The 57671-nt window shown below is 70.7% G+C and carries 44 protein-coding genes and 5 pseudogenes (2 of these 49 cut by a window edge); 18 read left to right on the top strand and 31 right to left on the bottom strand.

Annotated elements, in window-relative coordinates:
• Positions 1-1508, bottom strand: partial view of a beta-galactosidase gene (locus OG607_RS36010; protein ID WP_405732625.1) — the 5' portion only. 502 nt of this gene lie to the left of the window's left edge; the window shows 1508 of its 2010 coding nt (coding positions 1-1508); it begins with the start codon at positions 1506-1508; its stop codon lies off the left edge, out of view.
• 176 nt (positions 1509-1684) lie between these two features.
• Here OG607_RS36010 and OG607_RS36005 point away from each other — a divergent pair, with 176 nt between their 5' ends.
• The 6 genes from OG607_RS36005 (at position 1685) to OG607_RS35980 (ending at position 7876) form a co-directional block, all read left to right on the top strand.
• Complete coding sequence (locus tag OG607_RS36005; protein WP_405732622.1) at positions 1685-2986, top strand: ABC transporter substrate-binding protein; 1302 nt, start codon at positions 1685-1687, stop codon at positions 2984-2986.
• Positions 2987-3197: 211 nt separating this feature from the next.
• A complete protein-coding gene (locus tag OG607_RS36000; protein WP_405732619.1) occupies positions 3198-4136 on the top strand; it encodes a carbohydrate ABC transporter permease in 939 nt (312 codons plus the stop codon).
• A complete protein-coding gene (locus tag OG607_RS35995) occupies positions 4136-5032 on the top strand; it encodes a carbohydrate ABC transporter permease (RefSeq protein WP_405732616.1) in 897 nt (298 codons plus the stop codon). Before OG607_RS36000 ends, OG607_RS35995 begins: the two co-directional genes overlap by 1 nt.
• A 29-nt stretch (positions 5033-5061) precedes the next feature.
• Positions 5062-6084: a LacI family DNA-binding transcriptional regulator gene (locus OG607_RS35990; RefSeq protein WP_405732613.1), complete on the top strand. Its 1023-nt coding sequence runs from the start codon at positions 5062-5064 to the stop codon at positions 6082-6084.
• A 183-nt stretch (positions 6085-6267) separates the two neighbouring features.
• On the top strand, positions 6268-6603 hold the full coding sequence (locus tag OG607_RS35985; protein ID WP_405732610.1) for a helix-turn-helix domain-containing protein: 336 nt from the start codon (positions 6268-6270) through the stop codon (positions 6601-6603).
• Between the two features lie 226 nt (positions 6604-6829).
• Positions 6830-7876: a S66 peptidase family protein gene (locus tag OG607_RS35980; RefSeq protein WP_405732607.1), complete on the top strand. Its 1047-nt coding sequence runs from the start codon at positions 6830-6832 to the stop codon at positions 7874-7876.
• 104 nt (positions 7877-7980) lie between these two features.
• On the opposite strand, the gene OG607_RS35975 is transcribed toward OG607_RS35980, so the two are convergent.
• The 5 genes from OG607_RS35975 to OG607_RS35955 all read right to left on the bottom strand — a co-directional run bounded on the left by OG607_RS35975 (position 7981) and on the right by OG607_RS35955 (position 16981).
• Entirely contained in the window at positions 7981-10908 is a 2928-nt protein-coding gene (locus OG607_RS35975) for a glycoside hydrolase family 2 TIM barrel-domain containing protein (protein ID WP_405732604.1), read from the bottom strand.
• 17 nt (positions 10909-10925) lie between these two features.
• The gene (locus OG607_RS35970) at positions 10926-11651 is read right to left on the bottom strand and encodes an endonuclease/exonuclease/phosphatase family protein (protein ID WP_405732601.1); all 726 of its coding nucleotides are present in this window, start codon (positions 11649-11651) and stop codon (positions 10926-10928) included.
• Entirely contained in the window at positions 11642-14773 is a 3132-nt protein-coding gene (locus OG607_RS35965; RefSeq protein WP_405732598.1) for an alpha-mannosidase, read from the bottom strand. The genes OG607_RS35970 and OG607_RS35965 overlap by 10 nt, the downstream gene beginning before the upstream one ends.
• A gap of 11 nt (positions 14774-14784) precedes the next feature.
• Positions 14785-16128 carry a 6-phospho-beta-glucosidase gene (locus OG607_RS35960; RefSeq protein WP_405732595.1) on the bottom strand — a complete coding sequence of 448 codons (1344 nt, stop codon included), beginning with the start codon at positions 16126-16128 and terminating at the stop codon, positions 14785-14787.
• Between the two features lie 79 nt (positions 16129-16207).
• On the bottom strand, positions 16208-16981 hold the full coding sequence (locus OG607_RS35955) for a DeoR/GlpR family DNA-binding transcription regulator (protein ID WP_405732592.1): 774 nt from the start codon (positions 16979-16981) through the stop codon (positions 16208-16210).
• Between the two features lie 123 nt (positions 16982-17104).
• Between OG607_RS35955 and OG607_RS35950 the strand changes: the two genes are divergently transcribed.
• From OG607_RS35950 to OG607_RS35935, 4 genes are all read left to right on the top strand, one after another.
• Positions 17105-18004 carry a carbohydrate kinase family protein gene (locus tag OG607_RS35950; protein ID WP_405732589.1) on the top strand — a complete coding sequence of 300 codons (900 nt, stop codon included), beginning with the start codon at positions 17105-17107 and terminating at the stop codon, positions 18002-18004.
• 10 nt (positions 18005-18014) lie between these two features.
• Positions 18015-19298 carry an ABC transporter substrate-binding protein gene (locus OG607_RS35945; protein ID WP_405732586.1) on the top strand — a complete coding sequence of 428 codons (1284 nt, stop codon included), beginning with the start codon at positions 18015-18017 and terminating at the stop codon, positions 19296-19298.
• Positions 19299-19408: 110 nt separating this feature from the next.
• Positions 19409-20293, top strand: coding sequence for a carbohydrate ABC transporter permease (locus tag OG607_RS35940; protein WP_405737264.1), 885 nt, complete (start codon positions 19409-19411; stop codon positions 20291-20293).
• Positions 20290-21138, top strand: a complete 849-nt coding sequence (locus OG607_RS35935; RefSeq protein WP_405732584.1) for a carbohydrate ABC transporter permease — start codon at positions 20290-20292, stop codon at positions 21136-21138. The genes OG607_RS35940 and OG607_RS35935 overlap by 4 nt, the downstream gene beginning before the upstream one ends.
• Positions 21139-21216: 78 nt before the next feature.
• On the opposite strand, the gene OG607_RS35930 is transcribed toward OG607_RS35935, so the two are convergent.
• The 19 genes and pseudogenes from OG607_RS35930 to OG607_RS35840 form a co-directional block, all read right to left on the bottom strand.
• Positions 21217-22371: a right-handed parallel beta-helix repeat-containing protein gene (locus OG607_RS35930; RefSeq protein WP_405732581.1), complete on the bottom strand. Its 1155-nt coding sequence runs from the start codon at positions 22369-22371 to the stop codon at positions 21217-21219.
• Positions 22372-22618: 247 nt separating this feature from the next.
• On the bottom strand, positions 22619-23728 hold the full coding sequence (locus tag OG607_RS35925; protein WP_405732578.1) for a right-handed parallel beta-helix repeat-containing protein: 1110 nt from the start codon (positions 23726-23728) through the stop codon (positions 22619-22621).
• Between the two features lie 131 nt (positions 23729-23859).
• Positions 23860-24573, bottom strand: a pseudogene (locus tag OG607_RS35920) (rhamnogalacturonan acetylesterase); the annotation flags it as partial.
• Between the two features lie 63 nt (positions 24574-24636).
• A pseudogene (locus OG607_RS35915) lies at positions 24637-25674 on the bottom strand (pectinesterase family protein); the annotation flags it as partial.
• Positions 25671-26729, bottom strand: coding sequence for a pectinesterase family protein (locus tag OG607_RS35910; protein ID WP_405732575.1), 1059 nt, complete (start codon positions 26727-26729; stop codon positions 25671-25673). The gene OG607_RS35910 and the pseudogene OG607_RS35915, both read right to left, overlap by 4 nt.
• A 3-nt stretch (positions 26730-26732) precedes the next feature.
• The gene (locus OG607_RS35905) at positions 26733-28040 is read right to left on the bottom strand and encodes a polysaccharide lyase family 1 protein (RefSeq protein ID WP_405732572.1); all 1308 of its coding nucleotides are present in this window, start codon (positions 28038-28040) and stop codon (positions 26733-26735) included.
• Between the two features lie 119 nt (positions 28041-28159).
• Positions 28160-29500 (bottom strand): ABC transporter substrate-binding protein, encoded by a 1341-nt coding sequence (locus tag OG607_RS35900; RefSeq protein ID WP_405732569.1) that lies wholly within the window; start codon positions 29498-29500, stop codon positions 28160-28162.
• Positions 29501-29526: 26 nt separating this feature from the next.
• Positions 29527-31503, bottom strand: a complete 1977-nt coding sequence (locus tag OG607_RS35895; RefSeq protein ID WP_405732566.1) for a pectinesterase family protein — start codon at positions 31501-31503, stop codon at positions 29527-29529.
• Positions 31500-33044 (bottom strand): family 43 glycosylhydrolase, encoded by a 1545-nt coding sequence (locus tag OG607_RS35890; protein WP_405737262.1) that lies wholly within the window; start codon positions 33042-33044, stop codon positions 31500-31502. The genes OG607_RS35895 and OG607_RS35890 overlap by 4 nt, the downstream gene beginning before the upstream one ends.
• A gap of 2 nt (positions 33045-33046) precedes the next feature.
• Positions 33047-33940, bottom strand: a complete 894-nt coding sequence (locus OG607_RS35885; protein WP_405732563.1) for a PmoA family protein — start codon at positions 33938-33940, stop codon at positions 33047-33049.
• On the bottom strand, positions 33937-35109 hold the full coding sequence (locus OG607_RS35880) for a Gfo/Idh/MocA family protein (protein WP_405732560.1): 1173 nt from the start codon (positions 35107-35109) through the stop codon (positions 33937-33939). Before OG607_RS35880 ends, OG607_RS35885 begins: the two co-directional genes overlap by 4 nt.
• Positions 35110-35114: 5 nt before the next feature.
• A complete protein-coding gene (locus OG607_RS35875) occupies positions 35115-36362 on the bottom strand; it encodes a polysaccharide lyase family 1 protein (protein WP_405732558.1) in 1248 nt (415 codons plus the stop codon).
• A 263-nt stretch (positions 36363-36625) separates the two neighbouring features.
• A complete protein-coding gene (locus OG607_RS35870; RefSeq protein WP_405732555.1) occupies positions 36626-37534 on the bottom strand; it encodes a carbohydrate ABC transporter permease in 909 nt (302 codons plus the stop codon).
• Entirely contained in the window at positions 37531-38436 is a 906-nt protein-coding gene (locus tag OG607_RS35865; RefSeq protein ID WP_405737259.1) for a carbohydrate ABC transporter permease, read from the bottom strand. The genes OG607_RS35870 and OG607_RS35865 overlap by 4 nt, the downstream gene beginning before the upstream one ends.
• A 78-nt stretch (positions 38437-38514) precedes the next feature.
• Positions 38515-40233: an L-arabinonate dehydratase gene (araD, locus tag OG607_RS35860; protein ID WP_405732553.1), complete on the bottom strand. Its 1719-nt coding sequence runs from the start codon at positions 40231-40233 to the stop codon at positions 38515-38517.
• Positions 40234-40290: 57 nt separating this feature from the next.
• Positions 40291-41208 (bottom strand): dihydrodipicolinate synthase family protein, encoded by a 918-nt coding sequence (locus tag OG607_RS35855; RefSeq protein WP_405732551.1) that lies wholly within the window; start codon positions 41206-41208, stop codon positions 40291-40293.
• A gap of 84 nt (positions 41209-41292) precedes the next feature.
• Positions 41293-41982, bottom strand: a complete 690-nt coding sequence (locus tag OG607_RS35850) for a GntR family transcriptional regulator (RefSeq protein WP_405732548.1) — start codon at positions 41980-41982, stop codon at positions 41293-41295.
• Positions 41983-43028: 1046 nt separating this feature from the next.
• Positions 43029-44186, bottom strand: a complete 1158-nt coding sequence (locus tag OG607_RS35845; RefSeq protein ID WP_405732545.1) for a hypothetical protein — start codon at positions 44184-44186, stop codon at positions 43029-43031.
• Between the two features lie 11 nt (positions 44187-44197).
• Positions 44198-45154, bottom strand: a complete 957-nt coding sequence (locus OG607_RS35840; protein WP_405732543.1) for a 5-dehydro-4-deoxyglucarate dehydratase — start codon at positions 45152-45154, stop codon at positions 44198-44200.
• A 191-nt stretch (positions 45155-45345) separates the two neighbouring features.
• On the opposite strand from OG607_RS35840, the gene OG607_RS35835 reads away from it, so the two are divergent.
• The gene (locus tag OG607_RS35835) at positions 45346-46164 is read left to right on the top strand and encodes an NAD-dependent epimerase/dehydratase family protein (protein ID WP_405732540.1); all 819 of its coding nucleotides are present in this window, start codon (positions 45346-45348) and stop codon (positions 46162-46164) included.
• 21 nt (positions 46165-46185) lie between these two features.
• Entirely contained in the window at positions 46186-49635 is a 3450-nt protein-coding gene (locus OG607_RS35830; RefSeq protein ID WP_405732537.1) for an NACHT and WD repeat domain-containing protein, read from the top strand.
• On the opposite strand, the gene OG607_RS35825 is transcribed toward OG607_RS35830, so the two are convergent.
• Both OG607_RS35825 and OG607_RS35820 read right to left on the bottom strand, forming a co-directional pair.
• Positions 49626-50006 (bottom strand): VOC family protein, encoded by a 381-nt coding sequence (locus OG607_RS35825; RefSeq protein ID WP_405732534.1) that lies wholly within the window; start codon positions 50004-50006, stop codon positions 49626-49628. The genes OG607_RS35830 and OG607_RS35825 overlap by 10 nt on opposite strands.
• The gene (locus tag OG607_RS35820; protein ID WP_405732531.1) at positions 49988-50503 is read right to left on the bottom strand and encodes a DUF6817 domain-containing protein; all 516 of its coding nucleotides are present in this window, start codon (positions 50501-50503) and stop codon (positions 49988-49990) included. The genes OG607_RS35825 and OG607_RS35820 overlap by 19 nt, the downstream gene beginning before the upstream one ends.
• 380 nt (positions 50504-50883) lie before the next feature.
• Here OG607_RS35820 and OG607_RS35815 point away from each other — a divergent pair, with 380 nt between their 5' ends.
• The 4 genes and pseudogenes from OG607_RS35815 to OG607_RS35800 form a co-directional block, all read left to right on the top strand.
• A complete protein-coding gene (locus OG607_RS35815; RefSeq protein ID WP_405732528.1) occupies positions 50884-51423 on the top strand; it encodes an MOSC domain-containing protein in 540 nt (179 codons plus the stop codon).
• A gap of 19 nt (positions 51424-51442) precedes the next feature.
• Positions 51443-51706, top strand: a pseudogene (locus tag OG607_RS35810) (transposase family protein); the annotation flags it as partial.
• Between the two features lie 158 nt (positions 51707-51864).
• Positions 51865-52236 (top strand): annotated as a pseudogene (locus tag OG607_RS35805) (transposase family protein); the annotation flags it as partial.
• 93 nt (positions 52237-52329) lie between these two features.
• A pseudogene (locus tag OG607_RS35800) lies at positions 52330-52549 on the top strand (hypothetical protein); the annotation flags it as partial.
• 50 nt (positions 52550-52599) lie between these two features.
• Here OG607_RS35800 and OG607_RS35795 read toward each other — a convergent pair.
• The 3 genes from OG607_RS35795 to OG607_RS35785 form a co-directional block, all read right to left on the bottom strand.
• Positions 52600-54750, bottom strand: coding sequence for a protein kinase domain-containing protein (locus OG607_RS35795; protein WP_405732525.1), 2151 nt, complete (start codon positions 54748-54750; stop codon positions 52600-52602).
• 370 nt (positions 54751-55120) lie between these two features.
• Entirely contained in the window at positions 55121-55396 is a 276-nt protein-coding gene (locus OG607_RS35790) for a hypothetical protein (RefSeq protein ID WP_405732522.1), read from the bottom strand.
• Positions 55397-55426: 30 nt separating this feature from the next.
• Positions 55427-56884 carry an FAD-dependent monooxygenase gene (locus OG607_RS35785; protein ID WP_405732519.1) on the bottom strand — a complete coding sequence of 486 codons (1458 nt, stop codon included), beginning with the start codon at positions 56882-56884 and terminating at the stop codon, positions 55427-55429.
• A 52-nt stretch (positions 56885-56936) separates the two neighbouring features.
• Between OG607_RS35785 and OG607_RS35780 the strand changes: the two genes are divergently transcribed.
• A complete protein-coding gene (locus tag OG607_RS35780; protein WP_405732517.1) occupies positions 56937-57149 on the top strand; it encodes a hypothetical protein in 213 nt (70 codons plus the stop codon).
• A 7-nt stretch (positions 57150-57156) separates the two neighbouring features.
• Positions 57157-57636 (top strand): Clp protease N-terminal domain-containing protein, encoded by a 480-nt coding sequence (locus OG607_RS35775; protein WP_405732515.1) that lies wholly within the window; start codon positions 57157-57159, stop codon positions 57634-57636.
• Here the strand turns inward: OG607_RS35775 and OG607_RS35770 are convergent.
• Positions 57608-57671 carry the end of an SDR family NAD(P)-dependent oxidoreductase gene (locus OG607_RS35770; RefSeq protein WP_405732512.1) on the bottom strand. The gene runs 671 nt beyond the window's last position, so the window shows 64 of its 735 coding nt (coding positions 672-735); the start codon falls outside the window, past its right edge — the gene reads right to left on this strand; it ends in the stop codon at positions 57608-57610. The two genes, OG607_RS35775 and OG607_RS35770, sit on opposite strands and share 29 nt — an antisense overlap.

The following is a 57671-nucleotide window of genomic DNA, read 5'->3' as shown; positions in this document are numbered from 1 at the left end:
CCCGGGACGGGGCCCGGGTGGACGGTGTCGTGCTCGTCGACGATGCCGGAGAAGTACGAGACGACCAGCGTGCCGCCGCCTTCGACGTACGAGCGCAGGTTGCGGCCCGCCGCCTCGGTGGCCAGGTACAGCGCCGGGACGACGACCAGCGGATAGGCCGACAGGTCGGCTTCCGGGTGGGCGAAGTCGACGGTCAGGTGCCGGTCGTACAGGGTCTCGTAGAAGCTGTCGGCGCGCTCGCGGGCGTCGTTGTCCTGGCTGGGCCGCCATTCGAGCTTCTGGGCCCACCAGGACTGCCAGTCCCACAGGACGGCGGCGTCGGCGACGGTCCGGCTGCCGGCGATCTCGGTGAGGGCGCCGATGTCGGCGCCGAGCCGGACGACCTCACGCCAGACGCGGCTGTCGGTGCCGGCGTGCGGGAGCATCGCGGAGTGGAACTTCTCGGCGCCGTAGCGGGACTGCCGCCACTGGAAGAACATCGCGCCGTCGCTGCCCCGGGCGACGTGGCCGAGGCTGTTGCGGGCCATCTCGCCGGGGCGCTTGACGGGGTTGCGGCGCTGCCAGTTGATGCCGCTGGGTGAGTGTTCGAGGAGGAGCCAGGGGTCGCCGCCGGCGACGGAGCGGGTGAGGTCGGCGGCCATGGCGAGGTTGACGTGGGTGCGGCGGCCGTCGGTGATCAGGTAGTGGTCGTTGGTGACCACGTCGACCGCCTTGCCCCAGGCCCAGTAGTCCATGGAGTCGCACTGGCTGAGCGCGGTCATGAAGTTGGTGGTGACCGGGATGCCGGGGGCGAGCCTGTGAAGTATGTCACGTTCTGCTATGAAATTTCCCCGGATCGTCTCGTCCGTGAAGCGTGTGAAGTCCAGCTGCTGCGCCGGGTTGGCGACGGTCGGGGTGATCCGGGGGGCGTCGATGTGCGCCCAGTCGGTGTAGCGCTGGCCCCAGAAGGCGGTGCCCCAGGCTTCGTTGAGGGCGCCCAGGGTCCCATAACGAATCTGCAACCACTGGCGGAATTCAGCCACCGACGCATCGCAGTAACAGGCCGAGACAGGGACGCCGTACTCGTTGTGCACGTGCCACAGCGCGACCGCCGGGTGGCTCCCGTAGCGCCGCGCGAGCTGCTCGGTGATACCGGCCGCGGCCCGCCGGTACGCGGCCGAGCTGTGGCAGATCGCACCGCGCGACCCGAACCCGTAGCGGACCCCCTCACGGGAGACCGGCAGGGCCTCGGGGTGGGCCGCGTAGAACCAGGCGGGCGGCACGACGGTGGGGGTGCCGAGGTCGACGCGGATGCCGTTGACGTGCAGCAATTCGATGACGCGGTCGAGCCAGCCGAAGTCGTACACACCCGGCTCGGGCTCCAGCAGGGCCCAGGAGAAGATCCCGACGCTGACCACCGTGACGCCGGCCTCACGCATGAGCCGCACGTCCTCCTGCCAGACCTCCTCGGGCCACTGCTCGGGGTTGTAGTCGCCGCCGTAGGCGAGGCGACCGACGCGAGACAGCATGGGAACTCCTGGATGATGTTGGGAACGTGCACAGTCGCGTGATCGGCGACTCGGCCTAGATAACCGCATGGCAACAAGCATTGACAAGTGTCCGGAAAGTTTCTCTACTGTGAACGCTCACAGTGCATGGATGGCAGCCGCACCGACGCGGCCGCCCTTGTCAGGGAAGCGAGCCCATGCGTAACTCACTCATCGCCAAGGCCACGGTCGCCGTTCTCGGCGCGGCCCTCCTCGCGGGTTGCAGCAGCAGCTCGGACAGCACCCCGAAGGCCGAGGACACCGGTCCGGTCAGCCTTACGTACTGGGCCTGGGCGCCCGGCCTCGACAAGGTCGTCGACATCTGGAACAAGAAGAACCCGAACATCAAGGTCACGGTGAAGAAGCAGGCGTCCGGCGACGACCTGGTCACCAAGATCATCACCGCGTCCAAGGCCCACAAGGCCCCCGACCTGGTGCAGGCCGAGTTCCAGGTGCTGCCCACCCTGGTCAGCAATGACGTCCTCGCCGACATAAGCTCCGAGGCCGGCAGCGCGAAGTCCGAGTTCGCGGCCGGCGTGTGGCAGCAGGTCACCCTCGGCTCCGACGCGCTCTACGCGATCCCGCAGGACACCGGCCCGCTGATGTTCTACTACCGCCAGGACCTGTTCAAGAAGTACGGCCTGAGCGTCCCCAAGACGTGGGACGACTTCGCCGCCACCGCCCGCGCCCTGAAGAAGAAGGACAGCAAGAAGTCCCTCACCACCTTCTCCAGCGGCGACCCCGGCCTCTTCGCGGGCCTGGCCCAGCAGGCCGGCGCCAAGTGGTGGACCACCAGCGGCGACAAGTGGAACGTCGGCATCGACGACGCCGCCTCCAAGAAGGTCGCCGACTTCTGGGGCGGCCTGGTCAAGGAGGGCGCCATCGACAACCAGCCGATGTACACCCCCGCCTGGAACAAGGCCCTCAACACCGGCACCCAGATCGCCTGGGTCAGCGCCGTCTGGGCCCCCGGTGTCCTGACCACCGCCGCCCCCGACACCAAGGGCAAGTGGGCCATGGCCCCGCTCCCCCAGTGGTCGGCCGGCGAGAACAAGACCGGCAGTTGGGGTGGCTCCACGACGGGCATCACCACCGACTCCAAGCACAAGGCCGCGGCCGCGAAGTTCGCCACCTGGCTGAACACCGACCCGGAGGCCGTCGCCGCCCTGGTGAAGAACGGCGGCATCTACCCGGCCGCCACCACCGCCCAGACGGGCAGCGCGCTGTCCACGGCGCCGGAGTTCTTCTCCAACCAGCCGACCTTCTACACGGACGCCGCCGCCATCGCCAAGACCACGGCGGCCGGTGCGTGGGGCCCGAACGTGAATGTCGCGTACAGCGCCTTCAAGGACGCCTTCGGCAAGGCCGCGCAGAACAAGACCGACTTCACGTCGGCCCTGGACTCGATGGACTCGACCACCGTCGCAGACCTGAAGAAGCAGGGCTTCACCGTCGGCTAGGGTCTCTCCCCCACCCCGCCCCTTCCCGAAACCGGGCTCCGCCCGGACCCGCTGGGGCTCTCCCCCAGAGCTTCGCCTGGGAGGTACCCCCACCCCAGACCCCGGTCCTCAATCGCCGGACGGGCTGATAATCAGCCCGTCCGGCGATTGAGGACACGCCCGCAGGGCGTTCAGGACCCGCACCCGACAACGAAACCGAAACGAGTCACCCATGGCAACGGCGACCGTCCGCCCCCGTAAGCGTGGCCGCCCCTCCGGGCCGCGCGTAGCGCCATACGGCTTCCTCGCCCCCGCCGGCATCCTCTTCGCGCTGATCTTCGCCCTCCCGATCGGCTACGCGGTCTATCTCAGCCTGCGCAAGGTGGAGATCAAGGGCCTGGGCCTGGGCAAGAACGCTCGGCACGAGGTCTGGGCCGGGCTGTCCAACTACACGGGCGTCCTCAGCGACCACGAGCTGTTCGCAGGAGCGCTCCGCATCCTCGGCTACGGCGCCATCGTCGTACCGACCATGCTGGGCCTCGCTCTGCTCTTCGCCCTCATGCTGGACAGCAAGAACACCCGGGCCGGCGGCTTCTCCCGCCTCGCGATCTTCCTGCCGTACGCCGTGCCGGGCGTCGTGGCGGCGCTGCTCTGGGGCTTCCTCTACCTCCCGACCGTCAGCCCGTTCACGTACCTGCTCGACAAGATGGGCCTGCCGGAGCCGGACCTGTTCTCCAGCGGGCTGCTGTTCGGCTCGCTCGCGAACATCGCGGTGTGGGGCGGCACCGGCTTCAACATGATCGTGATCTACACCTCGCTGCGGGCGATCTCCCCCGACATCTACGAGGCGGCCCGCATCGACGGTGCCTCAGAGCTCCAGATCGCGCTCCGCATCAAGATCCCGACCGTGGCCCCCGCCCTCGTCCTGACCTTCTTCTTCTCCGTCATCGCGACCTTCCAGGTCTTCAGCGAGCCGACCACTCTCAAGCCGCTGACCAACGCCATCTCCACGACCTGGAGCCCGCTGATGAAGGTCTACCAGGACGCCTTCGTCCGGGGTGACATCTACTCGGCCGCCGCGACCTCGGTCGTCATAGCCGTCGTCACCCTCGTCCTGTCCTTCGGCTTCCTCAAGGCCGCCAACTCCCGCACCGACCAGGGAGCCTCCTGATGAGCGCCACCGCAGTCGCCCGCCCCGAGGTGCGTACGGCCTCCGACACCGCCCCCCGCCGGGGCCTGCGCCGCCTCGGGCTGATACCGACCGTCGTGCTGCTGCTCGGCGCGGCGTACTGCCTGCTGCCGGTGGCGTGGGTGCTGGTGGCGTCGACCAAGAGCAGCAGCGAGCTGTTCTCGACGTTCACCTTCCTCCCCGGCAGCGGGCTCGCGGACAACGTCAAGGAGCTGTCGGCGTACCGGGACGGCGTCTACTGGCAGTGGATGCTGAACTCCCTCTTCTACGCGGGCCTGGGCGCCCTGCTCTCCACCGCGGTCTCCGCGCTGAGCGGCTACGCGCTCGCCAAGTACCGCTTCCGGGGCCGCGAGACGATCTTCAACGTGCTGCTCACCGGCGTGCTGATGCCCCCGGTCATCCTGGCCATCCCGCAGTACCTGCTGATGGCCAAGGCCGACCTGGCCGACAGCTACCTGTCCGTGCTGCTGCCGAGCATCCTGTCCCCGTACGGGATCTATCTGGCCCGGATCTACGCGGCCGCCGCCATCCCCGACGACGTCGTGGAGGCCGCCCGGATGGACGGGGCCCGGGAGTGGGGGATCTTCTCGCGGATCGGGCTGCCGATGATGATCCCGGGGCTGGTGACGGTCTTCCTGTTCCAGTTCGTGGCCATCTGGAACAACTTCCTTCTGCCCTTCATCATGCTGGGCGACGACGAGAAGTTCCCGGTCACGCTGGGCCTGTACACGCTGCTCCAGCAGGGTGCGTCCGCCCCCGCCCTCTACACACTGGTCATCACAGGGGCGATGCTGGCGATCGTGCCGTTGATCGCGCTGTTCCTGGTCATTCAGCGGTTCTGGAGCCTGGATCTGCTCTCCGGAGCCGTAAAGTCCTGAAGCAAGACAGCCCTGAGAGAAAGCGCCGTATGCCTCGCACAGAACGACGTCGCCCGCCCACGATCCACGACGTGGCACGCGAGGCGGGTGTATCCCGCGGCACCGTCTCCCGCGTGCTCAACGGCGGGCACAACGTCAGCCCGGCGGCGCTCGACGCGGTCAACGCCGCGATCCGCAAGACCGGGTACGTCGTCAACCGGCATGCCCGCAGCCTGATCACCGGCCGCTCCGACTCGGTGGGTTTCCTGCTCACCGAGCCGCAGGAGCGCTTCTTCGAGGACCCGAACTTCAACGTCCTGCTGCGCGGCTGCACCCAGGCCCTGGCCGCCCACGACATCCCCCTCCTGCTGATGATCGCCGGCAACGAGGCCGAGCGGCGGCGGATAAGCCGCTACATCACCGGCGGCCACGTCGACGGCGTCCTCCTGGTCTCCAGCCACTCCGGCAACCCGATGGCCGAGCGGCTGGAGAAGGCCGGTGTGCCGGTCGTGGCCTGCGGCGAGCCGCTCGGGCAGAGCCGCGCCATCGCCTACGTGGCCGTCGACGAGCGCGGCGGCGCCCACCAGATGGTCCGCCACCTCACCGCCGCCGGCCGCCGCCGCATCGCCATGATCACCGGCCCCCTCGACACCCCCGGCGGCGTCCAGCGCCTCGCCGGCTACCGCGAGGAGCTGACCGCCGCCGGCCTCGAAGCCGACGACCGCCTCATCGCCGAGGGCGACTACAGCCGCGCCAGCGGCGAGGCCTCGATGGCCGCGCTCCTCGCCCGTGCCCCCGACCTGGACGCGGTCTTCGTCGCCTCCGACCTCATGGCCCAGGGCGCCCTCGCGGCACTTGAGGTCGCGGGCCGCCGCGTCCCGGAGGACGTCGCGGTCGGCGGCTTCGACGACTCGCCCGCGGCTCTGGGCACCCGGCCGCCGCTCACGACGATCCGTCAGCCCTTTGACCGCATCAGCAGCGAGATGGTGCGGGTGCTGCTGGCCCGCATCGCCGGTGAGGAGGCGTCTGCGGTCATCCTGCCGACGGAGCTGGTGCGGCGCGCGTCCGCGTAGCGGAGCAGCACGCGTCCCCACCCCCAACCGCACCGCCATCCTGCTGACCGTCTTCCGGAAGACGAGGATGCGGGAGGAGGCCGAGGTCAGGCGCGCCAAGCTGGCCCAGAAGATCTGCGAAGCCGAACACGGCCCGGCACACGTGGAGTTCGTCCGCATCATCGAGGAAAGCGAGGCCGAGCGATGAGCCACAGCCGCTGGAAGACCCTGCGCGAGCGGAAGCTGACCGAGGGCTTCACCGAGCCCGAAGACGTCGCGGAGGCCCGTCACGAGATCCGACTGTCCATGGCCCTCGCGAAAGCCGTGTACGAGCGCCGTACCGAGCTCGCGCTGACCCAGAGCGAGCTGGCTGCCCGTGCCGGGCTGACCCAGGCGAAGATCTCGCGCATCGAAGGCTCCGGCACCGTCCCCACCCTGCCTCTCCTCGCCAAACTGGCCAAGGCGTTGGACGCCTCGCTCAACATCGCCCTCGACGATGACGACACACGCGTGACCTTCACCCCGCACCGGACTGACTAGGCCGTTTCTGATGGGTCTCCGTGGGTGAAGGAGCGGGGTCTGGTGCCTGTGATCGCAAGGCGCCGGAGCGCCCACAGGGTGGTTTCCTGTGGGCGCTCCGGCAACGCCGCGAGCGCTGGTGCCAGGGCACGCGACGCCACGGAGATCCATCAGAAGCGGCCTAGGCCTGAGTTCCTGGCAGAAACCCGGTGGTCGGGCCGGTGACCGGGTCCGTAGCATCCGGCGCATGACAAAGCCCGAGTATCCCGCCAAGCCCCGTCCCGGTGACCGCGTCGCGGTCCTGTCGCCGGGGGCCGGGCTGCCCGCCTTGTTCCCGCAGCCGTTCGAGACCGGGCTGCGGCGTCTGACGGAGGATTTCGGGCTCGTGCCGGTGGAGTACGCGACGACCCGGCGGATGGGTGCGAGCCCGCAGGAGCGGGCGGCCGACATTAACGCGGCGTTCGCGGATCCGGCGATCAGGGCGGTGTTCACGAGTATCGGCGGGGATGACCAGATCACCGTGCTGCGGCATCTGGACCGGGAGCTGATCCGGGCGAACCCGAAGCCGTTCTTCGGGTGGAGCGACAACACCAACGTCCTTGCGCACCTGTGGAATTCGGGGATCGTGGGTTACTACGGCGGCGCGGTGATGGCGGAGTTCGGGCGGCCCGGCGCGATGCACCCGCTGACCCGGAGTTCGCTGCGCGCGGCGGTGTTCGGTTCGGGCGAGGAGTACGAGCTGACCTCGCCCGGCGAGACCCGGTACGTCTCCGGGCGGTGGGAGGACCCCGCCACGTTCGAGTCGGAACCCGCGATGGAGCAGGCCGGGGGCTGGATCTGGCACAACGCCGACCGGGTGGTGGAGGGCGTGAGCTGGGGCGGCTGTCTGGAGATCGTCGGCTGGCTGATGATGGCCGACCGCGAGATCCTTCCGGCGCGGGAGTACGAGGGCTGCGTGCTCTTCCTGGAGACCTCCGAGGAGATGCCCAGCGGCGAGGAGGTCTACCGCACCCTGCGCAACATGGGCGAGCGCGGGCTGCTCGCCCGGTTCCCGGCGCTCCTGATGGGCCGGCCCCAGACCTGGTCCTTCGAGGCCCCGCTGGCCGCCGCCGAGCGGGAGCGCTACGCCGCCGGGCAGCACCAGGCGGTCCTGCGCGCGCTCGCCGAGTACGCGCCCGACACGCTCGCCGTCCTCGACGTGGACCTCGGCCACACCGACCCCCGCGTCGTCATGCCGTACGGCGGCCGGGTCCGGATCGACGGTCCGGAACAGCGGATCTTCGTGACGTACTGACGACGGACGGAGTCCGGCGACAGCCGCCCCGAAGTGGGGGTACCCCCTGCACGAAGTGCTTGGGGGAGAAGCGCCCGCGAGGGCGGCGTGGAGGATTGGACCGGTCAGCGCAGGGTCCACGACCAGCGGTAGGTACCCGGCCCGACCAGATACGCGGGCAGGGTGTCGGGGCCGCAGGAGGCGGTGCCGAGGCCTCGGTGGGCGGCGTCGAGGTGGAGGACGCAGCCGGGGCGGGGGGTGAGGGCGTCGTGGTGGGTGGCGGCGGCGAGGTCGGTGGCGCGGTGGCGGGTGACGCTGACCTGGCGGGGGGCGTCGAGGTGGACGGCGAGGGAGCCGGCCGGGCCGGTGAGGGTGAGGTGGTGGACGCCGTGGCGGCCGCCGCTCTCCTGGGGGCGCAGGTAGGGGGTGAACAGGTCGTCCACCGGCGCGCGGTGGTGGCCCACGGGGTCGGAGGCGCGGCGGTCGGGGTAGGTCTCGCCGGGGCCCTGGCCGTACCAGTCGAGGGTGTCGAGGCCGGGGACGGTCTCCAGGACGGTGCCGACGCGGGGAAGGTCGCCGAGGGTGTCGGGGATCACCGCCGTCTCCTCGATGAGCAGGCCGTCCCGCAGCGGGGTGATGACCTGTTCGTGGCGGATGACGGCGCCCGCGCCGGTGACGTACACGGATCGGACGACCATGCCGGCGCCCTCCCGCTCGGCCGCGACCGGCTTGCGCTCCAGCACGTCCAGGCCCTGTTCCTGCCAGCGGGCCGCGATACCGCCCCAGCGGTCGTTGTCGGTGGGGGCACGCCAGAGGCTGAGGGTGGGCGGGGCGGCGAGGAGCGGGTGGACGAGGAGGCCGTCGGCATCCAGGGCCACCGGGCCTTCGCCCAGGCTCGCGCCGGAGCGGGTGAGCAGGTCGCGGCGGTCCTCGCGGAGCACGATCTGCGGGCTGCAGACGAGGGTGCCGGCCGGGGCCCAGGGCAGGTCGGTGGCGGTGGTGACGCGCAGGGTGAGGCGGAGTTCGCCGTGCGGGAGCAGGTTGCTGGGCAGGGCGATCGGCGCACCGGCGCCGGGGGCGAGCTGCGGGAGGCGGGCGGGGGCGGTCCAGACGCCGCCGTGGCATTCGACGGCGTGCCACTCGGCGGCGAGCCAGGACAGGTCGCGGAAGTGCTGACGGTTGTGGACCAGGACCTGGCCGTCGCCGGTGAGCTCCAGCCGTAGCGGGGCGGCGAGTTCGCGGTGCTCGGCCATGGCGGGCTTGGGGGTGCGGTCGGGGAAGACCAGGCCGTCGGCGCAGAAGTTGCCGTCGTTGGGGGTGTCGCCGAAGTCGCCGCCGTAGGCCCAGCGGTAGCCGGGGGCGGTGACGCCGTCGGCGTACGCGCCGTCGGGGGCGGCCGGTCCGGCGGGGCGGCCGTCGCCGGTCCGCTGCAGGATGCCGTGGTCCCAGAACTCCCAGATGAAGCCGCCCTGCAGACCCGGCGTCGACTCGATGGCCTGCCAGTACTCGGCCAGGGTGCCGTTGCTGTTGCCCATGGCGTGCGAGTACTCGCACAGGATCAGCGGCTTGGTGTGCCGGTGGGCCGTGATCTGCTCGATGGAGGCGTACATGGGGCAGACGATGTCGCTCGCGGTCTGCGGCGAGTCCCAGCGGCCGTCCTTGATGGCGCCCTCGTACTGGACGGGGCGGGTGGGGTCGTAGCGGCGCAGCCAGCCCGCGGCCGCGTCGTGGTTGGCGCCGTAGTCGCTCTCGTTGCCCAGCGACCAGATGATGACGCTGGGGTGGTTCTTGTCGCGCAGCGCCATGCGCGAGACCCGGTCGGTGAACGCGGCGAGATAGCGGGGGTCGTCGGCGATCTCGTGGGCGTGGTCATGGGTCTCGATGTCGGCCTCGTCGACCACGTAGAAGCCGAGTTCGTCGGCGAGGTCGAGGAGGGCGGGGTCGGGCGGGTAGTGCGAGGTGCGGATGGCGTTGAAGTTGTGCGCCTTGAGCAGGTGCAGGTCGGCGCGCATGTCGTCGGGGGTGACGACACGGCCGGTGAGGGGGTGGAAGTCGTGCCGGTTTACGCCCCGGATGTAGACGCGTACGCCGTTGAGGAGGAGGTCGGCCCCGGCGATCTCGACCGTACGGAAGCCGATGCGCTGCCGCGACTCGTCGGCGATCGTCCCGTCGGGGTGGTGCAGCCGGACGGTGAGGTCGTGGAGGTGCGGGGTCTCGGCCGTCCAGGGGCGTATGCCGGGTATGCAGGCGGTCAGGCGGGCCTCGCCGAGGAAGTCCGAGATCCGGTCCGGGTCGGCCGGGTCGCCGAGGGCGGCGGCCAGTTCGGCGAAGCCGTCGGCGGTGTGCAGCATGCCGGAGACGGTCCAGCCGTCCGGGAGTACGCGCTCGGTGGTGCGGATCTGGAGAAACACCTCGAGGCTGCCCTCGGCGGTCGCCGTGACCTTCACATCGGCCAGGTGCAGCGGGTCGGTCGCGTAGAGGAAGACCGGGCGGGTGATGCCGCCGTGCCACCACTGGTCCTGGTCCTCCAGGTAGGTGGCGTCGGACCATTTGACGACGGTGAGGCGTACGGTGTTGCGCTCGCCGGGGCGGGAGGCGGCCGTGATGTCGAACTCGCCCGCCAGGTGGGAGTCCTTGCCGTGGCCGACGGGGGTGCCGTTGACCTCGGCGATGACGACGCTCTCGGCGGCGCCGATGTGCAGCACGATGCGGCGGCCCGCCCACTCCCCCGGGATGTCGAAGTCCCGCTCGTGCACGCCGGTGGGATTGGCGGCGGGTACGTGCGGCGGAAGCTCGGGCCAGGGCATCTGGACGTTGGTGTACTGAGGGAGGTCGCCGACACCGTGGAGGTCGTCGAAGTCCTGCATGGTCCAGCAGCCGGGGACGTCGAGGTGCGTCCAGCGGTCGGCGAGCGGGGCCTGCGGCGTGGGGAGCAGCTGGAAGCGCCAACGGCCGTCGAGCGGGAGGCGGTCGGCGGACGGACGGACCACGGCGTGCATCGGCAGAGCACGCCAGCGGGTGGTTTCCGGGGAGTCCCAGGGGAGCGGCGACATGGGGTGGGGGTGTCCCTTCAGCGAAGGTCGGTCATGACACCGAAGTGGTCCGACGGCCAGACGCCGTCGTGGGGGTCGGCGAAGGCAAGCCTCGTGGAGCGCGGTGTGAGGCTTCCCTCGCGGACGAACAGGTAGTCGAGGCGCTGATCGGGTTCGTCCCATTCTCGGGCGTAGTCGTTGGCGCGGTCGAAGGTGTGGCCGTCGGTGCCGTCGCCCGCGTGGGCCCACGCATCGGTCCACCCGGTGGTGGTGAGCTGGGTGATCTCGGGGGCGCCGGGGCAGGCGTTGAAGTCCCCGGCGAGGACGGCGGTTCCCTCGGGTGCTTCCTTCTCGACGTGTTCCGTGATGAAACGCACCTGCTCCTGGCGGAGCTCGCTCTCGTTCGCCTTCCAGGCCAAGTGGGTTACGTAGACCGGTAGTTCGCCGCCCGGGGTGGCCAGGCGAGCGCAGAGCAGGGAGCGCGGTTCGGCGCGGTCGGCGCCGGGGAGCGGGAGGGTGTACTGGGCCACGACGGGGTGCCGGCTGAGCAGCGCGTTGCCCTGCCGGCCGGCCGCCGGGGCGTAGGCCACGTGGTAGCCGAGCCCGGCGGCCAGTTCGTGGGCCTGGCAGCCGTCCCGGTCCCGGATGACCTCCTGGAGAGCGAGGACATCCGGGGCCAGGTACCGGATACCGGCGCGGATCAGCTGGAGCCGGTCGGCCCAGGGGCCGCGCCGGCACCAGATGTTGAGCGTGGCTACGCGCACGGCGTGCCCGGCGTGAGCCGCAGGGTGAGGACCTGGAACGGCCGCAGGTTCACCGCGATGCCGCCGTCCGCGTCCGGCTCGATCGGCTGCTCGTCGGCCATCGGCCGCTCCAGCAGGTCGGTGACCTGGGCGTGCGCCACGGGGAAGCCGGGGCGCAGGGTCGTCGCGGCCCGGCCGCCCAGGGATTCGTAGAGCCGGACGATCACGTCGCCGGAGCGGTCGTCGGCCAGCTTGACCGCCTCGATGGCGGCGGCCTGGCCGTCGAGCGTCGCCAGCGGGGCGGTGGGCTCGGCGGCCGTGCCGTCCACGACCCGCAGCGGCAGGTTGAGCGCGTAGCCGCCCTCGACGGCGTCCGCGACGGACGCGCCCGGCAGCAGCGAGTACGTCATCCTGTGCTTGCCCTGGTCCGCGGCCGGGTCGGGGCAGCGGGGGGCCCGCACGAGGCTGAGGCGCAGGGTCGTCGTGGTGCCGCCGTCCTCCGGGCGGGCGGTGCGGCTCACGTCATGGCCGTACGTCGAGTCGTTGAGGACCGCCACCCCGTAGCCGGCCTCCGCCACGTGCACCCAGCGGTGGCAGAAGACCTCGAAGCGGGCCGCCTCCCAGCTGGTGTTGGTGTGCGTCGGGCGGAACACGTGGCCGAACTGGATCTCGGCGGCCGAGCGGTCGGCGTGCACGTCGAGCGGGAAGGCCGCTTTGAGGATCTTCTCCGTCTCGTGCCAGTCGATCTCGGTCTCGATGTCGATCCGGGGGCTTCCGGCTCGCAGCCTGATGATCTGCGTGATCGTGGACTCCCCGAAGGACCGCGTCACCCGGATCGCACCGAGCAGCGGGCCGCTCTCCGCGACGGTGATCGAGTCCACGGCGGTCAGGTCGGTGTACTGCCGCTTGTAGTGCCGGTCGATGTCCCAGGCGTCCCACTCGTTCGGCAGGTCCGTGTGCAGGCGCAGCAGGTTGCCGCGTTCGCCGGGGGCGAGGACCTCGCGGTCGGCCTCCAGGTCCCTTACGGAGGCGAAGAGGCCGTCGTCGTCCAGGGTGACGCGGACCAGGCCGTTGTCGAGGACGCGGTCGGTGACGGTGACTGGAAGCAGCGGCTGTGCGGTGATCAGGGGTGCGGCCCCTGACGCCGGGACGGTCGCGTAGACGGCGACGGAGCCGTTTGCCAGGGGCTGGCCCACGCCTCCGGGGCTCGCCAGCTCGGCCGGTACGGCGACGACCTCCGTGCGCGCACGGGGCCCCGCGTTGAGCACCCACGCCGTGGGCTGCGCCTCGGCCGTCCCGGACAGGACGCGTGCCGCGTCCCCGATGATGCCCTCCAGCTCTTCCTTCACCCGGGCGTACGTGGCCTCGGCCTCGCGGTGCACCCAGGCGATGGAACTGCCCGGCAGGATGTCGTGGAACTGGTGCAGCAGCACCGTCTTCCAGAGCCGGTCCAGGTCCTCGTACGGGTACGGGTGGCCCGCGCGGAGGGCGGCCGTGGCGGCCCAGAGCTCGGCCTCGCGCAGGAGGTGTTCGCTGCGGCGGTTGCCGGACTTGGTGCGGGCCTGGCTGGTGTAGGTGGCGCGGTGGAGCTCGAGGTAGAGCTCGCCCGTCCAGACGGGGGCGTCGGGGTATTCGGCCTGGGCGTCGCGGAAGAACAGGTTGGGGTCCTGGATGACGACCTTGGGCGAGCCCTCCAGGTCCCGCAGGCGGCGGGCCTTCTCCATCATCTCGCGGGTGGGGCCGCCGCCGCCGTCTCCGTGGCCGAACGGGACGAGAGAGCGCTGCCCGCCCCCCTTGTCCGCGTAGTTGCGGGCGGCGTGGGCCATCTCCTCACCGGAGAAGACCGCGTTGTAGGTGTCGACGGGCGGGAAGTGGGTGAAGACCCGGCTGCCGTCGATGCCCTCCCACCAGAAGGTGTGGTGGGGCATCTTGTTGGTCTGGTTCCAGGAGATCTTCTGGGTCAGGAACCAGTGCATGCCGGCGAGCTTGGCCAGCTGCGGGTACGCGCCGGTGTAACCGAAGGAGTCGGGCAGCCAGACGCCCTCGCATTCGACGCCGAACTCGTCGGCGAAGAAGCGCTTGCCGTGGACGAGCTGACGGGCCAGGGCCTCGCCGCCGGGCAGGTTGCCGTCGGCCTCGACCCACATGCCGCCGACGGGGACCCAGTTGCCGGCCTTGGCGGCCTCGCGCATCCGGGCGTAGACCTCGGGGTAGTGCTCCTTGGCCCAAGCGTACTGCTGGGCCTGGGAGCAGGCGAAGACGAAGTCGGGGTAGTCGGCGGCCAGGGCCGTGACGTTGGAGAAGGTGCGGGAGGTCTTGCGTACGGTCTCGCGCAGGGGCCAGAGCCAGGCGCTGTCGATGTGGGCGTGGCCCACGGAGGACAGGGTGTGGGCGCTGGCGTGGGCGGGCCGGGACAGGACGTCGGCCAGTTCGGCCCGCGCGGCCGCGGCGGTTCCCGCGACATCGGTGATGTCGAGGACGTCGAGCATCCGCTCCAGTGCGCGGAGCAGTTCGTGGCGGCGGGCGTCGGTCATGGCCAGCTCGCGCATCAGCTCGCCGGCGACCTCGATGTCCAGGACGAGGTGCCAGACGTTCTCGTCGAGGATCGCGAGGTCGGCGCGGCCGAAGGTGTAGATCGGCTCGGGCGGGGCGGTGAGCTTGTCGCCGAAGGGGGTGGGGAGGAAGCCCTTGGCGAGGATGTCGGGGTTGGCGGCTGCTTCGAGCAGGAACTCCACCCGCTCGCCGCCGTCCGCCGCCTTGGCGACCGGCACGTACTGGTTCTGCGGCTCGATGCCCTTCACCGGGTGCCCGGCGGCGTCGTAGACCAGGGCCTCGGCCTGGTTGCCCGGCCAGTCGCCGACGAAGCCGAGGTCGAAGACCGCCTCGACGCGCTTGCCGGCCCAGTCGGCGGGGACCTCGCCGACGGCGCGGAACCAGGTGGTGGACCAGGGCCGTCCCCAGCGCTCGCCGACGGAGAAGTCGCCGTAGTCGGCGGCCAGCGCCTCGGCCACCGGGACCGGCTCGTCGGGGACGTGCCAGGCGGTGAGGGTCAGCGGCACCGACGCGGCGTACACCGCGGGGCGGATCCGCTGCTCCAGTGCTCGTTCGAGGCGGGCTTCCACCTGCTTGCGGTCGTCATGCATGGCTAGTCCACTCAGTCCCGGAGATAGGCAAGGGCGGGTACGTGCTTGCGGTAACCGTCGAGCAGCCGCTGTGCGACGGCGACGGAGTCGATCAGCGGGTGCAGGGCGAAGGCTCTCAGCGCGGCCGCCCGTTCCCCGGTGGTCGCGGCGTGGATGACGGCCCGCTCGACGGCCTTGACCGAGGTGACCAGGCCGATGGCGTGGTCGGGCAGCGGTTCGCCGGTGATGGGGCGGGCGCCGTTGGCGTCCACGTGGCAGGGCACCTCGACCACGGCGTCGGCGTCCAGGGGCGGCAGGGCGCCCCGGCTGCGTACGTTGAGGATCAGGGTGGTGCGCTCGTCGAGGGCGATGGCCCGCATCAGGGCGAGGGCGACCAGCTCGTAGCCGCCGGACTCCAGGTCGCAGGAGTCGCGCTCGCCGACGCCGGAGGCCTCGCGGACATCGGCTCCGTAGGTGGCCTCGCGCTCCAGGCGGGTGGCGTCCCACAGGGCGAAAGGCGGGGTGCCGGGGGTCTGCATGCGCTCGTAGAAGCGCTGCTGCTGGTCGAGGAGGAAGGCGCCGCGGGTGTGCTCGGCCGCCTGGGCGGCGGCGACGGACTCGCGGTTGAAGTAGTAGTGGTGCAGGTATTCGTTGGGCACCGCGCCCAGGGTGCGCAGCCAGTCCGCGCCGAACAGCTTGCCCTCCTCGAAGGAGGTCAGCGCGTCCTCGTCGGCGAGCAGCCGGGGCAGGTGGTCGACGCCGTCGACCCAGATTCCGCGGAGCCACCCGAGGTGGTTCAGGCCCGCGTAGTCCAGCCAGGCGCGCTCGGGGTCGATGCCGAGCGCGCGGGCGACCCGCTTGCCCAGGCCCACCGGGGAGTCGCAGATGCCGATGACCCGGTCGCCGAGGTGCCGGGACATGGCCTCGGTGACCATGCCGGCGGGGTTGGTGAAGTTGATGACCCAGGCGTCGGGGGCGAGCCGGGCGATGCGCTGGGCGATGTCGATGGCAACGGGGATCGTGCGGAGCGCGTACGAGATGCCGCCCGCGCCGACGGTCTCCTGGCCGAGCACGCCCTGGTCCAGGGCGACGCGCTCGTCGATCACGCGACCGGCGAGGCCGCCGACGCGGATGGCGGAGAAGACGAAGTCCGCGCCGGTCACGGCCTCGTCGAGATCGGTGGTGACGGTGACCACAGGCGCGTCGGACTGTCCGTCGGCCTGCTGCCGGAGCACTTTGACGATGGCGTCCAGGCGTGCCGGGTCCAGGTCGTGCAGGGTCACATGGGTGACGCGGCCCTCGGCACGGTCAGCGAGGAGGGCACGGTAGACGAGCGGGACGCGGAAGCCGCCGCCGCCGAGAATCGTGAGTTTCATGGGGATACACCTCGCGATGCCGAGCTGTGGGGGTGGTGGGGTAACGGAGTGGGGTGCTGGGTCACCCAGGGGCGCCGGGTTATCCAGGGGGGAGGTCGGCCGGCACCTCGATCACCTCGACCCCCGCCTCGTTCAGCGAGGCACGGGTCTTGGCGTCCGCCGGCGCGTTGGTCACGACGACGTCCAGATCCTCGGGTCCGCAGACCCGGGCCATGCCGGTGCCGGGGAACTTCGCGGCGTCGGCGACCAGCACCACCTTGTCGCTGGCGGCGATCATGGCCCGCTTGACCGGTACCTCCACGGCCGTGGTGTCCAGCACCTGGCCGTCGGGCCGCACGCCGCTCGTGCCGAGGAAGAGCACGTCGGCGCGGACCTGGCGGAGGTTGTCCTCGGTGAGAAAGCCCACAAGGGAGCGGTAGTCACGCCTGACGACGCCGCCGAGCAGTATGAGCTGGATCTCCTTGTCGTCCTGGAGCTCCTCGTACACGGCAAGATTGCTGGTGATGACCGTGAGGGCGCGGCCATGAAGCTGCCGGGCCACCCGGTGAGCGGTGGTGCCGATGTCGAGCAGCACGGTCTCGCCGTCGCGGACGAACTGTGCGCACCAGGCGGCGAGCTCGTCCTTGGCCTCGACCCGTACCCCGGCGACGTCGGTGAAGGGGTCGTCCTCGCCGATGACCGGAACCGCTCCACCGTAGACGCGCTTGAGCAGGCCCTCCTCCTCCAGCTGCAGGAGGTCGCGCCGGATCGTCGCCTGGCTGGCACCGAGGAGCTCGGCGAGCACGGTGACGGTGGTGGGACCGTCCGAGCGCAGGGCCCGGAGGATCAGCTCATGGCGTCGGTCGGGAAGCATGCGCTGACCATACCCTTCAAAGTCGAGCAGAGTCACGCATTTTTCTGAGCGACTATTGTCAAAACTCTGCTCGGGGTGCAAACTCCTGCGTAATTCCCGCCTCTCCTTGAGAGGAAAGGTCGCATGGACGTCTTTCTGTCCGGTTTGCTCTTCTACGACATCGGCTTCACCGGCCTGGAGCATGCTCCGACGCCGGGCACCGAGGTCTGGACGAAGGACATCGGCTACAGCCCCGGCGGCATCGCGAACTTCGCGGTGGCGCTGAGCCGGCTCGGCCTGCGCGTATCCCTCGCGGCAGCCTTCGGCGACGATGTCGCCGGCGAGTACTGCCGGGAGCAGCTCACGCATGCCGAGGACATCGATCTGTCCCGCTCACGGACCTACCCCGACTGGCCGACCCCCGTTACCGTCTCCCTCGCCTACGACGGCGACCGCGCCCTGGTCACCCACGGCCGGCCCCCGCCGCAGACGCCCGACGAGCTGATCGGCACCCCGCCACCGGCCCGCGCGGCCGTGGTCCACCTCGGACCCGAGCCGCAGGACTGGATACGCAAGGCTGCCGACGCGGGCACCATGGTCTTCGCCGACGCCGGCTGGGAACAGGCCGAGCGTCACGGCGAGGCGATTCTCGCCCAGCTCTCCGACTGCCATGCCTTCCTCCCCAACGATGTCGAAGCCATGGCCTACACCGGCAAGGACTCCCCGTACGCCGCTCTGGAGGTGCTCAGCGCGCTCGTACCGCTCGCCGTGGTCACCCTCGGCGGCGACGGGGCGATCGCTGTGGACCGTACGACCGGCGAGCGCGCCGAAGTCGGCGGACTCGACGTACCGGCCCTGGACAGCACCGGCGCCGGGGATGTCTTCGGCGCCGCGCTGGTCGCGGCCACCCTTTCCGGCCGGCCGCTCGCCGAGCGGCTGCGCTTCGCCAACCTCGCCGCCTCGCTGTCAGTACAGCGGATCGGCGGAGCGGCCGCCGCGCCGTTCCTGGATGACCTCGAACCGCTCGTACAGCACGAAAAGTAGGAGAGCTACTGTGGATGTTTCACGCAGACGATTTCTGCAGGCGGCCGCGCTGACCGCTGCCGCCGCCGGCATGACCGCCGCGTGCGGTACCTCCGGCTCGAGCAGCGGCGGCACCAAGAACGGCAAGAACCTCAACCTGTGGTACTGGGGCGGCGGCCTGAGCGACAAGGTCGTCGCGGACGCCAAGACGCACTTCACCGACGTGACGCTGAAGTCCGCGCAGATCGGCGGCGAGTTCAAGACCAAGCTGCTGACGACGATCGCCGGCGGCGTGGGCATCCCCGACATCACCGGCATCAAGGGCGAGGACATGGCGTCCTTCCTGCCCAACGCGAGCCGCTTCCTGGACCTCAACGACCTGGGCTTCAAGAAGATCTCCTCGCAGTACCTGGAGTGGAAGACCAAGCTCGCCCAGACCAAGGACGGCAAGCAGATCGGCTTCCCGATCGACATCGGCCCGACCGCGATGTACTACCGCGAGGACCTGTTCGCCAAGGCCGGGCTGCCCACCGACCCCGACAAGGTCGCGGCGGAGGTCAAGACCTGGGAGGACTGGTTCGCGCTGGGCACCGAGCTGCACAAGGCGCTGCCGAAGACCTTCCTGGTCAACAACATCAGCGCGGTCTTCAGCAACGCCGTCGGCCAGGGCACCAAGCGCATGATCGACGAGAACAACAAGTTCATCGGGGACCAGGACCACATCCGGACCGCCTGGAACATCGCGGTGCGCCCCTACACACTGGGCATCGACGCCAAGGTCAACGACTCCAGCTGGAACCAGGCCATCAGCGGCGGCATCCTGGGCACCGAGATAGGCGCGGCCTGGCACGCCCTGGACATCGAGCAGGCGGCTCCGGCCACCAAGGGCAAGTGGCGGGTGGCCCCGATGCCCGGCGGGCCGGCCAACAACGGCGGTTCGTTCCTGGCGCTGCCCAAGCAGTGCCGTAACCCCGAGGAAGCCTTCAAGATCATCTCCTGGCTGCTCGACGCGGACAACCAGGCCCGTGGCTTCACCGACGCCGCGCTCTTCCCGTCCGCCCCGGCCGCGTACAAGCTGCCGGCGCTGACCGGCGGCGACGCCTTCTTCGGCGGCCAGAAGATCATCGATGTCTTCGGTCCGGCGGCCAGCAACATCCCGGTCGCGTACGAGGCCCCGGCGGACGCCGCCGTCTACGCCCCGTACGCCACCGAGCTGACCAAGATCGAGTCCTCGGGCAAGAAGCCCGACGACGCCTGGAAGGACGCGGTCAGCCAGGCCAAGCAGATCGCCCAGCGCCAGGGTGTGAGCGTGTGACATCATCCGCCGCCCCCACCGCTCCCCCGGCCGCTCCGGCTCCGAGGCCTGCCGCCCGGTTCCGGCCACGGCGCCCCGCTCCGGCGGGGCCGAAGGGCCGGGGGCGGCGGGTGCTCTCCTTCTGGCCGCAGTACCTGGCGATCTCGCCCTTCTACATCGTGTTCACGGTGTTCATGCTGTGGCCGGTGATCTACTCGCTCTACCTGGCCTTCCACCGCTGGGACGGCCTCGGGGACATCACCTTCGTCGGCTTCCAGCAGTTCCGGTTCCTGTTCAAGGACCCGGTGTTCTGGCTGTCGGTGCGCAACACCCTGGTCATCTGGGTGCTGTCCACCGTGCCCATGCTCTTCGGGGCGCTGGTGCTGGCCACCCTGCTGAACTCCGTACGCCGCTTCAAGGGCTTCTACCGGATCGCACTGTTCCTGCCGAACGTCACCTCCATCGTGGCGGTCGCGATCTTCTTCAGCGCGGTCTTCAGCAACAACTTCGGCCTGGTCAACGCGATCCTGCACATGGTGGGACTGCCCGAGGTCCCATGGCTGAGCAACCCGTGGACCATCAAGGTCGTCATCGCGATGCTGATGACCTGGCAGTGGACCGGCTACAACATGATCATCTATCTGGCCGGTCTCCAGGCGATCCCCGGTGAGGTCTACGAGGCCGCCAAGATCGACGGCGCAGGCCCGATCCGCACCTTCTTCCGGATCACCGTCCCGATCCTGAAGCCGATCATCCTGTTCACGATCATCATCTCGACCATCAACGGCCTGCAGAGCTTCAGCGAACCCCAGGTCCTGTTCGGCAGCAACGCCGCCAACGCCAACCTCGGCGGACCCGGCCAGGCCGGCCTGACCACGCTGCTGTACTTCTACCAGTCGGCGTTCGCCAACAACGACTACGGCTACGGCGCGGCAATCGTCTGGACGTTCTTCCTGTTCATCCTGGTGCTCGTCATCATCAACTGGCGCCTCGTCCAGAGGGGGAAGAAGTCATGAGCACCGTGCAACGCACCCAGCGGCGCCGACGGCCCCGTGGGCTCGGCACCCACCTTCTGCTGGCCGGCGCGGTCCTCCTGTCGATCTTCCCGTTCTACTGGACGATCGTCATGGCGACCAACACCACCAAGGACATCTACAAGAGCCCGCCGAAGATGACATTCGGCTCCCACCTGCTGGAGAACATCCGGCATGTGCTGGACACCGTCGACTTCTTCGGGTCGATGCTCAACACCGTCATCGTCGCCGTCGCCACCACCGTGCTGGTGCTGCTCGTCGACTCGATCGCGGCCTTCACCTTCGCCAAGTTCGACTTCCCCGGCCGCAAGTGGCTCTTCGGCCTGCTGATCGGCTTCTTCATGCTGCCGCTGCAGCTGGCGATCATCCCGCAGTACCTGATCATGGTCGACCTCGGCTGGGTCGGCTCCCTCCAGGCGCTCGTCCCGCCCGCCCTCGCCAACGCCTTCGGCATCTTCTGGCTGCGGCAGTACATCACCACGGGCGTGCCCGACGAACTGCTCGACGCCGCCCGCATGGACGGCTGCGGCTTCCTGCGGCAGTACTGGCACGTGTGCGTCCCGACGATCCGGCCCGCCCTGTCCTTCCTGGGCATCTTCGCCTTCGTCGGCGCCTGGAACGACTACATCTGGCCGCTGATCGTGCTCAACAATCCCGACAAGCTCACCCTGCAGGTGTCCCTCGCCCAGCTCAACATCGGTCACGGCACCGACTACAGCATGGTGATGGCCGCCGTACTGATGGCCTCCGCCCCGCTGGTCCTCGTCTTCGCCCTGTTCGCACGCGGCTTCATCGCGGGCGCGACGGAGGGGGCCGTGCGCGGCTGAGCTTGCGAGATACGGCCCGTACCGGGTGCCTCCCCTTCCCCCCGGTACGGGCTGCTTGCGGCCGCGTTGCGGCCGCCGTCAGTTCATGGTCGAACCGATGGTCGTGCTGGCGGTCGTCAGGAAGGTGGTCGCGGGCAGCGAGCCGTCGGACTTGCGGGAGCCGTACGCCGTCGTGGCGTCCGTCGAGACGAAGGACGGGGTCGAGATCCCGGAGTCCCAGTTGTTGCCGGCCGAGACGGTGGAGCCGCTGAGCTTGTCCTTGCCGGCGGTGTTGGAGACGGCGAGGTTCTTGCCGAGACGAGCGGTGCCGGTGGCGAAGTAGTAGCCGGTTCCGGCATTGGCGTAGGCGGTGTTGCGGTTGAGGTTGATCGCGCCGGTGTTGCTGTTCTCGGTGAAGCCGTTGGACGCGTTGTTCCAGGCGGCGTTGTTGTTCACCACGTGCGCCGTGGCGGTGCCCCCGCCGCCGAGCTTGAAGCCGTTGCCGTTGCCCTCGAAGGCGGTGTCGGACCAGCGGTTCTTGCCGTTGCCGTAGGACCAGCTGTGCTCGATGGTGACGGGGGTGGCCCACTTCCACAGGTCCATGCCGTCGTCCGAGTTGTTGTACAGGCGGGCCCCGGTGACCTTGTTCCCGCTGCCGGAGCCGAACTTGATGGCCAGGCCGTCCGCGTTCTGACCGTGGTTGGCGGCGTCGTAGTTGTTGTACGAGTCCAGGTTCTGGATGAGGTTGTTGACGGTGTTGTCACCCCGCAGGGTGAAGCCGCTGTCCCCGTTGCCGTTCGTGGTCAGGTTCTTGAAGATCCCGCCGGTGCTCGAGGTCACCACGAAGCCCTGCGCCGGGGAGTTCTGGAACTGGATGTTGGATACGGTCCAGTAACTGCCGTAGATCCCCGCCAGCCACGACCCCGACGGCAGCTTCGAGCCGTCGATCCTGACCTTCTCCGAGCCGTAAGCGGTGAGGGTGATCCGGGCGCCCGACGTGCCGCTCGCCGTGCTCTTCAGCGTCGCGGTCGGGTAGTACGTCCCCGCGCGCACCTGGATGATCGTGCCCGCCGAGGCGTTGGCCACGGCGGACTGGAGGGCGGCGGTCGTGGACACCGTGACGGTGGTCGCGGCCTGGGCGCCGTCCTGCGAGGCGGTGAGATAGACACCCGCCCCGCAGCCGGCGGCCACCAGTGCGGCGGCTATCGAGAGCGTGCGGTTCTTGCGGTGTCGTCCGGCGACGGAACGAGTCACGGTGGGCGGTTCCTTTCGAGGGCGTCCTTAGAGGTCGCGCCGATAGGGCGCGCGGCGTCGCGGGGCGATGGGCGGCGCCTGGCGGCGTTGTCGTCGGTCAACGACGCTCCGCGTCGCCTCCCTCCTCCGCCTTGCCATGCTTGCCCCTCCCCCCGCTCCTTCTCCCGCGCTCCCTATCGGCGCGACCTCTTACGCACCCCTTGTTGCCGCCACGCTCCCAAAGGTTGCCGCTGGTCAGTTCATCCGGTCAGTTCATCGTCGCGCCGATGGTGCTGCTGCCGGTGGTCAGGAACGTCGTCGCGGGCAGCGTGCCGCTGGAACTGCGGGCGTTGTAGCAGGTGGTGGCGTCCGTGGAGATGAAGGACGGGGTCGAGATCCCGGAGTCCCAGTTGTTGCCGGCCGAGGTGACGGAACTTCCCTTGGAGACGGCCGCGGAGCCGTTGCTCACGGCGAGGTTCTTGCCGAGCTTGGCGGAGCTGGTGGCGAAGTAGTACCCGTACTTGCTGTTGGCGTAGGCGGTGGTGCGGTTGATGACGATCGCGCCGGTGTTGGAGTTCTCGGTGAAGCCGTTGCCCGCGTTGCCCCAGGCGGCGGAGTTGTTGACGACGTGCGCGACGACCTCGCCGTCGCCGCCCAGCTTGTAGCCGTTGCCGTCGCCCGCGAAGGCGCTGTCGCTCCAGCGGTTGACGCCGTTGCCGAAGGACCAGGTGTGCTCGACGGTGACGGGCGAGGAGAAGGACCAGAAGTCGATGCCGTCATCCGAGTTGTTGTACAGGCGGGCCCCGGTGACGAGATTGCCGGTGCCGGAACCGAACTTGATGGCGACGCCGTCGGCGTTCTCGCCGTGGTTGGCGGAGTCGTAGTTGCCGTAACTGTCGAGGTTCTGGACGGTGTTGTTGGTGGTCGAGTCACCGGTGAGGGTGAAGCCGGAGTCGCCGTTGTTGATGGTCTTGTCGTTGCTCCAGAGGGTCGACGCGCAGGACTGGCAGACCACCGCGCTGTCGGAGGAGTTCTGGAACGTGATGTTCGAGACCGTCCAGTAGTCGGCGGTGAGCTTGAAGATCCAGTCGCCGGAGGGAAGGCTCGACCCGTCGATCTTGACGGTCTCCGAGCCGTACGCCTGGAGGTAAATCCGGCTGGAGGACGTGCCGTTGGCGGTGGACTGCAGGGTCGCCGTCGGGTAGTACGTGCCCCCGCGCACCTGGATCACGGTACCGGCGGTGGCGGACGAGATGGCGCTGGTCAGCTGGGCGGTCGTCGAGACCGTGACCGTGGCGGCGTGTGCCTGGGGGGCGGCGACTACGGCTGCGCCGGCCACCGCGAGGGCGGTGAGGGCGGAACGGATGGTGCGGCTCATGACGTGGTTCCTTTCGTGGGTGGGGGTTGGCGTCGTGGAGGGTGGTGGGTTGCTCGCGCAGTTCCCCGCGCCCCTACCGGCCCCGTAGGGGCGCGGGGAACTGCGCGACCAGCCGTCCACGGGCCCGCGGGTCAGAGCTCCGGGAGTTCTTCGGGCCAGACGATCGCGGTGTCCGGTACCGCGGCGTCCAGCCCCGTGAGGGATCCCGGCGGGAGTACGCACTGGTCGTGCAGGTCGCGGGCGACAAGGCGGGCGACCTCGATCGCGCCGTGGGCCTGGAAGTGGGTGTTGTCCGAGACCCCGGTGGGGTAGTTGGGGCTCTCCCCCGCGTCGAGCCAGAGGAAGCAGTCCTTGGTGGCGTCCGCGCCGAGCGCGTCCCAGAGCGCGAGGCTCAGGGCCTGAAGATCGACCAGCGGTACGCCTTCCTCCTTGGCCAGCGCGGCCATCGCGGCCGGGTATTCGCCGTGGGAGGCGTAGGCGTGACCCTCGGCGTCGAAGCGGCGGCGCTCGACAGGGGTGACCAGGACAGGATGGGCGCCGCGCTGGCGGGCGCCGTCCAGGTAGGTGCGGAGATAGGACTGGAAGGTGGTGTACGGATCGGTGCCGCGCGTCGGGTCGGTGGTCTTCTCGTCGTTGTGGCCGAAGGAGACGAGCAGCCAGTCGCCCGGGGCGATGTCGCGCAGGATGTGGTCCAGCAGCCCTGCGTCCTCGTAGCTCTTTGAACTGGCCCCGGACAGCGCCCGGTCGTCCACGACGACGTCCTTGCGGGTGAACACCGGGAGTGCCTGGGCCCAGCCGGTGCGGGGCGCGGTGTCGGTCGCGTAGACCGAGGCGGTGGAGTCCCCGGCCGCGTAGACCGTGAAGCCGCCGCGCCTGCGGACGGGCCCGCTGTGGCGCGGGGTGAGCTGCGGGGTCCAGTCGCCGAGGTGGGTTTCCAGGGTCTGGGCGGCGGCCTCCTCGGTGGTGAGCTGGGGGCGGTTGTCGGCGACCGTGATGGCCGCGCCGGGGCCGAAGTCGGCGTACTCACGGAAGCGCATGGTCTGCCAGGGATAGGCCTCGCGCATGTTGACGTACGGGGTCACGGCGTCGATGCCGGGGCCGATCCAGGTGTCGCGGAGGGTGAGCATCGGCCAGGCGGTGGTCTCGTACGAGGGCACCCAGGGGCGGGCGATCTTGTAGGCGGCGTCGGGCGCGCCGCTGGTGATACGGGAGCGCAGCGCGAGGAAGCCGTGCGGATTGGCGCGGGCGGTGGAGGGGGCGAAGACCATGCCGTAGGGCGTGAAGGTGACGGCCCGGTCCAGGGTGTGGAATTCGCAGCGGTCGAAGCAGGCGGTGGCGCGGCCGAAGACGAAGTCCACGTCGCCCTCGATGTAGCAGTCGCGGTAGTAGTGCCGGTCGAAGGTGTCGAGGGCGGTGGTGTCCGCGAAGAGGGTGTCCTGGTGGGCCAGCAGGCGGACGTGATCGAAGAAGGTCCGGTCGCCCGTGGCGTACACGGCCACCGCCTGGGTGCCGGTGATCTCCGGGTGGTCGGCGCGCAGCCAGTCATTGGCGATGGTCAGGTCCCGTACGGTCAGCCCGGGCGCGGCGGAGGTGAAGGTGGCGGAGCCGGCCGTGCCGTAGGTGCCGGAACCGTCGGGCTTTGCGGTGCCGTTGGCGTTGTCGTAGACGATCACGACATCGCGGGGGTCGCCGGTCGACCCGGTGAGGGTCAGGCCGGTCTTGGCGGCCGGGATGCTGACGGTCTCCCGGTAGGTGCCCGGGGCCAGGACCAGGGTCCAGGGGTGGAGCGGGTTGTCGGGCGTGGCGTCGATCGCGGCCTGGAGGGACTGGCCGGGGCGGACGAGGATCGTGGTCCTCGTCGTACGGGCGTGGGCCGGGCCGGCAATGCCGAGGCCGACGGCGGCGGCGACGCCGGCCGTCAGGAACGTGCGGCGGGTCGTGCTCATCGGCAGTCACCCCACGGGGTCCAGTCGCCCAGCCAGCTCTCGCGGGTCTGCGCGGCGGCCTCCTCGTCCGTGAGCTGCGGCCTGTTCTCGGCCACCGTGACGGCTGCGCCGGGGCCGGAGTTGCGGTACTCGCGGAAGCGCTGGCTCTGCCAGGGGTAGGCGGGCGACATGTTGGCGTACGGCGTCACCGCGTCGATGCCGGGGCCCAGCCATGTGTCGCGCACCGTCAGCATCGGCACGGCGGTCGGGTCCGAGCCGGGGACCCACGGGCGGGCCAGCTTGTAGTACGCGTCCGGGGCCTCGCTGGTGATCCGGGACCGGCTCACCAGATAACCCCGGGGGTTGGCGGCGGCGGTGCTCGGGGCGAGGACGAAGCCGTACGGGGCGGCTGCGAGGTCGGTCCGGGTGAGGGTGTGGAAGTGGCAGCGCTCATAGACGGCGGTGGCCCGGCCGAAGACGAAGTCCACGTCGCCCTCGATGTAGCACTGGTCGTAGTACTGCCGGGCCGTCGTCGCCAGGGCCATCGAGTCGGCGTACAGCGTGTCCTGATGACCCACGAAACGGCAGTGGTGGAAGGCGGATCTGTCGCCCTGCACCTTGATGGCGACCGCCTGGGTCCCGGTGATCTCCGGGTGGTCGGCGCGCAGCCAGTCATTGGCGAAGGTGACGGCCTGTGCGGTGAATCCGCCGGCCTGGACGGTGGTGGTCGCGCTGCCGGTGGTTCCGTACGTGCCGGAACCGTCGGGCTTCGGAGTGCCGTTGGCATGGTCGTAGACGATGACGACGTCGCGCGGGTCCCCGGTCGCCCCGCGCAGGGTGAGGCCGGTCTTGGTGGCCGGTATGACGACCACCTCGCGGTATGTGCCGGGGGCGAGGATGATCGTCCACGGCTCGTCGGGACTGTCGGGCGTCGCGCTGACGGCGGCCTGTACGGAGTCGCCGGGGCGCACGTACAGCGCGTTGCGCGTACCGGTGGCGGCGGCGCGGGCGGGCTGGGCCAGCGCGAGGGCCGCGGCCGTGCCGCCCAGGAGGACGGCTCTGCGGGTGAGGGACATGGGCTACAGCCGCCCCGCGCCCGCGTGGCAGGCGACGATGCCGGGGACGTCAGCCGGGGCGTCGACCGCCGTCCGCAGCGTCGGCGTCCACCCGGCGTCGGCGCCGAGGAGTTCGCTCGGCACATTCGCGTTGTGGACGGCCAGAAGATCCGTCTCGACGCCGTTGACGTAGTTGCCGTCGGCGGTGAGTGCCGTGCCGCCCTTCCACTTCTTGATGACGGTGCCGACGTCGACGCTCCCCGGCAGGGAGAACGCGTTGGCCTCCGCCACGAGCTGCGACAGGTTGCCGACGCCGAGGCTGTAGCCGAACTCGTAGTCGGAGTCCTCGGTGGTGACGTAGCTGTTGTTGTAGACGTCGACCTGGCCGAACCGCACGCGCGGGCCGCGCTCGGTGACGTTGCGGTACAGGTTGTGATGCAGCGTCACCCGCAGCTTGCCGGCGTCGGTCGCGGACGCGCTGTCGCTGTTGCCGATGAGCGAGGTCTTGTCGTGCTCCTTGAAGACGTTCCAGGAGCCGGTGACGAGGTCGGAGCCCTTGATGATGTCGAAGAGGCCGTCGTGCTTCTGGTAGATGCGGCCGTAGTAGGAGGGGAGCGTGGAGTCGGGCTCGTCGCCGTCGCTGAAGGTGTTGTGGTCCACCCAGACATGGGTGGAGGTGACGAGGGTGAGGTTGTCGTACTCGGAGTTCCAGTTGCCGGTGGCGCCGTCGGTCGGGTCCCAGGCCGGGAAGCAGTCGGAGGCGTTGTCGAAGTTGAGGTTGCGGATGATGACGTTGTCCGCGCCCTTGACCATGAGGTTGCCGCCGAGGATGGTGGCGCCCTTGCCGAGGCCGACGATGGTGGTGTTGGAGCCGACCAGTACCTGGAGGCGCTCGGCCTGGACCTTCTGCGAGGCGGCGCGGGCGTCCTCCTGGGGGCCGGAGGGCTCGGCGGTGCGGCCCCAGGTGGCGGGGTCGTAGGCGGTGAGGTAGGCGTCGAGGCTGTAGCCGTCGGTGGCGTAGTCGTCGCAGGTCAGGGCGGTGCCGTCGGCGGCGGTGTTGAAGTCGATGGTGCCCTTGACCTGGATGATCTTCGGGGTGGCGTCACCGCCGTTCAGGGCGGCGACGAGCTGGGCCCGGTTGCGTACGGTGAAGACATGGGCGGCGTCGGCGGCCGCGCCGCCGGTGGTGCCGGTGCCGGAGGAGGCCCAGCCGTCGTTCGCGGGGAGTACGGCGCGGCCGGGGGACGCGGCTTGGGCGGGGGCGGCCAGGGCCAGAGAGGCGCAGGTGGCCAGGGATGCGGCGATGAGGGCATGACAGAATGAACTGCGCATTGCGGCTCCTTGGTTGGGAGAGGGCGGTGCGAGTGTGAAAGCGGGAGGGGCGGGGGCAGACCGCCCCTCCCGTGCTCTTGAACTACTCAGGACTTGCTCTTGAACTGCTCAGGGATTTGTCAGGAGTTGTGCTTCTTCCAGTCCGCCTGGGCGGCGTTGAGCTTCCCCGCGAACATGTCGAGGAACGCCTTCGCCGTCTCCTTGCCGAGGACGACCTTCTGGAAGTCCGGTTCCACCTCGGACTTGCTCAGCGTGCCCCAGTCCGGCAGGTAGTACGGCAGCTGCACGATCTTGGTGTTGCTGTCGGTGAGCGCGTCCAGCCCGGTCTTGGTCGCACCGGCGCTGGCTATCCACGCGTCGTCCTGCGCCTCGGTGTTGGACGGGATCGCGCCCGCCGACTCGTTCCAGGCGCTGTTCTGCGCGGCCGAGACGGCGAACTCGATGAACTTCCAGGCCGCTTCCTTGTTCGTGCTGTTCTTGAACAGGCCCAGCCCGTCCACCGGGTTGGAGACGGTCGTGCGCACTCCGCTCGCGTCGGTCGGCATGGCCACACCCGCGAACTTGTCCTTGCCCAGCGCGTCCAGGTGGTTCTGGTACGAGCCCAGGTTGTGCTGGACCATGCCGATCTTGCCGTTGTCGAACTCGGCGACCATCTTGACGAAGTCGTTGTTCAGGTCCGCCTCGGGCGTGACCTTGTTGTACAGCGCGACGTACTTCTCCAGGGCGGCCACGTTCTTCGGGTCGTTGACCGTCGTCGTGTCGCCGTTCCAGAAGCTGTCGATGCCCGACTGGCCGTACATCATGTCCAGCGCCTGGGCGATCGAGCCGGCCCCGCCGCGGAAGGTGAAGCCGAACTCGTTCTTCTTCTTGTCCGTCAGCTTCGTGGCCGCCGCGTAGAACTTGTCGTACGTGGTCGGGGCCTCCAGGCCCGCCGCCTTGAACAGGTCCGTGCGGTACCAGAGGATGCCCATGTTGGCCGAGGTCGGGACGGAGTAGAGCTCGTCCGCGCTGCCGCCCGCCGACTCGACGTTCTTGACCATGCTGGCGTCGAGCTTGCCCTTGAGGCTGCTGCTGTCGATGCGGTCCGTGACGGGGGCGAGCGCGTTCTGCGCCACCAGGCTCGCCAGCATCGCCGCGCCGACCCCGCCGACGTCCGGCAGTCCCTTGCCGCCCGCGATCGCGGTGTCGTACTTCGACTGCACGTCCGCGGCCGCCACACCGACGTACTTCACCTTGATGTCGGGGTACTTCTTCTCGAACTTGGCGATGATCTGCTTCCAGATGTCGGTGCGCACACCGCCGTTGTTGTCCCAGAAGGTGATGGTGCCCTTGCCGCTGCCCTCGCTCCCCTTGCTGCTCGTGCCGTCCGTTCCGCAGGCGGTGGCGGTCAGGGCAAGCGCGGACACGGCCGCGATGGCGGTGACGCCGGTGCGGAGTCTGCGGCCCATTGGTGCGGTCATCGTTGGATCTCCTGTTCGGTGAGTGTTCAGGTCTGCTGGGGTGCCCAGCCGTCGGAGCCCGAGAGGTAGTCGGCCACCTCGTGCGTCGCGGCGTCGGCGTCGGACATCTGGGGACGGTCGTCCGTGACCGCCGCACCAGGGCCGTGATTGCGGTACTCGGTGAATCGCGCGTCCTTCCACGAGAAACCGCTCATGTCGGTCCAGGGCGAAGGCTTGATCGCGGCCGGTAGTTCCGTTTCGCGGATCAGCACCTGGGCGACGGCGTCGGGGTTGCCGCCCGGGTGCCATGGCCGGCCCAGGTGGAAGGAGGCATCGGGGGCGTCGCTGACGATCCTGCTGCGGGTGATCAGGAAGCCGTACGGGGTGTCCTTCCAGGTGCTGGCGGCGGTGACATAGCCGTTGTTGGTGTCGCTGCCACGGCTGAGCGCCCTGATCGTGGACTGCTCGATGACAGTGGTCGCGCGGCCGTAGACGAAGTCCACATCGCCCTCGATACAGGAGCGGTGGATGTAGACGCGGGCTGTCTGCGTGAGGACCGGGGTGTCGGTCATCAGCGTGTCCTGGTTGCCCAGGAAGACCGTGTTCTCGAAGACCAGGCGGTCGCCCGTGGTCTTCACCGCGAGCGCCTGCTCACCGTTGATCTCGACCGCTGCCTCGTCGAAGTCATTGGCGAAGGTCAGATCACGGGCGGTGAAATCCGACGCCCGGATCAGCACGGTGGCGCTTCCGGTCGAGCCCTGCGTCGTCCCGTCCGGTTTGAGCTCGCCGGCCGGGGTGTCGTACACGATCACCGTGTCGGCGCGGCTGCGGCCGGTGCCGGCGAAGGTGACGTACGGCTTGTCGGCCGGGACCGTCACATGTTCCCGGTAGGTGCCGGGCGCGATACGGAGAACGATCCGCCCGTCGTTGCCGGACGGTATCGCGTCCACGGCCGCCTGCACGGTGCTGAAGTCGCCGGTTCCGTCGGCCTTAACCTCGACGGTCGTGGTGGTGCCCAGCTTGCGCTGCGGGCCCGAGAAAGCGCGGAGCAGGGCCGGCACCGCTGCCGCCGGATCGAGCCGGTAGGCGTAGAAGTCGTGCGGATCGAAGGCCGTGCCCCACGCGTCCTGACGGCCGGTGGTGTTCCGCAGGATGCTGCCGCGCTGGACGAGTTCGGCGGTGGCGTCGGCCTGGTAGGGGTGCTGTACGCCGTCGTAGTAGCTGTTCTCGATCACCATCCTGGTGTGGCCGCGCGACCAGTTGCCGTAGGTCCAGACCGGGTCGCCGTCCTCGACCTGGGCGGAGAGGTAGTTGTTGTAGAGGTGGGCGTAGGCGGCGTTGTCGATGCAGGGGTTGCGTTGCTTGGTGCCCTGGAACCAGTTGTGGTCGACGGTGATCTGGGTGATGACGTTCTGGGTCCAGCCGAGGCCGAAGGCCTTGTTGTGATTGGTGAAGCGGTTCCAGGAGACGGTGATGTACTGGCTGTCCTTGCGGATGTCGAGCAGGCCGTCGCCCATGTGGGTGAGCGTGTTGTGGTCGATCCAGACGTGGTGGACGGTGTCCATCTGGATCGCGTCGAAGTCCTGGGTCTTGCCGTCCCAGTCGCCCTCGACGTAGGAGTCCCTGATGGTCAGATTGCGGATGATGACGTTGTGCGTGCCGGGGTTGAGGTGCAGCTCGCCGTGGACGATCTCGCCGGTGTCGCCCACACCGATGATCGTCTTGTCGGACGCCACGACGATGTCCGAGCCGAAGGGCTCGACGGTGACGGCGGCCGCGACCCGGATGATGTACGGCTCGGCCGCACCGGCGTACGCGGTGAGCTCTTCCTGGGTCCGGACCGTCACGATACGGCCGCCGGCCCCACCGGTCGTCCCACGGTCGCCGAGGGCGTCGACGGACGCGAAGCCGTGGGGGCTGTCGCCCCCGGCGCCGGCCGTGCCGCCGGCCACTGCGGTGCCTGGTACGCCCAACAGGGCGGCGCACAGGGCTAACAGGACGGTGAAGTGTCTCCCCCACCTCATACGGCGCCTCCTTCGGTCGTGACGCGGAAGTCGGTGAACGCGGCTGTCCCGGCCGGGCCCTGTCCGGTGGGTGCCGTGGCGAAGAGGGCGAGCTGGGCGCCGACCCAGCGCCAGGGCGTGGCGGCGAAGACGGGACCGGACGGCCGCGAACCGTCCTCACCGGTGAAGGCCGAGAAGCGGCAGCGGGCGCCCGGGGTGACGTCGATGCGAAGCCGTGCCCGGCCGCCCGGCACGGGGCGGGCGTGGGCGGCGTCGCGCTCGGCCTCCGCGACGGACTCGGCGTAGCGGTGCACCAGGCTGACGCCGTCGGGGCCCTGCTCCAGGCCGATCCAGGAGAACGCGTCGCCGAGCACGGCGAGTCCGGCCTTTGCGCCCGGCACCGTGGAGTCCAGGGCGAGTTCGACGGTCACCGTGAAGGTCTCGGCCGGAAGCCGCTGCACCAGCGCGTTGGGGAGCCTGCGCAGGTCGTGCGCCTCCTCGGTGCGCACGCAGGTCAGCCGGAGCCCGTCACCGGCATGAGCCGTGGTCCATCCCGGCAAGGGGTTGGCGGTCCAGGACCACTGGAGGCCGAAGCGGCCGCCGGGGAAGTCGTCATCGGTGGCGGGGGCCTCCACGCGCTGCGGTTCGCCCTTCGGCTTGGTGTGCACCAGGACGGGCTCGCCGCCCTCACCTGCGACCGGCAGGCCGTCCCCGTCCCAGCGCAGGGGCTGGAGGTGCACGACCCGGCCGTAGGCGCCCCGGTGCTGGAAGTGCAGGAACCAGTCCTCGCCCTGCGCCGTGCGCACCCAGGCGCCCTGGTGCGGCCCGTTGACCTGTGTGCGCCCCTGCTCCAGGACGACGGACTCCTGGTACGGCCCGAAGAAGTCACGCGAGCGGAACGCCCCCTGCCAGCCCGTCTCGACACCGCCTGCCGGGGCGAGGATCCAGAACCAGCCGTCGTGGCGGTGGAGCTTGGGCCCTTCCAGGGTGAACCACCCGGGGATCCGGTCCGCGTCGACGATGATCCGGCCCTCGTCGAGCAGTTCGAGCCCGTCCGCGCTCATCCGGTGCCCGGTGAGCCGGTTCTTCACCCCGGACCGGGACTTGGCCCAGGCATGGACCAGGTAGGCGCTGCCGTCCTCCTCGTCCCACAGCGGACACGGGTCGATCAGTCCCTTGCCTGCCTTGAGCAGGTGCGGCCGGGTCCATGGCCCGCGTGGGTCGGGGGCGTTGACCTGGAAGACACCGGTGTCCGGGTCCCCCCAGAAGATCCAGAAGCGGTCGTCGTGGTGCCGGATGGCGGGCGCCCAGACGCCGCAGTCGTGCCGGGGCACGGCGAAGGCCTCGGCCGGCTCCAGCCGGTCCAGGGCATGGCCGATGATGCGCCAGTTGACCAGGTCCCGGGAGTGCAGCACCGGCAGACCGGGGACCCGGCCGAAGCTGGAAGCCGTCAGGTAGTAGTCGTCGCCGACCCGGATGACGTCCGGGTCGGACCAGTCGGCGTTCAGCACCGGGTTGCGGTAGGTGCCGTCGCCGAGGTCCGCGGTCCAGGGCCGGGGCATCGTCACACGCCCCCTTCGGTGAGCCGGTGGACCAGGCTCGCGGCCTCGTCCCGGCCGAGCCGGCCGTCGGCGACGGCCGTGGCGATCCGGCGGGTCACCGTCTCCCCCTGGCCGATCGGCAGCCGGTGCGCCCAGGCGAGCGAGGAGCCCACCCCCGCGTACTCGGCGGTGCGTACGAACCAGGGGTCGGCCCGCGTGTCGCCCGTCGCCCCCGCGAAGACCAGCGTCCATCCGGCACCGCTCAGCGCCAGCCAGTCGGCCGTCCTTCCGTGCACGCCGTCCTCGCCATCCGCGTCGGCCGTGAAGACCCGGGCCTGCCCGGCCGCGGCGGGCGTCCGCCAGAAGAAGCCCCCGTAACCGGCGCCCGGCCGCCCGTTGGTGGCGGGGCTGCCGATGGACAGCTCGCGTCCCGAGGCGTTGGTGATCGCGGAGGTGAAGTCCAGTGCCCAGCAGTCGTCGGCGAACAGCCGGACGGCGACCGTGCGGCGCTCGCGCAGCAGTTCCCGGCCGTCCGCGCGCCAGGACAGCTCCTCCACGAAACCGTCCGGGTCGCGCAGCAGCCAGCCCCGGTGGGTCTGTACGCCGTGGTTGTCCAGCTCGGTGGGGCCCTGGCCGGGTACGTAGGTGCGCCCGCCCCAGAAGTTGCGGCCGTCGACGTCCGGCACGGCCATGCTCACCCCGAGGTGGTGACCGTGGTCGTCCGGCATGAACGCGGTGACGGGTGTGCCGCCGAGGGTGGTGAGCGGGTGCAGATACGGCCGCGGGGACAGCCGGTCGGGCAGCTCGGGCCGGTAGGTGTAGCGGCCCACGGTGCGGCCGGCGCAGCGCAGGGAGACGGTGGTGTCGCGTTCCGCGGGGAAGGTGCGAGCGGTATGGGCCGTGCCGGGGGACGTCATCGGGCCCTCACCCCCGCCGGGGTGGCGGCCCACGGGGCGCCGAGCTCCGAGAAGAGGCTGAGCGTCTCGGCGCTGGCCGCGACCATACCGTCGATCCCCCGGACCACCCGCCGCCCGGACCTCTCACCGGCGACGGTGTGCCAGGCGGAGCCCTCCGGCAACGGCACCGGATCCGGTGCGGTCCGTACTGCCTCCACGACCTTCATGAACGCACCGGTCGTGTCCGGCGGGACCAGCAGCCGGTCGCCGTCCCGCACATGTGCGACGAGGTTCTCCAGCAGGTCGGTGCGCCGGTACGTCCTCTCCTCCGGGCCGTGTTCGGCGCGCTGCAGCAGCACCAGGTCCTGCTTGTACCAGAAGGTGACGCGTCCCTTGTCGCCGTGCACGATGACGTATGGCTCCGCGGACTGCTCGGCGCAGAGCGTCGCCGCCACGGTGATCGTGGTGCCGCGCGCGGTGCGCAGCCGTACGGCGGAGGTGTCGTCGGACTCGATGGCGTTCGCCCGGAACAGCTCCAGTTCGATGCTGTCGATGTCGTCGGCGCGGTCGCTGCCGTCGAGGTGCAGTGCGGTGGCGACGGCGTGGGCGAGCGGGTTGGTCAGCACCCCGTCGACCACGTCGGTGCCGTTCAGCGTCCGGTGCCCGGACCAGGCGGCACGGGTGAAGTAGTGCTCCTCGCGTACCCAGTTGCCGGCGGCGCTGATGCCGCGTACGGCGCCCACGGCACCGTCGGCGATCAGCTCGCGGATGCCGGCGACGGCGTGCGATCCGAGCGACTGGAAGCCGATCTGGCAGGCTCGCCCACTGGCCGCGATGCCGGTGACGAGGCGTTCGTACTCGGCGTAGGAAGGCGCGGGCGGCTTCTCCAGCAGGACGTGGGCGCCGTGTGCGGCGGCGGTCAGCGCGAGGTCGGTGTGGGTGTGGATGGGGGTGCAGACGATCGCGATCGCGGCACCCGTGCGGGCGGTCAGCTCACCGAGGTCGGTGCTTTGTTCGGGCCTGCCGAGGCCGGCCAGCTCCCGCCCGGTGAGGGGAGCGGTGTCGCAGACTCCCACCAGCCGGACGAGCCCGGCCCCGGTGAGCCTGCGCAGATTCTCCAGGTGCCACCGGCCGTGGCCGTGGGCCCCGGCGAGGACGACCGGGGTGGGCAGGGGACGTATGGGGGTCATGTGCATCACGCCTTCCCCGCGCCCGCGTGGGCGGCGATGTCGGCGGCGGCCTGTCGGGCACCGGTCACCGTGGTGTGCAGGGTGGGAGTCCAGCCGACGTCGCCGGTCAGATCGGTCTCGCTGCCGGAGTTGTAGGAGTTGTTGATCGCCAGCAGGTCGACCGGGTAGCCGTTGAATTCGGTGCCGGTCTGGTGGAGCGCGGTGCCGTTCCAGCTCTTGACGAGGTCGGCTGCCTCGACGTCACCGGGGGTGGTGAAGGAGTTGTTCTCGGCGTATACCGCCGACTCGGTGCCGATGCCCCACGAGTAGCGGTACTCGGTTCCGGCCGGGACGGTGTACGCGTTGTTGTAGAGGTGCACCTGTCCGAAGCGGACGCGCGGGGCGCGCTGCACGGTGCCGGTGAAGGCGTTGTGGTGCAGGGTGACGCGCAGCCTGCCGCGGTCGCCGGTCGCGCTGTCGCTGTTGCCGATCAGGATCGCCTTGTCGTGGTCGGCGAAGCGGCTCCAGGAGACGGTGACCAGGTCCGAGCCGGTGGTGATGTCGAGCAGCCCGTCGTGGCGCAGGTAGTTGCGGCCGAACCAGGTGGGCTCGGCGGCGTCCGGGTGGCCCTTGTCGCTCGCGGTGATGTGGTCGATCCAGACGTGGGTGGCGCCGGTGAGCCAGATGTTGTCGTAGGAGGTCTTCCAGTCGCCCAGGCCGCCGGTGTTGGGCTGCCAGTACGGGAAGCAGTCGTAGGCGTCGCGCAGTTCGAGGTTGCGGATGATGACGTTGTCCGCGTTCTTCACCTGGAGGCTGCCGCCCTTCAGGACGGCCCGGCCGGTGCCGACGATCGTGGTGTTGGACCCGACCTTGAGCTCGACCCGTTCGGCCTGTTTCGCCGCCGAGGCCAGCCGCGCCTCCTCCTGTGCGCCGCTGGGCTTCCCGGCCCAGGTGAGGGGGTCGTACGCGGCCAGGTAGGCGTCGGTGGCGTAGCCGTCGGTGGCGTAGTCCGCGCAGCTCAGCGGCTTGCCGGCGGGATCGCTGTTGGCGTCGATCGTCCCGTGTACGTAGATGATCTTCGGCGTCGCGCTGCCTCCGTCCAGCGCGGCGGCCAGCTGGGATCTGGTACGTACGGTGAAGACATGGGCCGCGTCGGCCGCCGCCCCGCCGGTGGTCCCGGCGTCCGCTGCGGCCCAGCCGTCGTTCGGGCCCAGCGTCTCGCGCCCGAGGTCGCGGCCGGCATCGGCGGACTGCGCGAGTGCCTGTGCGGGCATTAGGGCCTGTCCGGCCGATCTTGGTCGGACAGGCCGCGGCGTCTGGTGTGGTGCATCGCAAGGCGCCGGAGCGCCCTCAGGGTGGTTTCCTGTGGGCGTTTCGGCAACGCAGCGAGGCACCGCGCCAGGCGTCGCGGACCCGGCCAAGATCGGCCGGACAGGCCCTAACGCCGCCAGCAGTGCGGCAGCCGCCAGAACGGTTCTGCCACAACGCTGTGGAAGAACATCGCGGATCATGCGGACCTCCTTGTCCGACAAGGGCGTCAGCCCTTCACCGCACCAGCGCTGAAGCCGGTGACCAGCCATTTCTGGATGAACGCGAAGACGATGACGACCGGCACGGCGGCGACGACGCCGCCCGCCGCCAGGGTGCCCAGGTCGACGCTCTCGCCGGAGCCGATGGTGTAGCTGAGGCCGACGGGGATCGTGTACTTCTCCTGGGTGCTCAGGAACATCAGGGAGAAGAGGAAGTGGTTCCAGCTGTGCACGAAGGCGAAGGAGCCGACCGCGATCAGCCCGGGACGCAGCAACGGCAGCACCACCGCGCAGAAGGCGCGGAAGCGGCCGCAGCCGTCGACCCAGGCGGCCTCCTCCAGCGAGACGGGGACGTTCTTGATGAAGCCGCTGATCAGGATGATGGACAGCGGGAGCTGGAACACGGTCTCGGCGATGATCACGCTCCAGAGGGAGTCGATCAGCCGCAGGTTGGCGAAGATCTGGAAGAGCGGGACGAGCATCAGCGCACCCGGGATGAACTGCGAGCACAGCAGGGCGAGCATGAAGAGCTGCTTGGCGCGGAAGTTGAAGCGCGCGAGCGCGTAGCCGCCGAGCAGCGCGATGACGGTCGTCATGAACAGCGTCGCCACGCCTATGAGCAGGCTGTTCTTGAAGAAGATCGCGAAGCCGAGGTCGTTCCAGACCTTGGAGAAGTGCTTGGTGGTGGCCGGCCAGGGCACGAGCGAGGTCGAGCCGGACGGGCGCAGGGCGAAGAGCAGCATCCAGTAGAAGGGGATGAGCGTGAAGAGCAGATACAGGCCGAGCGGGACGTAGATCTGCCAGCGCGGGTTGCCCGCGTCCAGGGCGCGGCGGCGCTTGCGGCCGCCGGGCGGGACGGCGTCCTCCAGGCGGTGCCGGCTGGGTCGTTCGATCGCCGTGGCGGTCGTGGCGGTCATGTGCGGTCGCCCCCGAACTTGCTGAGACGCAGATAGATGATCGAGCAGAACAGGAGGATCACGAAGGCGACGGTGGTCAGCGCGGAGGCGTAGCCGAAGTCATGGCCCTTGATGCCGGTGTCGGCGACATACAGCGGCAGCGTGGTGGTCTGCCCGGCCGGTCCGCCGCCGGTGAGGGTGTAGAGGAGGTCGACGTTGTTGAACTCCCAGACGGCGCGCAGCAGCGTGGACAGCACGATGGCGTCCTTCAGGTGCGGCAGCGTGATGTGGAAGAACCGGCGCCAGCGGTTCGCGCCGTCCACCGAGGCCGCTTCGTACAGCTCGCCGGGGATGGACTGCAGGTCGGCGAGGATGAGGATCGCGAAGAAGGGGACTCCGCGCCACAGTTCGGCCAGGACCGCCGCCGGGAAGACGGTGTCGGGGCTGGAGAGCACGGAGGTGCCGTACTCCCCGATGCCGGCGTCCGCGAGGTAGCGGCTGAAGCCGGTGGCCGGGTTGTAGAGCAGCATCCAGATGGTGGTGGTCAGCACGCCCGAGACGGCCCAGGGCGAGAAGACCATGGCGCGGGCGAGGCCGCGGCCGACGAAGGTCTGGTTGACCAGCAGGGCCAGCACCAGGCCGAGGGCGAACTGCAGGCTGACCTCGGCGACGACCCATTTGAGGCTGAAGAGCAGGCTGGACCAGAAGAGCGAGTCGTCGGTGAAGATGGTGGTGAAGTTGTCGAGGCCGGCGAAGCCGTTCCGCCAGGGCTTGGTGACGTTGTAGTTCTGCAGGCTGTAGTAGAGGACGCTGAGCATCGGGTAGGCGATGAAGCCCAGCATCAGCAGTGCGGCGGGGGCGATCAGGAGGTACGGAATGCGCCGGGCCGCCGCCTTGCGTCGTTTTGCCACGGCTATGGCCATGACCATGACCAGTACTCCTTTGTACGGGTGCCAGTGGTACCAAGCGAGAAAGCGCTTGCTCAGTGATCAGGAAGAAACTCAGCCCGCGTAGGGCTCGGGCACTTCGCCCTGCCTGGCCAGGAAACGGAAGTCGCAGCCGGTGTCGGCCTGCGTGATCTGCTCCTGGTACAGCGCGCCGTATCCGCGCCCGTAACGGGGCGGCGGGGCCTGCCAGTCGGCCCGGCGGCGCTCGATCTCGGCGTCGTCGACCTCCAGGCGCAGGGTGCGCGCCTCGACGTCGAGGGTGATCAGGTCCCCGTCGCGCACGAGGGCGAGCGGGCCGCCCACGTACGACTCGGGGGCGATGTGCAGCACGCAGGCGCCGTAACTCGTGCCGCTCATCCGAGCGTCGGAGATCCGCACCATGTCCCGCACACCCCGCTTGAGCAGGTGGTCCGGGATCGGCAGCATCCCGTACTCCGGCATGCCGGGGCCGCCGAGCGGCCCGGCGTTGCGCAGCACCAGCACGCTGTCCTCGGTGATGCCGAGCTCCGGGTCGTTGATGGTGCGCTGCATCGTGCGGTAGTCGTCGAAGACGACCGCTGGGCCGGTGTGCTTGAGCAGATGCCGCTCGGCCGCGATGTGCTTGATGACGGCCCCGTCCGGGCACAGGTTGCCGCGCAGGACGGCCACGCCGCCCTCCTCCGCGAGCGGGTTGCCAGGGGTGCGGATCACGTCGTCGTTGTGCACGAGCGCGCCCGCGATCTGCTCGCGCAGGGTGTCGTGGGCGACGGTGGGCCGGTCCAGGTGCAGCCGGTCCTTCAGACGCGAGAGGAATCCGGGGAGTCCGCCCGCGAAGTGGAAGTCCTCCATCAGGTACCGGCCGCCGGGCCGGAGGTTGGCCAGCACCGGCACCGTACGCGCGATGCGGTCGAAGTCGTCCAGGGTGAGCTTCACCCCGGAGCGCCCGGCCATCGCGATCAGGTGGATCACGGCATTCGTCGAACCGCCCAGAGCGAGGACGGTCGCCACCGCGTCCTCGTACGCCTCATGGGTCAGGATCCGCGACAACTTCAGGTCCTGCCACACGAGTTCGACGATCCGCAGCCCGGACGCCGCCGCCATCCGGTCATGTCCCGAGTCCACGGCCGGGATGGACGAGGCCCCGGGCACGGTGACGCCCAGCACCTCGGCGGCGGCGGTCAGGGTCGACGCCGTACCCATGGTCATGCAGTGCCCGGGGGATCTGGCCAGCCCGCTCTCCAGCTCGCCCATCTCGCAGTCCCCGATGAGCCCGGCGCGCTTGTCGTCCCAGTACTTCCACATGTCGGTGCCCGAGCCGAGGGTCACGTTGCGCCAGTGCCCCGGCAGCATCGGCCCGGCCGGCACGAAGACCGTGGGCAGGTCGACGCTGGCGGCGCCCATGAGCAGCGCGGGCGTCGACTTGTCGCAGCCGCCCATGAGCACGGCGCCGTCCACGGGGTAGGAGCGCAGCAGTTCCTCGGTCTCCATGGCCAGGAGGTTGCGGTAGAGCATGGGCGTCGGCTTCTGGTAAGTCTCCGACAGCGTCGACACCGGGAATTCCAGCGGGAATCCGCCCGCCTGCCACACCCCGCGCTTCACCGCCTGCGCACGCTCTCTGAGGTGCACATGACATGGATTGATGTCGCTCCACGTGTTCAGGATCGCGATAACCGGCTTGCCGAGGTGCTCCTCGGGCAGATACCCCAGCTGCCGGGTCCGGGCCCGGTGACTGAACGACCGCAGGCCGTCGGTCCCGTACCACTGGTGGCTGCGGAGCTCTTGCGGTTGCTTCATGGCGTTTGACAGGCCTTCCGTATCGTCCCGTGATCGGCGGCTTGCGTCTTGTCGGTCCTATGACAGATCCCACCCGGTGAGCAGGGCGGCCACCCGCTCACGCTGGGCCTCGTCCAGCAGCCGGCTGGGCGGCCGTACGTCGCGGCGGCACAGCCCCTGCACCGCCAGCGCCTCCTTCACCACCGACACGTTGTTCGCCGACTGCCGCTCAGCCCGCAGATCCTCGAACTCCCGGATCTGCTCCCACACCTTCATCGCGGCCGCGTAGTCCCCGTCCCGCAGCGCCCGCAGCATCTCCAGGGACACCCTCGGCGCCACATTCACCAGCCCCGACGTGAACCCCGTGGCCCCCATCGCCCAGTACGACGGCGCGTACAGCTCCGCCAGCCCCGCCACCCACGTGAACCGGTCCAGCCCGGCATCCCGCGCCACCGCCGCGAAACGGGCCGCGTCCGGCACCGCGTACTTCACTCCGATGACGTTCGGGCACAGCTCCCCCAGCCGCCCGATCACCTCCCCGCCGAGCAGCGCGTTGCGGATGTACGGCACCACCCCCAGCTCCGGCACCGCCTCCGCGATCGCCCGGTGGTAGTCCACCCACCCGTCCGGCGACACGTAGGGGTGGATGGGCTGATGCACCATCACCATCTGCGCCCCCGCCTCCCCCGCATGCCGCGCCGCCGCGATCGCCGTCGGCACGTCATGCCCGACGCCGACGATCACCTGCGTGTCCGCCTCCGGCGTCCGCGCGGTCTCCGCCATCGTCAGCTCGACGACCAGTCGCCGCTCGGCCGGGTCCAGCGCGTAGAACTCCCCCGTGTTCCCGTTCGGCGTGACCGTCCGCACCCCACTGTCGAGCAGCCTGCGCAGCAGCGCGCGATAGGCGGTCCGCTCCACGGCGCCCCCGGCGTCAAACGGAGTCACCGGGATCGCCACGACATCGGCGAGCGCCGACGACTGCTCTGCGAATGACATGCGGTCTGCCTTCCTGTGGTTGGTACAACAGAGGTGGGGTGCGGGCGCGCGCAGGACCGTCCCCTCACTGCACGCGCCCGCAGCTCATGGGGTGTGATCGCCCTCTTGGGGCTCCTCGGGCTCTCCGGGCTCTTCGGGGAACGCCCGGGCCACGAAGCTCGCGATGTGGTCGTGCAGCAACCCCGCCGCCCCCTCCGCGTCCCCGTCCAGCGCTCGCGCCAGGATCTCCCGGTGCTCGCGCGCCTCCTGCTCCCAGGACGGCGTCGCCTGCCACACCACCGCCGACACCAGCGCCGCCTGGTCCCGTACGTCATCGAGCATCCGCGCCAGCAACGGATTCCCGCACGGGACATACAGCGCCCGGTGGAAGTCCCTGTTCGCCAGCGACCTGTCCGCCCGGTCCGCGGCCGCGTCCGCCCTCGTCAGCGCCTCCCGCGCCGCCACGAGCGAGGCCCGCTGGCTCACCGTCCGCCGCAGCGCCTCCGGCTCCAGCAGCAGCCTCACGTCGTACACCTGCCGCGCCATCTCCGCGTCCACAGTGCGCACCGTCACGCCCTTGTACTGGCTCATCACCACCAGCCCGGTCCCGGCCAGCGTCTTCAAAGCCTCCCGCACCGGCGTCTTCGACACCCCGAACTGCGCCGCCAGTTCCGTCTCCACGAGGGCTTGGCCGGGCTTCAACTGGCCGGTGAGTATGCCGTGCTTGATCGTCTCCAGCACGTACTGGGTGCGGGAGGGAATCGGCGTCGGCACGGTGCCGGCCAGGAGGTCCATGGCAGCTGCTCTCAGATCTCGCGTATCTCGCGTATGGCGTCTCATATATGACGTACGAAGTACGACGGGACGAAGTTAGGACCCTGGGCGGGGTTCGTCAATGGCCCCAACAAACTTTGTTCGGCCCGCCGTTGTGGTGCGGGCTGCCATGGCTGGCGGTTCCGTCCTCAAGCACCGCGCGGCTGCGCCGGTGCGGTTTGGGTGCCGCCTGTTGGGGTTGCTGGTTCCGTCCTCAAGCGCCGCGCGGCTGCGCCGGTGCGGTTTGGGTGCCGCCCGCCATGGTTGCTGGTTCCGTCCTCAAGCGCCGCGCGGCTGCGCCGGTGCGGTTTGGGTGCCGCCCGCCATGGTTGCTGGTTCCGTCCTCAAGCGCCGCGCGGCTGCGCGGGCGGTGCCGCCTGCGCCGGTGTGGTTGCGGTGCCGCCCGCCATGGTTGCTGGTTCCGTCCTCAAGCGCCGGACGGGCCGCGCGGGCGGTGCCGCCTGCGCCGGTGTGGTTGCGGTGCCGCCCGCCATGGTTGCTGGTTCCGTCCTCAAGCGCCGGACGGGCTGGGTTGGCCGGTGTGCGCCTGCTGTTGTCGTGGGGTCGGGGCCGCCTGCCGGGACTGCGTCCTCAGCGCTCGCGACTCGGGTCGGCCTTGTTCGTGCCCGGGATCCTCGCTCGTCGCTTCCGGGCGCATCCCTCCACCGTCCCCTTCGGCCGGTTGGCGGCCACCGGCCGGTGGGGGTACGGGTCCTCAAGCCCGGACGGGCTGAAGCAAACGTCTCCGGCCGGGCGGGGGCGGTGGAGGGGTTCTCCCGCAGGCGACGAGCGAGGATCCCGGGCAAGGATTTGAAGGTGCCAGAGTCGCGAGCGCCGAGGAGAGAAGCCCCGGCAGGCGCCCCCGACCCCACGGCCACCCCAGCCCGTCCGGCGTTTGAGGACGGAACCAGCAACCCCGACCGGGGGCACCGAAACCGCACCGGCGCAGGCGGCACCGCCCGCGCGGCCCGTCCGGCGATTGAGGACGGAACCGTCGGCCATGGCAAGCGGCACCGAATCAGCCGGGCCTACGCGATAGCGCCCCGTACCGCCGAAAGGTCCGCGTCCGACGCGAGCCCCGCGTGGTAGAGCCGCAGCTCCGTCGCCCCGAGCTCGGCGGCCCGCAGGGCATCCGCGGCGAGCGTACGGGGGCTGCCGCCCATGCCGGCGACGACGGGGAAGTTGGCGGCGAGGACGGTGCCAGGGCGGGTGTGCGGGGCGAAGGCGTCCAAGCCGAGGCCACCCGGGAGGACGACGCCGTCGGCGTGAGCGAGGACGTGGCGGGGGTCGACGCCGGGGTTGGCACCGGCGCGGTGGGGGGCGGGGTCGGCGTGGAGGAGGACCTGGAAGCCGGGCGGAGCCTCGTCGCGGACGGCGCGGATGACGTCGCGCTGGAACGTACGGGCGACCTCGGTGCGCCAGGCGAGGGTGCGGGCGGCGAGCTCGGCGCCGAGCAGTTTCTCGATGTCCGCCCACTCGTCGTCGCCGTCCAGCCACTGCCCAGCCCAGACCGGGGCCAGGGCGGCCCGGACGGCGTCGCGTAACTCATGGGCGCCGAGGCCGAGTCCGGCGTAGCCGCCGGCGCAGGCCGGGCAGAAGCAGAGCGACATCAGGTACTGGGCGGCGGGGCCCAGCGGGACGCCGCCGACCTTGTCGTGGGCGTGGAGGTGGGCGAAGCCGTACCAGCCGCAGGACTCCAGCTCCGTGCCGTCGGCGCCGGGGCGGACGGCGGCCTCGGCGGCGAGGGTGACCGCGTAGTCGCGGACCTCGGGCTGGGCGATGCAGGGGGCCCAGGGGTAGCGGTCGCCGTAGGCATTGGCGACGGACGTACGCGGATGCTCCTCCCCCAGGCGGGAGTTGTGGGCCAGCACGACCCAGGAGTGGACCGACAGCCCGGCGGCGCGCAGCGCGTCGGCCGCCTCGGCGTACGGGTCGGCGGAGGAGACCCAGTCCTGGGAGTAGGGCCGCAGGGCGCGGCCGGACCAGCGGTGCGGCGAGGGCGGGTAGAGGACGGCGGCGTGGCGGGCGGTGACGACACGGTGGCGCGGGTGACGCGGGGTGAGGGCGCGGGTGGAGTGGTAGGCGGAGGCCAGGGTGACCTGCTGGACGCCCAGGCCGGCTATGCGGCGGGCCGCGTCGGGGTCGCCGATGACGTCCCAGGGGTAGACGAAGGCGGAGACTTTCAACTCGGCTCCTGTCAGCTGTGACCGTCGCTTACCAACGCGCGCCCCCGCTCGATGAGTTCCGCGAGTTCCTTGACGTGGGCGGGCAGCGGCTCCGACAGCGGCGGCCGCACTTCGCCGACCTCCAGGCCGCGCAGCCGTACGCCCGCCTTGACCAGGGAGACCGCGTAGCCGCGCCCCTGCTGCCGTAGTTCGACGAGCGGCCGGTAGAAGCCGTCGAGCAGCCGGTTGACGGTGCCGGTGTCGCCGGCCTCCAGCGCGGCGTGAAAGGCCAGCGCGATGTCGGGGGCGAAGCAGAAGACGGCGGAGGAGTACAGCGTGACGCCGATGCCGCGATAGGCGGGGCCGGTGAGCTCGGCGGTGGGCAGCCCGTTGAAGAAGAGAAAGCCCTGACCCTGGCTCTGGCCCCGGTCCGGCGCAGCGCAGCGCACCGCACTGAGGATGCGCTGCATGAGGTCGAGGTCGCCGACGCCGTCCTTGAGGCCGATGATGTTGGGGATCCGGGCCAGCTCGACGACCGTGTCCGGGGTGAAGACAGCGTTGTCGCGCTGGTAGACGATGACATCGAGCCCCGTGCCGGCGGCGAGCGCCGCGTAGTGCCGCAGCAGCCCCGCCTGGTCGGCCAGGACGAGGTACGGCGGCATCGCGAGCAGCCCGTCCGCGCCCGCGTCCTCCGCGATGCGGGCGTACCGCAGGGCGAGCGCGGTCCCGTATCCGGCGCCGGCGACCACCGGGACGCGGCCTGCGGCCTCGGTGACCGCCGCTTGGACGCAGAGCCCGAACTCCTCGGGGGTGAGCGCGTGGAACTCGCCCGTGCCGCAGCAGGCGAAGACGGCCGCCGCACCCGCGTCGATGCCCTGGCGTACGTGTGCGCGGAAGGCGTCCAGGTCCAGGGAGCCGTCCGGTCCGAAGGCCGTCACGGGGAAGAAGAGCAGGCCGTCGAGGCGGGCGGCGAGCGGGGCGGAGGACATCGGATTCTCCTGGGATTCTGTACGCTCTTCTGATCGGTGTCCATATGTGTGAACGCGTTTACGCTAAGCCAGCGCGACGCGACGGGTCAAGCGATGCCATCAGCCTTGACCCGCTCAGTAAGCGCTCTCTAGCCTGACCACGCCTGTGACGCCTGTGAATGCCTGCGAACGCGACCCGAGGAGCCCCCGCCATGCCCGCACCCGCGCCCGCTCCCCGCACCATCCTGCTCACCGGCGCCGCCGGGAAGGTGGGCACCCTGATGCGGGAACTCCTCCCGGCGTACGGCTACGAGTTGCGCCTCCTGGACGCCAGACCGGTCCCGGACGCCCCGGACGCGATCACCGCCGATCTCGCCGACCGCGCGGCGCTCCGCGAGGCCGTCCGGGGGGTCGACGCGGTCGTCCACCTCGCCGGCATCTCCGGGGAGTCCTCCTTCGACCGGATCCTGCGCGCCAACATCGAGGGCACGTACAACCTCTACGACGCCGCGCGCGAGGAAGGCGTACGCCGCATCGTCTTCGCCTCCAGCAACCACGCCGTCGGCTTCACCCCCCTCCCGGACACCGACGGCCTGATCCCGGTCGGCGTCCCGCACCGGCCCGACACCTTCTACGGCCTGTCCAAGTGCTTCGGAGAGGATCTCGCCCAGCTCTACTGGGACAGGCTCGGCCTGGAGACCGTCTCCGTCCGCATCGGCTCCTGCTACCCCGAGCCGACCACCGTGCGCATGCTGTCGATCTGGCTGAGCCCCGCCGACTGCGCCCGGCTGCTGCACGCCGCCCTCAGCGCCGAGAACGTCGGGCACACCGTCTGCTACGGCAGTTCGGCCAACACCCGCCTGCAGTGGGACCTGTCCACGGCTCGCGCCCTGGGCTACGAGCCGCAGGACGACGCCGAGCCGTATGCGGAGAAACTCATCGCCGAGCAGGGCGAGCTGGACCCCGCCAACCCCGAACACACCGTCCTGGGAGGCCACTTCGCCACCCGCCCGGCGGACTGGCCGAACTGAGCGGCATGAGATCGTCGGTCCATGGACCGCCGCCTGCTCAAGCCCGTGCTCGACGTCCTGCTCGTGCTGGTCGGCGCACTCCTGGGCATCGCCACCAACTACGCCACCGGCGAGACCGCCCACGTCCCCCTCGCCCTGCGGCTGCTGCGCGAGTGGTCGGTCCCGCTGGTGGGCCTCGGGCTGGCCGCCCTCGTCGCGGGCCAGATCTGGCTGCACCTGCTCGACCGCCCCGTTCCCCCGCCCCGCGTCTGGGACTCCGAGCAGCCGCCCTACCCCGGCCTCGAAGCCTTCACCGAGCACGACGCGGCCGTCTTCTTCGGCCGCGACCGCGAGATCGCCGAGCTCGTCGAGCGCCTGCACCCCGCCGTCCCCGCCCGCGCCCACCGCTTCGTGACCGTCGTCGGCCCCTCCGGCAGCGGCAAGTCCTCGCTCGTACGGGCCGGGCTGCTGCCCGCCCTCGCCCGGCGGCGCGGGCGCTGGGCCACCGGGCCGGTCGTCCAGCCCGGCACGGACCCGGTCGCCGGGCTCGTACGCGGCCTCGCCGGCCTGGACGTCGCCCGGCCGGCGCTGCTGGTGGTGGACCAGCTGGAGGAGCTGCTCACCCTGTCGGGGCCGGATGAGCGGGCGGCCTTCCTGGCCGCCGTCCGCGATGCCCTCGCCGCCGACCCGCGCCTGTGGATCGTCGCGACGCTTCGTTCGGACTTCCTGACGGACCTGCTGGACTCCGGCTTCGCCGACCTCATACGCCAGCCGTCCGTCGTCGGCGTCCTCGGCCGCGACCAGCTCCGCGAGGTCATCGCGAGACCCGCCGAACAGGCCGGGCTCGGCTTCGACCCCGGCGTCGTCCCCCGTATGGTCGACGACTGCGGCGGCGGCGACGCCCTCCCGCTGCTCGCGTACACCCTCCAGGAGCTCTACCTCCGCGCCGGCGGCTCCGGCGGCACCGTCACCGAGGCCTCCTACCGCGCCCTCGGCGGCGTCGCCGGCGCCCTGTCCGAGCGGGCCGACCGGATCGCGGCGGAGCTGGCGGACGCGCCCGTCATCCCGACCCTCCTCAAGTTCGTCACCGTCGACCGCGACGCCCCGACCCGCCGCCGGGTCCCCCGCACCGACCTCTCCCCCGCCGAACAGGAGGTCGCCGACGCCTTCGTCGCCGGCCGCCTCCTCACCGGCGACGGCGGCGTCCTGGACGTCGCCCACGAGGCCCTCTTCCGCCAGTGGCCGCCGCTGCGGCAGGCCGTCGAGGCGCGGGCCGAGGACCTGCGGCGGCGGACCGAGCTGGAGCGCTGGGCGCAGGACTGGGCGTACGCGGACCGCGCGGACGCCTATCTGCTGACCGGCGAGCGGCTGGCCATGGCCCGGCAGTGGCTGGCGGAGGACGGCAGCGTGCCGCTGGTCGTGGAGTTCGTGCGGCGGTCGGGACGCAAGGACCGGGCGACGCTGGCCCGGGCGGCGGACGCGGTGGCGGTGCGGGTGCTCGAAAGCGCCTCCCGCGAGCCGGAGTTGGCCATGCTGGCCGCGCTGACAGCGGTGACGGAGTGCGGGCCCACGCCGGGTGCGGTGCAGGCGCTGCACACCGCGATCGGGGCGTCGCGACTGCGTTCCGTCCACCAGGGCTTCGAGCGCCGCGCTTCCGCAGTGGCGTGGTCCCCGGACGGCCGGCGGCTGGCAGCGTCCTCGAACGACGGCACGGTCCGCGTCTGGCAGGGGGACGATCCGGAGCCCGTGGTCCTGACCGGAGGCGGCGACCGGATGCTCGGGCTGGCCTGGTCCCCGGACGGGGGCAGGCTCGCCGCGACGTCGAGGGACTCGGCCGTGCGGGTCTGGTCGAGCACGACCTGGGCCGAACTCGCCGTCCTCCGTCACGATCCCGCGCCGGCTGCCGACGCGCGCGACGACGGCGTCGGCAGCGTCGCCTGGTCACCGGACGGCAGCCGTCTGGCCTCGGTGGGCAGCGACCGGGCGCTGCGGATCTGGGACGGCGGTACGTACGCCCAGGTCGCCGTGGGGCGCGGGCACGAACGCATGGTGCGCGGGGTGGACTGGTCGCCCGACGGCCTGCGGATCGCCAGCGCCGGCCTCGATATGACGGTCCGGATCTGGGACCCCGCCGACGGCCGCGCCCTCCACGTGCTGACGGGCCACCAGGACGCCGTCAAGGCCGTCGCCTGGTCCCCGGACGGCGCGCTCCTCGCGTCCGCGTCCGACGACCGCACCGTACGGCTGTGGGACACCGGCACCGGCGCCGAGCAGCGCAAGCTCACCGGTATGGACGGCTTCACCTGTCTGGTGTGGTCCCCGGACGGCAAGCGGCTCGCCGTCGGCGACAAGGACCGTACGGCGCGTGTCTGGAGCATCGGCCCCGGCCCGAGGATGGTCTGGCTGACCGGACACGCGGACACCGTCTACGGCATCGACTGGTCGCCGGACGGCAAGCGGCTCGCGACCGCCTCCCGGGACCGCACGGCGGCCGTCTGGGACGTCACCGCGCACCCGACCTCCCTTGCCGGGCACGAGGATTCCGTCTGGGAGGCGGCCTGGTCCCCGGACGGCCACCGGATCGCCTCGGCGTCGCAGGACGGCAGCGTACGGCTCTGGGACGCCGCCGACGGCCGCTGCCTGTGGGTCGCGAACCTGGACGGCGAGGTCGCCGACGTGGCCTGGGCACCCGACGGCAGCCGCCTGGTCGCCGCCATGCGTGACGGCACGGCCGTCGTGCTGCCCGCCGACGGCACGGGCGCCCGTACGGTCCTCACCGGGCACACCGAGGAGCTGTCCCGCATCGCCTGGTCCCCCGACGGCACCCGTATCGCCGCCGCCTGCCGCGACAGCACGGCCGCCGTCTGGGACGCCGCGACCGGCGCCGCCGTCCATGTCCTGCGCGGCCACGCCGACTGGATCGGGGGCGTGGCCTGGTCCCCCGACAGCCGCCACCTGGCCACCTGCGGCACCGATCGGACCGTCATCGTCTGGAACGCGGACGACGCAGCCGTGGTCACCACCCTGCGCGGCCACAGCGACTACGCCTGGAAGGTCGCCTGGTCCCCCGACGGCCGCCGCCTCGTCACCGGCTCCCGCGACCGCACCCTGCGCCTCTGGGACCCCTTCGCCGGAACCCAGCTCGCCGTCCTCACCGGCCACGAGGACCGCGTCCAGGGCGTCGCCTGGTCCCCGGACGGCCACCTCATCGCCTCCGTCTCCCGCGACCGGACCGTACGCCTCTGGGACCCCGATGCCGCGACCCAGACCGCCGTGCTCGGCATCCACGACGACTGGGTGAACGGCCTCTCCTGGCACCCGGACAGCTCACGCGTCGTCACCGCCTCCCGCGACCGCACCCTGCGCGTCTGGGACGTCACCGACGGGGACGTCGACGCCCTCCTGCGCCGGGCCCGCTCCCGGGTCTTCCGTGACCTGACGGCCGACGAGAGGCGCGCCTATCTGCTGCCGGACCCGCCGGATCACGAATAGACGCTGAGCTCGATCAGGTTCCCGTCCGGGTCGCGCAGGTACACGCTCTCGATCGGCCCCAGCGCCCCCGTCCGCTTGACCGGCCCCTCCTCCACCGGCACCGCCTTGCTGATCAGTTCGGCGATCACCTGCTCCAGCGGCGTACGCACCACGAAGCACAGGTCCGCGCTCCCCCGGGTGGGCCGGCGGGCCCGGGGCTGGAACTCCTTCGCCACCTGGTGCAGGTTGATCTTGCTGTCGCCGAAGGCCAGCGCGTGCCGGCCGTCGCCGAACTCGACCGGCTCCATCCCCAGCACGCGCGAGTAGAAGCCGATCGTGGCCTGGATGTCGGCCACGGTCAGCACCAGGTGGTCTAACCGGTCGATCCGCATGCCGACACACACTCCTTCCAGGCGGATTCGCTGAGCAGCGGCCGCAACCGGGTGAACAGCCCCAGCAGTTCCGCGCCCCAGCGGGCTGCGAACACCGGGTCGGTCAGCACCAGATCCAGTTCGTTCGCCGCCGTCAGCTCCGCGAAATCGCACCGCATCCCGACCGACGGGACGTAGCCCCGGCCCGTGAAGCGGTCCCGGAAGACCGCGTGGCCCTCGTCCGCGAGCGCGGGATAGGTCGCCCGGCGGTCGCAGCTCGCGTAGTCGTACACCAGCCGCTCCGCCTCCGGCCCGATGACCGCCGCCAGTTCGGCCCTGCGGTCCAGTGGCAGCAGCGCCGTAGGGAATCCGTCGGTGCCGTACGCGGCATGGCACAGCCCGGCCACCTGCAGCTCCGGCCGGGCGCCCCATCGGGCGAGCAGAGCGCGTACGCGCAGCAGGTGGTCCAGCAGGGTTCCGCCGGGGTGCGCGATCGCGCCGGCTCCAAGTGTCGTCAAGAAATGGGCAGCGTCGTCTTCAGCATCCACGGTTCGGCCGTCCCTCCGTCAGCGGGTCGGCACCCTCCGAAGGGTTGCCGCCCAGGGGCACTGCACGTGGTTCCAGCGGGGCTCTTCCCCGTTTGGCGCCGCCCCGAAACCGGCTTCAGCGCTAGCCTCGGGCTTTCGCGGGTGGGGCTGTCCAGTTCTTGATCAAATGAACGGAGAGTGCCTATGACCTGCGACGATGGGACTTGTCCAAGGTCCTGTTGGTCGCACGGGAAGAAGGCACTCCTCAGGTGAGTAACGGCCTCACCCGCGATTGACCGTGGCTGCTGCGCCTTGAGGCCCGAGGGTTAGGGTCGTGGCTGATCATTGTCATTGAGGAGGAGGCTCCGAGGATGAGCGGGATGGTGACGGCAGTCAGCAGCAACGGCGAGTACACATTCACAAAGCCGAACCGGGACAGCATCACGCTGCTCGCCGGGCTTGGTGTGGAGGGTGACGTACATGCCGGCGTGACTGTCAAGCATCGCTCTCGGGTCGCGCAGGACCCCACCCAGCCGAACCTGCGCCAGGTCCACCTCATCCATGAAGAGCTCTTCGCCGAGGTCCGTGTGGAGGGATTCAAGGTGGTGCCCGGTGACCTCGGCGAGAACATCACCACCAGCGGTATTGATCTGCTCGGCCTGCCGGTCGGCACGCTGCTGCGCATCGGCGACGCAGTGCTGGAGGTGACCGGCCTGCGCAATCCCTGCCTGCAGATCGACAACTTCCAGGACGGGCTGCTGAAGCAGGTTGTCGGCCGTGATGAAGCCGGGAACATCGTGCGCAAGGCAGGAATCATGAGCATCGTGAAGGAGGGCGGCGCGGTGCGCCCGGGCGACACGATCAAAGCGGAGCTTCCCAGCGGGCCACACCGGCCTCTGCAACGAGTCTGACGTCTCCACCGGGCAGGCCGTGACATGGCATCGGCCGCGCGGGTTCTTGTCTGCCTTCTGCGGCCTATCGCGCCAGTATCTCGGCGAGTTGATTGAAGAACTCGCGCCACGCTGGGACGCGCGCTGCGAGTCCAGACGCCATGACCGGCGCCACGGCAAGCGCCGACGGGAGGCCGGGGCCGGACCGAAGTACGAACTCGTCTTCATCGACCGGGTCTTGGTGACCCTCGTCCACCTGCGCACCGGGTTGACCCACCAGGCCCTGGCCGTCATCTACGAGGTCGGTTCCTCCACCGTCGGCCGGGCGATCGCGGAGATCCGTTCGCTGCTGGCCGAGCGCGCGGGTTCGCCGTGCCCGGCCGGCCCTGCCTGCGACTGCGCACGCTGGGGGACGTGTTCGCCTATGCCGAAGCCGAGCAGATCACGCTCAGGATCGACGCGATGGAAACACAGGTCCGCCGCCCGCAGGCGGGCAAACCCGACCGCCGCGCGTTCGTGTCGGGCAAACGCAAGCAGAACACCATCAAGACCACCACGATCAGCGACAGCCAGGGCCGCACCCTCTTCTCCGGAGCCGAACGGCCCGGCCGGATGCACGACCAGACCGCCCTGCGCACCGAGGGCATCGCCGAGCAGTTCCGGCAGCGTCCAGGCGTGAAGGCCGAGGTCGACGACGGCTACCGGGGCCTGGCCAACGAGTTCCCCGGACAAATCTTGGGCCCGCCGAAGAAGCCGAAGGGCCTCGACGACGGGCCGCTGACCGAGTACTACGGCTGGCGCGAGGCCAAGCGCCGCCAGTCCTCACGCCGGATCTGCGTCGAGCACGCCAACGCCGAACACCGCCAGTGGCGCCCCATCCAGCGGTACACCGGACGCCGCGACGACTCACAGCCCTGCCGAACCCTAGCCGTCACCGTGCAGTACGCCCGGCAGTTCGCCGGTACGAACATCCTGATCAACGCCGCCTGCCCGGCCCCGCACTCCTGAGCAGGGCGCGGCCACAGCGATCCGGCGCGCCACGCTGCCCGACGGCGGCCCGACCGGTTCGTTCTTCGAGGACGACGGCCTCATCCCCTGGTGCCCCCGAGCCGTTCCCGCAGGTCGCGATCGGCCGCCCCGCAGATGACAGGGCGTCATCTGCGGGATGGCTTCGAACCGGTCCCGGGAGGCGGCCTCTCAGGACACCGTCAGGCAGTAGACCCGGTCGAAGTGGGTGGCGATCAGGTGCCCCTTGCTGTCGCAGGCGAGCTGCCAGCCGTTGACGCCGGTCTCCTGGCCGTCGGTGAAGTTCCACAGCAGTTCGCCGCGGTCCGCGCTGATCGCGTAGAAGCCGTCCTTGTTCTCGAAGGCGGGTACGAAGACGGTGCCGGCGCTCGCGGTGATCGGCAGGTCGATGTCGAGCGGCGGCGTCCGGCAGAACCAGCGCCGGGAGCCGTTCGCCGCGTCGAAGGCGTAGACGCCGGACCCGTCCGCGCTGGTGGCGTAGACGGTGTTCCCGAGGACGCCGAGGGCGCCGAAGCCGCCGGTGCTGGCCCGGACTTGCCAGCGCACACGGCCGGTGTCGAGGGCGAGGGCGATGAGCTGGCCGCCCGCCGCCAGAACGGTCTTGCCGAGCAGGACCAGTTCCGGGCGTACGTCGTAGCCGACGGGGTGCTGCCACAGGACGCTGCTGTCCTCGGCGCTGCGGGCGGTGATGTTGCGCAGGCCGTCGGTGTAGACGAAGAAGCCCGGCACGATGATCGGCTTCAGGGCGATACCGATGTCCTCGACGCTGATGGGCGTGATGAGGGCCCGGCGGAGTCGGAGATCCGTGCCGACGATGACGTTCCGGGAGGTCTCCGCCGTCGTCTTCCCGTCGGACGTGGACTCGAAGCGCAGGCCGACGATGATGACTGTGTCGTCGCCGAATTTTCCGAGCACGGTGTCGAAGCGGAAGCCCGTTCCGTAGTCCTGTGCGAAGCGCTCGGCGCCGGTCGCCGGGTCGACGCCGACCACCGTGGCGGCGGCGCCGCTGCCCAGGGCCGCCACCGCGTCGAACACCAGCAAGGGCGGGGTCGGTGACTGGCTGATGCCGTCGTAGACCCACTTGGGCCGGCTGCCGTCCTTGAGGGACAGGCACAGCAGACTGCCGGGCAGGGCCTTGAGCAGGGCGGTGCCGTCGTTGAAGACGGCCGGGACGGGAAGCAGGGTCCGGCCACTGTAGGTCCAGTTCGGCTCGGGCGCCCGGCCGAGCGGCCGTAAGGCGGAACTGCTCCCCGTCGAGTGCGACAGCAGCAGGGCGCCGCCACCGCCGAGGACGGCCACACCGCCCGCGGCCGCGCCGATGAGGACCGTCCGGCGGGAGGGGCGGGACCGGTGGCTGCGCGGGCGTTCCCGTGGGACGCCGGAGCCGTCCGCCGGTCCGGGAACCTCCGTGACGGCGGGCTCCCGCAGCGGTGCGTCGAGATCCATGACGGCTGCGGCGTGCAGGGCGATCGAGGAGCTCACCGCCGCCGGCAGCCAGCCCTCGTGCAGCGCCTGGTCGGTGCCGGCGGGCGCGCACATCGCGGAGATCCGGTCCGGAGTGGGCCTGGCGCGCGGCTCCTTGGCGAGACAGATCCCGATGATCTTGTCCAGCGGTGCGGGCACCGCCGTGAGGTCCTCCGTGCCATGCGCCACCTGGTAAAGCAGGGTGGCCGCCGAGGAGCCGCTGAAGGGGGCGCGTCCGGTCGCGGCGAAGGCCAGCACCGAGCCGAGGCAGAAGACGTCCCCCTCCGGGCCCATCGGATCGCCGGTGGCCTGCTCCGGGCACATGTACCGGGGAGAGCCGAGCAGGATCCCGGACCGGGTGAGCTCGTAGTCGTCGGCCGCCCGCACGATGCCGAAGTCGATGACGCGGGGGCCGTCGGCGGCGAGCATCACATTGGACGGCTTGAGGTCGCGGTGCACCAGCCCCGCGGAGTGAACGGCCACCAGCGCCTCGGCCAGCCCGGCGCCGAGCGCCAGCACCGACTCCATCGGCAGCGGGCCGTGGGCGGAGACCGCGTCGGCCAATGTCGGGCCGACCACGTAGGCGGTGGCCAGCCAGGGCGTGGGATCATCCGGGGCGGCGTCGAGCACCGGAGCGGTGTATCTGCCGCCGACCGCGCTCGCGGCCTCCACCTCACGGCGGAAGCGGCGCCGGAAGTTCTCGCTCCCCGCGAGTTCGGGCCGGATGGCCTTGATAGCGACGGTACGACCGCCGCCGGAACGGGCCAGGAACACCTGGCCCATGCCGCCGGCCCCGAGCCTCGCAATGAGGTGGTACGGGCCGAACCGCTCAGGATCAGCCGACTCCAGTGGCTGCATGGCATTGGCTGCCTTCGGTATGCGCGGGCGCGAACTTCCCGCGGAAACGGGTGACACAGGAGGCAGAGTATGGCTTGGAGTGATGGGTGGGACATGAATCGGAAGGGTCGGTTCAGCCCTTTCACAGCGTGCTGACGCCTTCTCGCCCCGCTGTGTCCGCACATCACGCACCATCCCCTGAGGGCGTCATGCAACCCACCGACGGCGAAAGAGAGCGTTCCACGCGCCGAACCGTCCGCACGGTCCTGCGCGTACGCCGCCGGCAGGTGACCGGGGAACGGCCCCGCCCTCCAGGCGCGCCTTCGCCACGGCGGCGATGGGCCACGCTGCTCACCGGCTGCGCCTCCGGTACCGGGGCCCGGACCGAGGCTCAGGCCACGGCCCGGGCCTCGGCCACCACCCCCACCACGACCCCGACTTGGGCCGTACGCACCAGCGGTACGCCGGCGTCACCGCGCACCCTGGCGCGCTCGGTCCCGGTCAGGCTGCGGATACCCGCCATCGGGGTCGACACCCCGGTGCCGCGGCTGGGGCTGGCGTCGGACGGCACCGTGCAGGTGCCGCCGACCGCCGCGAACAACCCGGCGGGCTGGTACCAGGGCTCGCCGACGCCCCGGAAACGCCGCGAGCGCTGGTGCCAGGGCACGCGACGCCACGGAGATCCATCAGAAGGGCCCTAGTCGCCGAACCACCTGGTCAACGCCGTGCGCAGGCCGTCCGACGCATCCCCCTCGTGGGCCACATAGCCGTCCGGGCGGACCAGGACAGCCGCCGGACCCGGCCCCCGGGGTACGGGGACGAGGTCGACGCGGTCCTTCCAGCCCGCGGCGACGGCTGCCGCGTGGCCGTCCCCCGTCGAGATCAGCAGAGCGGGGCGGGCGCGCCACAGCAGCCCCGGCACCGGCGCCGTGGAGAGCCAGCGGCCGTACGGGACGTCGGTGCCGGCCATGAGGGCGGCGATCCGGCGCAGGGTGTCGGTGTCGCCGAGGAGTTCCGTGAAGAGCTCGCGCAGCGCGGTGATGTTGTCGCCGGGGCCCACGAGGGCCCCTTGGGCGCGGGTGTGCATCAGGACGCGGCGGCTGACGGGGGCGCGTTCGGACTCGTAGGTGTCCAGAAGGCCGGGCGGGGCCCAGCCGTTGATCTCGGCGGCGAGCTTCCAGCCGAGGTTGAGGGCGTCCTGGAGGCCGAGGTTGAGCCCGGGGCCGCCCATGGCGGAGTGGACGTGGGCGGCGTCGCCGAGGAGGAGGACGCGGCCGGAGCGGTAGGAGTCGGCCTGGCGGGAGTTGACGCCTGTGGTGCGGCGCAGCATGGGTGGCCCGGCGTCGGAGGCGGGGGGCTCGCCGAGGTCCAGCGCGAGGTCGGTGCCGAGGACACGGCGTGCGGCGTCGCGGAGTTCGCCGAGGGTCATCGGTGTGCTGTCCGGGACCGGGGGATGGTCCCGTTCCGTCACGGAGACGATGTGGACGCCGGGACGGTGGGGCATCTCCGCGTACGTGAAAGAGCCCCCGGGCAGCCGGTTGTGGTGGAACGGGGTCAGCCCGCGACCGGCCAGTTCGGTGAGCAGCGCCTCGGGGAGGATGGCGTGCGCGGCGCGGGCGGTGACGCGGTCGTCGGTGATGCCGGGGAAGCCGATTCCGGTCTGTTTGCGGACGAGGCTGTGGCCGCCGTCGGCGCCGACGAGGTGGCGGGCGCGCAGCCGGTAGCCGCCTTCGGGGCCGCTCACGTCGAGGGTGACGGCGTCCGCGTCCTGCCGCAGGGCGGTGAGCTCGTGGCCGCGTCGGATCTCGACGCCGAGTTCGAGGGCGCGTTCCTCCAGCACCTGCTCGATACGGGCCTGTGGCACCAGCAGGGTGTGCAGGGGGTTGGGGTCGAGGCCGCGCAGGTCCAGCCGTAAGCCGCCGAAGGTGAAGAAGGGGGCCGGGTCGGGCGGCCCGGGGCGGCCGGCGAGGGGCTCGTACAGGCCTCGGTGGTCGAGGGCCTCCAGGACGCGGCCGACGAGGCCGTTGGCACGGGGGACGGTGCTGCGCTCGGGCAGCTTCTCCAGCACGACGGGGTGGACGCCCCCGAGGCGCAGTTCGCAGGCGAGGAGCAGCCCGTTGGGGCCGCCGCCGGAGATCACGACATCAGCGGTCATGGTTGTCAGTCTGGATTGACAACCGAGCGAATGTCAATCCAGACTGACAACCATGGAAGCGAACGAACTCGCGGAGCGGCTCAGGTCGAACGACCCCGCCGTCGGGCTCCGGGCGGTCAGCGCCCTGCACCGGCTGGCGGAGCAGGTGGAGACGGCCTCGGTGCAACAGGCCAGGCAGCAGGGCTGGTCATGGGAGCAGATCGGCGACGCGCTTGGCGTGTCACGCCAGTCCGTACATGCCAAGCACGGCAAACGAGAGAAGTGAGGTCCCCATGTTCGAGAAGTTCACGGCCGGCGCACGCGACATCGTGACGTCGGCGCTGGACGAGACCCGGCAGCGCGGCGATCGCCGCATCGGCACGGAGCATCTGCTCCTCGGCCTCCTCCACGACCCCGGCTCGGCGGCGGCCCGGGCTCTCGGCGTGGACCTGGCGGCGGCCCGCGCGGGGCTGCACGCCCTGGACCGGGAGGCCCTCGCCTCGATCGGCATTGACATCGAGGGCATCGCACTGCCCGCCATTCCCGGTTCGCCGAAGCGGACGCCCTTCACCTCCGGGGCCCGCTCGGTGTTCGAGCGCGCCGTCAAGGAGGCCACCCGCACCAAGGGCCGGCGGATCACCCCGGAGCACTTCCTGCTCGCGCTCCTGGACTGCGACCCCCAGGACCCCGCCGCCGAGCTGATGCGCAGCCTGCGCATCGACCCGGCGGCCGTACGGGACCGGGTCAGCGGCCCCGCTCCGCACCCCCGTTGACCTGGAGGATCTGCCCGGTCACATGGGCGCCGCCC

The organism is Streptomyces sp. NBC_01537 (assembly GCF_045040445.1).
In the GTDB taxonomy this organism is placed as follows: Bacteria; Actinomycetota; Actinomycetes; order Streptomycetales; family Streptomycetaceae; genus Actinacidiphila.
This window is presented reverse-complemented; position numbering and strand designations above follow the sequence as displayed.

What these genes read in the sequence shown, in the direction of transcription:
- OG607_RS36005 (WP_405732622.1), top strand. Translation starts at nt 1,685, where the DNA reads ATGCGTAACTCACTCATCGCCAAGGCCACGGTCGCCGTTCTCGGCGCG.
- OG607_RS36000 (WP_405732619.1), top strand. Translation starts at nt 3,198, where the DNA reads ATGGCAACGGCGACCGTCCGCCCCCGTAAGCGTGGCCGCCCCTCCGGG.
- OG607_RS35995 (WP_405732616.1), top strand. Translation starts at nt 4,136, where the DNA reads ATGAGCGCCACCGCAGTCGCCCGCCCCGAGGTGCGTACGGCCTCCGAC.
- OG607_RS35990 (WP_405732613.1), top strand. Translation starts at nt 5,062, where the DNA reads ATGCCTCGCACAGAACGACGTCGCCCGCCCACGATCCACGACGTGGCA.
- OG607_RS35985 (WP_405732610.1), top strand. Translation starts at nt 6,268, where the DNA reads ATGAGCCACAGCCGCTGGAAGACCCTGCGCGAGCGGAAGCTGACCGAG.
- OG607_RS35980 (WP_405732607.1), top strand. Translation starts at nt 6,830, where the DNA reads ATGACAAAGCCCGAGTATCCCGCCAAGCCCCGTCCCGGTGACCGCGTC.
- OG607_RS35975 (WP_405732604.1), bottom strand. Translation starts at nt 10,908, where the DNA reads ATGTCGCCGCTCCCCTGGGACTCCCCGGAAACCACCCGCTGGCGTGCT.
- OG607_RS35965 (WP_405732598.1), bottom strand. Translation starts at nt 14,773, where the DNA reads ATGCATGACGACCGCAAGCAGGTGGAAGCCCGCCTCGAACGAGCACTG.
- OG607_RS35960 (WP_405732595.1), bottom strand. Translation starts at nt 16,128, where the DNA reads ATGAAACTCACGATTCTCGGCGGCGGCGGCTTCCGCGTCCCGCTCGTC.
- OG607_RS35955 (WP_405732592.1), bottom strand. Translation starts at nt 16,981, where the DNA reads ATGCTTCCCGACCGACGCCATGAGCTGATCCTCCGGGCCCTGCGCTCG.
- OG607_RS35950 (WP_405732589.1), top strand. Translation starts at nt 17,105, where the DNA reads ATGGACGTCTTTCTGTCCGGTTTGCTCTTCTACGACATCGGCTTCACC.
- OG607_RS35935 (WP_405732584.1), top strand. Translation starts at nt 20,290, where the DNA reads ATGAGCACCGTGCAACGCACCCAGCGGCGCCGACGGCCCCGTGGGCTC.
- OG607_RS35925 (WP_405732578.1), bottom strand. Translation starts at nt 23,728, where the DNA reads ATGAGCCGCACCATCCGTTCCGCCCTCACCGCCCTCGCGGTGGCCGGC.
- OG607_RS35910 (WP_405732575.1), bottom strand. Translation starts at nt 26,729, where the DNA reads ATGTCCCTCACCCGCAGAGCCGTCCTCCTGGGCGGCACGGCCGCGGCC.
- OG607_RS35905 (WP_405732572.1), bottom strand. Translation starts at nt 28,040, where the DNA reads ATGCGCAGTTCATTCTGTCATGCCCTCATCGCCGCATCCCTGGCCACC.
- OG607_RS35900 (WP_405732569.1), bottom strand. Translation starts at nt 29,500, where the DNA reads ATGACCGCACCAATGGGCCGCAGACTCCGCACCGGCGTCACCGCCATC.
- OG607_RS35895 (WP_405732566.1), bottom strand. Translation starts at nt 31,503, where the DNA reads ATGAGGTGGGGGAGACACTTCACCGTCCTGTTAGCCCTGTGCGCCGCC.
- OG607_RS35890 (WP_405737262.1), bottom strand. Translation starts at nt 33,044, where the DNA reads ATGCCCCGGCCCTGGACCGCGGACCTCGGCGACGGCACCTACCGCAAC.
- OG607_RS35885 (WP_405732563.1), bottom strand. Translation starts at nt 33,940, where the DNA reads ATGACGTCCCCCGGCACGGCCCATACCGCTCGCACCTTCCCCGCGGAA.
- OG607_RS35880 (WP_405732560.1), bottom strand. Translation starts at nt 35,109, where the DNA reads ATGACCCCCATACGTCCCCTGCCCACCCCGGTCGTCCTCGCCGGGGCC.
- OG607_RS35875 (WP_405732558.1), bottom strand. Translation starts at nt 36,362, where the DNA reads ATGCCCGCACAGGCACTCGCGCAGTCCGCCGATGCCGGCCGCGACCTC.
- OG607_RS35870 (WP_405732555.1), bottom strand. Translation starts at nt 37,534, where the DNA reads ATGACCGCCACGACCGCCACGGCGATCGAACGACCCAGCCGGCACCGC.
- OG607_RS35865 (WP_405737259.1), bottom strand. Translation starts at nt 38,436, where the DNA reads ATGGCCATAGCCGTGGCAAAACGACGCAAGGCGGCGGCCCGGCGCATT.
- araD (WP_405732553.1), bottom strand. Translation starts at nt 40,233, where the DNA reads ATGAAGCAACCGCAAGAGCTCCGCAGCCACCAGTGGTACGGGACCGAC.
- OG607_RS35855 (WP_405732551.1), bottom strand. Translation starts at nt 41,208, where the DNA reads ATGTCATTCGCAGAGCAGTCGTCGGCGCTCGCCGATGTCGTGGCGATC.
- OG607_RS35850 (WP_405732548.1), bottom strand. Translation starts at nt 41,982, where the DNA reads ATGGACCTCCTGGCCGGCACCGTGCCGACGCCGATTCCCTCCCGCACC.
- OG607_RS35840 (WP_405732543.1), bottom strand. Translation starts at nt 45,154, where the DNA reads ATGTCCTCCGCCCCGCTCGCCGCCCGCCTCGACGGCCTGCTCTTCTTC.
- OG607_RS35835 (WP_405732540.1), top strand. Translation starts at nt 45,346, where the DNA reads ATGCCCGCACCCGCGCCCGCTCCCCGCACCATCCTGCTCACCGGCGCC.
- OG607_RS35830 (WP_405732537.1), top strand. Translation starts at nt 46,186, where the DNA reads ATGGACCGCCGCCTGCTCAAGCCCGTGCTCGACGTCCTGCTCGTGCTG.
- OG607_RS35825 (WP_405732534.1), bottom strand. Translation starts at nt 50,006, where the DNA reads ATGCGGATCGACCGGTTAGACCACCTGGTGCTGACCGTGGCCGACATC.
- OG607_RS35815 (WP_405732528.1), top strand. Translation starts at nt 50,884, where the DNA reads ATGAGCGGGATGGTGACGGCAGTCAGCAGCAACGGCGAGTACACATTC.
- OG607_RS35795 (WP_405732525.1), bottom strand. Translation starts at nt 54,750, where the DNA reads ATGCAGCCACTGGAGTCGGCTGATCCTGAGCGGTTCGGCCCGTACCAC.
- OG607_RS35785 (WP_405732519.1), bottom strand. Translation starts at nt 56,884, where the DNA reads ATGACCGCTGATGTCGTGATCTCCGGCGGCGGCCCCAACGGGCTGCTC.
- OG607_RS35780 (WP_405732517.1), top strand. Translation starts at nt 56,937, where the DNA reads ATGGAAGCGAACGAACTCGCGGAGCGGCTCAGGTCGAACGACCCCGCC.
- OG607_RS35775 (WP_405732515.1), top strand. Translation starts at nt 57,157, where the DNA reads ATGTTCGAGAAGTTCACGGCCGGCGCACGCGACATCGTGACGTCGGCG.